Genomic DNA, 54,765 nt, shown 5'->3' with positions numbered 1-54,765 from the left:
CGCGATGCCTGATGGGAAAGTGGAAGGGGTAGAAGTCGAGAAGGTGGATGACCGCCACGTTAACGTTGTGGATAAACGTGCCGGCAACAGCAATATCAAGATCTTCAACTTTTCGCGAAAGGCCTGCTGGACGCTTATTGGGGTTGAGGACTGGTCGATTCCTGAAAAAGAGCTTTCTGTAGCAAGTACGCGGTCGATGAGTCGTGCGGAGAATTTCTGCTCACAGCGCGCACTGGGATTTGTTGGCTTGGGTGGTCTTGAGCAATACCGGCTGACGGGCGAGCTTTTTGAGGCAGCCTTGGAAAATTACCTGTGCGCTGCCGCTTCAGGCGATCCTGAGTCGAGTTTGGCTGCAGCTGGGCTGAGTCTGTCGGGTATGGCGCCGCAGTTGGAATACGGCAAAGTCGAGGCTCTGTTCAAAGCGGCGGCCGTTAATTCACCGAGCGGGGCTGAGTCCCTGGCAGGCTTCTATTGTTTTGGCAATGAAACGGCTGGGGAAGGGCCATGTCAGCGACCAATTGACGTTGAAAAAGAGCTGATTCGTGCTGCTTCCATGGGGTCAACGAATGCGTTCGTTTCGTTGGGCTCTTATTGGGAAAGTGGCGATCTCGGTAAAAAGGATATTCCCCGAGCCTTGGCCTGTTATCAGCTTGCTGCCAACAAACGTTACGAGTCGGGTCTCAATGCTGTTAAACGACTTCAGTCGGAAGTAACTGAACCGATAGCGGCCAGCAACTGCTATTAGTACGACCAAGTGATGAAGGGCGCGCAAAGCGCCCTTCATCTGCTTTGGGGGTTACTAACCCTGCGTTCGATACTCCCGCAACTCAATGTGATCCTGCGTCCCTTCCACCATCAACCGCACGCCATCCGCCATTCTGCTCAGGGCTAATGCGACCGAGCGGCGTGAGTCGTCTAGGTCGTCTGCCAGGTTTGCGGCGATGGCGCTGATGGACAAGAGGTCTTCCGAGGCGTTGGCCATGAGGGCTTCGGCGTCGGTGCCGGGGGAGAGGGTGAAGAGGCCGCCACGGCGTTTGGGGCGGGGTTCGACGGCTGGTTTGAAATGGTGGTCGAGGGCGCGTTCAGCAGCTTCGTGGAGTTTTTTGGAATCGAAGGATTCGTAGGGGGATGTGTCTTCGTGTTCTGGAGGATTGGGTGTTGGCTTGATCATAGATGTATCTCCTGGAATTAAGAGACTGACACCGTTTCGCTTTGCACTTCGAAAGAGGTGGCAGCTGTGCGTTGGTGTGCAAGACCGATCCAGGAACCGGCAGACCCGAAGGTCTCCGACGCACAGCCGCCATAACGATCCGCGAGCATAGGAAAACGCTCGACGAATAGCCATAAGCAATTGCGCACCTGGATTAGGACTTGCACGTCCGTGTCACCGATTTTGCGGCGACCACCAGAGACTATCGGTGATACCGAAGACTGCCTAGTTCACGGACAGCCCTGCGTGTTGAAGGAAATGTCCGAGAGGTTTGAGGGGATCAAGATCAAAAGATCGCAGCCTTCGGCAGCTCCTACAGGATTGTGTTTCTTCAGGTGTAGGGAAGGTGTCGAGTGGTGACGCAGAGCGTCACGGGATGCATTCCTTTGCTGCGCATGGGAACGATCAGGTTGGCGTGACTTGGTAGTCATTGGCGTCAAAAAGACCGGCATCTTCTTCTAACGCAACCAGACAGTGGCGTTCTAGCTCGAAGCCGCTACACTGCGCCGGCCGTTCATTTTCCTTTTGAGGCTGTACGCATGAAATTTCGTTTTCTTCTGTGGATGCTGGGTTTGTTGATGGGTAAGGCCAGTCGGACTAATCCTGCATTTCAACAGCAGTTGGGTGACAAGGAATTGGTGTTTCAGCTGCAGACCCTGGACGGGAAAGTGGCGCGGCATTTCTTTGTGAAGGATCAGCGCATTACCAGCAAGTCGGGCGTGTATGCCGAGCCTGCGTTTGCGATTGCCTTCAAAGATGCGGCGTATGGCTTTGCCACGATGCAGGCGAAGAACAAGCAGTTGGCGTTTATGACGGGGATTCAGGACAAGTCGATTCAGATCAAGGGCAACCCGACGCTGGTGATCTGGTTTCAGGGGTTGACCAAGTATTTGAAGCCGAGGAAGGCGAAGGCTAAAGCCAAGGCTTGAGGTCCGCCAGTTAGACCGAGTTGGATTCTTCGCGAGCAAGCCCGCTCCCACATTTGACCGAGTGTGGGAGCGGGGTTTTTATGCCTGGCCGAATTGCGAAGCCAGTTCGCGCAGCAGCACTTCAGCCTCAAGCACTTTGCTGACGACGTCGTTGGCTTTGTCGCGAGTCAGGCCAACACGCTCCAACAACGCATCCGGGATGTCTTCATCCGGCCCGGAGCCAATCCCACGACTGCGCAGCAAGCGCACAGCCAGGCACACGAGGTTTGGGTACTCGGCGTAATCGCCGTCGTAGCCCGGGTCGTGCTGGAAGCGCAGCGCGGTGGCCAGTTCTTCGGGCATGTCCCAGTAGCGCATCAGCCATGAGCCGATCTGTTCGCGGCTGATGCCGAGCAAGTGTTGCTCGACGTAGCTGTGGCACAGGTGCGGGTTGACCTCCAGGTGGCGGCAGATCAGCGAGAAGTGTGGCGGGAAGACGTGGGCCAGCAGCAAGTAGCCGAAGTTGTGCAGCAGGCCGGCGAGGTAGGTCAGGCCGGCTTCCGGGCGCTGGGCGCGGGGCATGGCGCGGGTCAGGCCTTCGATGACGGCGGCGGTGTAGATCGATTGCTGCCAGTACGGCGTGGTGTGTTGCGGATGGTCCTTGGGCAGGCTCAGAGTTTTGCCCAGGGCCAGGCCCAGCGCCAGGTTGATCACCAGGTCGAAACCCAGCACCCGCACGATGGCGTCTTCCACTGAACGAATCTTGCCCGGTGACGCGTAGTACGGCGACGCCGCCCAGCTCACGACTTGTGCGGCCAGGGCCGGGTCGGTTTCGACGACGCCGGTGATGTCGTCGATGGTGGCGTTGGGGTCGACGCGCAGTTTGATGATTTTCTGCGCGGTCTCGGCCAGCGGCGGAATTTCGATGGTCTCTTCCAGACGCTGCTGGATGCGCCGCGCGGTGAACGCTTGAACGGCCTGGGTGATTTCCTCGCGGTCATCGTGAGGGCGGTCGAGGTTTGGGCGAATGCTGGTCAGCGCTTCGCCGAAGTTGGCGGCGCTGGCCTTGGTCAGCATGGTCTTGAAGTCTTCACTGGTGACTTCCAGCAGCACGCCGGGCTCGCCCGAGTTGATCAGCAACTTCGGCTCGCGCAGCAGGCTCTCTTCATACAGGCACGGTGAACTGGTGAGCGCCGGCATACCGGGCAGCAGGCTCAGGTTGTGTTTACCGAGCATTTTTACCAGCCGTTCAGTCGACACGGCGGTGAGGCGGCGGCCCGTCAGTTCGGCGAGGCTATTGAGGTCCAGCAATTGGCTCTGCGGGAACAGCACCATGAGCGTGCCCACGGCGTCATCAAGCAGAACAGCCTGCACTTTGCGTGCGGCGTTCAGGCCGTGATGGTCGAGGACTTCTTCGTAGGCGATACCCAGTTTGCCCAGCATCAGCCGAATAACCGACGGAGCGTGCGGGGTGGCGGGTGCGAGGGCAACTTCGGTCATGGTCTGTATCCGTTTTAAAACAGTGGCAGGAGTATAACCAGCTTGCTCAGAACGGTGGTTCAGAAACTGCGACGGTGCTCACACTTGGCCGTATTGCTGCCCATGACGTAGCCAGCGGTCGAGCAGCGGGCTGACGTGATCCGGCCAGCGTTCCAGCAGCGCCTGGGCGGCGTCGCGCACGGCGGGCAGCAGATCGGCGTCGCGCATCAGGTCAGCGACCTTGAATTGCAGCAGGCCGGTCTGGCGCGTACCGAGCATTTCGCCGGGGCCGCGCAGCTCAAGGTCTTTTTCGGCGATGACAAACCCGTCGTTGGTTTCGCGCATGATGCCCAAACGCTGACGACCGATCTGTGACAGCGGCGGATGGTAAAGCAGCACGCAATGACTGGCCGCGCTGCCCCGACCCACACGACCGCGCAACTGGTGCAATTGCGCAAGCCCGAGGCGTTCGGGGTTTTCGATGATCATCAGGCTGGCGTTGGGCACGTCGACGCCGACTTCAATCACCGTGGTGGCGACCAGCAGTTGCAGGTTGCCGGCCTTGAATTCGGCCATGACCGCGGCTTTTTCGACGGGCTTCATGCGGCCGTGGATCAGTCCGACCTTCAACTCGCCGAGGGCGGCGGTGAGGTCTTCGTAAGTGGTTTCGGCAGCCTGGCAGGTCAGCTCTTCTGACTCTTCAATTAGTGTGCACACCCAATAGGCCTGGCGCCCTTCAGCGCAGGCGCCGCGCACCCGTTCGATGACTTCGACGCGCCGGGTATCGGTGATCAGCACGGTGTTCACCGGGGTCCGGCCAGGCGGTAGTTCGTCGAGGATCGAGGTGTCGAGGTCGGCGTAGGCGCTCATGGCCAGCGTCCGGGGAATCGGTGTCGCGGTCATGATCAGCTGGTGCGGGCACATCCGCCCGCCGACACCTTTCTGTCGCAGCGCCAGCCGTTGCTGCACGCCGAAGCGGTGCTGTTCGTCGATGATCGCCAGTGCGAGGTTTTTGAACTGCACTTCGTCCTGGAACAACGCGTGGGTGCCGACCACCATTGGTGTGCCACTGGCGATCTGCTCCAGTGCGGCCACACGGTTCTTGCCTTTGAGCTTGCCGGCCAGCCACGCCACTTCAATGCCCAGCGGTTCGAGCCAGCGCTTGAAGGTGATGAAGTGCTGCTCGGCGAGGATTTCGGTGGGCGCCATCAGCGCGACTTGATAACCGGCCTCCAAGGCCTGGAGTGCAGCGAGGGCAGCGACCACGGTTTTACCCGCGCCGACGTCGCCCTGAATCAGCCGCAACATGGGCTCGTGCTGACTGAGGTCGTAGGCGATTTCGTTGCCGACCCGTTGCTGAGCGCCGGTCGGAGTGAAGCCAAGGTTCGCCAGATATTGAGCTGGCAGCCGGGTGGCTTTCGGCATCGCTGGCGCGCGCAGGGAGCGCATGCTCTCGCGCAGGCGCTGCTGGGATAGTTGATGGGTCAGCAGTTCTTCGAAGGCCAGGCGGTGCTGCGCCCAGTGATGCCCGAGGGCGAGTTCGTCGACGTCGGCATCGGCCGGCGGGTGGTGCAGGTAGCGGATCGCATCGGCCAGCGGCGCCAGTTGATAGTCCCGCGCCAGTTCGGTCGGCAGCCAGTCGGGCAGGCTGGTAGGGCCGAGCATCGTCAGGGTTTGCATGCACAACTGGCGCAAGCGCTGTTGAGTCAGGCCTTCAGTGAGCGGGTAAACCGGGGTCAGGGTTTCGTCCACCGGCGGCGGCTCGTCGCCGGTGATTGCGCGGTATTCCGGGTGATAGATTTCCAGCCCCGACGCACCGGGCCGCGCTTCGCCGTAGCAGCGAATGCGCGTGCCGCGTTTGAGGCCTTCTTTCTGGGCGTTGCTGAAATGGTAGAAGCGCAGGCTGAGCCCGCCGGTGCCGTCCTGCAGGCGCACCACCAGGCTTCGGCGACGGCCCATGACCACATCGGCGCCGCTGACGGTGCCTTCGATCACGGCGTCTTGCCCAGGTCGCAAATGGCCGATCGGGACCACGCGAGTGCGGTCCTGATAACGCAACGGCAGGTGAAACAGCACGTCCTGGAGATTCTCCAGGCCGACCTTGGCCAGCTTCTCGGCCATGGCTTCGCCGACACCCTTGAGTGCCGTCACCGACACTTGCGACAACTCGGTCATGGCAGCGACTTAGGCCGCAACCACCGGTGCTTGCGGTTTGGCCACCGAGCACAGGCGAATGGAGTCAGCGAGGATTTCAATTGCCTTCGGCCGCGGGAAGCTCGCACGCCAGGCGATGGCCACGGTGCGGAACGGCACCGGAGGCGTCAGTGGACGCACTTCGATCACGCCGGGGGCGTAGTGATGGCTGTCGACTGCCGACAGCGGCAGGATCGAGATGCCGAGGCCGGACGCAACCATGTGGCGGATGGTTTCCAGGGAACTGGATTCCACCGTGGTGTGTTTGGCGCCGTCGTTGCCTTTGGCCAGGGTCGGGCAGGCTTCCAGCACTTGATCACGGAAACAATGGCCTTCGCCGAGCAGCAGCAGGCTCTTGTCGTTGAGCAGGGCGGCGTCGATGGATTCTTTTTGGGTCCACGGGTGCTGGGCCGGCATCAGGACGTAGAACGGCTCGTCGTAGAGCTGCAGGGTCAGCACGTCGGCTTCGTTGAACGGCAGGGCGATGATGATCGCGTCGAGCTCGCCGTTGCGCAGTTTGTCGCGCAGCACGTGGGTGAAGTTTTCTTCGATGTACAACGGCATCTGCGGGGCGACCCGGTGCAGTTGTGGAATCAGGTGCGGAAACAGGTACGGGCCGACGGTGTAGATGGCGCCGACTTTCAGCGGCGCGGTCAGCTGGTTCTTGCCGGCCTGGGCCAGTTCGCGGATGCCTTGGGCCTGTTCCAGCACTTTCTGCGCCTGGGCGACAATGCCTTCACCAACCGGGGTCAGGCGCACGGCACTCTTGCTGCGCTCGAAAATCAGCACACCGAGTTCGTCTTCAAGCTTTTTCACGCCCACCGACAGGGTCGGCTGACTGACGTGGCAACGCTCGGCCGCGTGGCCGAAGTGCTGCTCTTGGGCGAGGGTAACGATGTAGCGTAATTCTGTAAGAGTCATAGCAAGCGTCCATGAAGTTGCGAGCCAAGCATACCGGCTGCAATCGATAGACGCACGTTATCAGACTGAGTGTGTTGAGTGACACAGGGCAAAGCAGGTTTGCCGCTGGCGGATATGCAAAAGGCACCTTTCGGGTGCCTTCTTTGCTTGATCACGGACTTTCCTGCTGCTGGATAACCCTGTGGGAGCGAGCTTGCTCGCGATGGCGGCGCAACAGTCAACAGATGTGTTGAATGAGACGGCCTCATCGCGAGCAAGCTCGCTCCCACAGGGGGAGCGGCGGTGTTTTACTTAACGCCGGCGTTTTTCCAGCGAGTAAACAAACGGCGCAACGATTTCGATGGCGCCATTGGTCAACATGTCGGCCGGTGGCTTTGGCAGCGGCTGGGCGCGGCGGATCATTTCCAGGGTGGCCCGGTCCAGATCGGTGTTACCGGAAGCGGTCACCAGTTCGAACGACAACACGTTACCTTCGGCATCTACCACGAAGCGCAGACGGTTCATGCCTTCCTTGTTCCGCGCCTGCGCACTGGCCGGGTACTTCTTGTACTTGGCCAAGTGAGCGAGCAGGGTGCCTTGCCAGCTGGCCTTGGCCGCTTGCTGCGCCGGTGATGGGCCTGGTGCCGGCTGAGCGGATTTCTCCGTTGGCGCCTGAGTCGGTTGCGCGTCGCTCGGTTTTTCCTCGGACGGCTTCTCTTTAGGCGGTTCCGGCTTTTTCTCCACAGGCTTGGGCGGTTGAGGCTTTGGCTTGGGTTTGACCTGTTTCGGCACGGCGATCTCGGCCTTTGGCGCTTCAGCCAGCTTCGGTATCGGCAGTTCTTCCACCGGAGCGGGTGGCTGTGGCGGCGTTATGACCTTCGGCGGTGCCGGCGGTGGCGGGGCCGGAACCGGCGCCAACTCGACCATCATCGCCTGTGGCGGCAGCTCGATCGGTGGGCGCGACGTCCAGTTCAGCGCCAGCGCAATGGCCAGCGCATGGACGCCCAGCACCACGGCCAGGCTCCCGCTATAACGCGTCAGCTTTTGGCGCGTCGTGATCATTTCTTGACTGCCGTCTCGAGTCCGACCAGACCCACCTTCAGGTAACCGGCAGAGCGCAGGTTGTCCATCACGCTCATCAGGTCGCCGTAATCCACGCCTTTATCGGCCTGGAAGAAGATCGTCGTGTCCTTCTTGCCTTTGGTCTTGGCGTCGAGGGTAGCGCCGAGTGCTTCGGCCTTCACTTCGTCTTCGCCGAGGAACAGGCGTTGGTCAGCCTTGACGCTGAGGAACACCGGTTTCTCTGGCCGTGGCGCCGGTTTGGCGCTGGAGGCCGGCAGGTCGACCTTGATGTCCACGGTGGCGAGCGGGGCCGCCACCATGAAGATGATCAACAGCACCAGCATCACGTCGATGAACGGTGTGACGTTGATTTCGTGGTTCTCGGCCAGATCGTCATCTGCGCCTTCTTTCAAATGCAAGCCCATGGCTGATTACCCTACTTTGACCATGTGGGGTTGCGCGGATCGCTCGGTGGTCGGCAGGTGATCGAGGTCGCGGCTGACCAGCAGCAGGACTTCAGCCGAGGCATCGGATACTTGCGCCTTGTAACCGGCAATGGAGCGGGCAAAGACGTTGTAGATCACTACGGCTGGAATCGCTGCAACCAGGCCCAACGCGGTGGCCAGCAGGGCTTCGGCGATGCCGGGAGCCACGACGGCGAGGTTGGTGGTCTGGGTTTTGGCGATGCCGATGAAGCTGTTCATGATGCCCCACACGGTGCCGAACAGGCCGACGAACGGCGCGGTGGAACCGATGGTGGCGAGCACGCCGGTGCCGCTGCTCATGTTGCGACCGCAGGCTGCAACCAGACGCTCAAGGCGGAAGGCGACGCGTTCCTTGATGCCTTCTTTCTCGCGGCTGTTGACCGACAAACGCATCTCTTCCAGGGCGTCATGTACCAGCAAATTGGCGAGGGTGCCTTGCTTGGTGGCTGTCACACTGGCTTCTTTAAGGGTGGTGGCTTTTTTCAGGTGGACGATTTCGGTGCGCAGACGACGCTTGGCGCCCATCAGCTCGAAGCCTTTGGCGATCCAGATGGTCCAGGTGATGATCGAGGCGATGGCCAGACCGATCATCACGATTTTCACGATGATGTCGGCGTTCTGGTACATGCCCCACGGCGACAGGTCGTGGGCCATGCCCAGGGTGTTGTCGGCTTCGAGGACTTCCGGAACGTCTTCGGCGGTGGTGTCTACGGCTTGGGCCGGGTCGGTCGCAGCTGGGGTAACATGATCGGCTGGAGCTGGAGCTGGAGCAGCAGTGGCGGCAGCCGGAGCGGCTGGCGCTTGTGCGTCAGCGAAAGCGGCGGTCGGCGCCAGCATCAGGCTGAGCAGCAGGGCGGCCACCGCGCTCCAGGCGCGAGGTCGTTTGGTTGGCGAAGCGGGGAATTGATTGCGTGTCATGCTGGCCGGACCTGAGAGAAAAAGACGGTAAATGTTCTTCCAGGCCTCGTGAGGCCGAGAACAAAAGTGGCAGGTATTATTGCAAGTAATTCTTGTTAACAAAAGTAATAGAGTATCTTTTTTTCCTGCATTGCTAGCCGCTCGTCCATTGCCGGCGCTAGTCTGTGCCTTTCCAATGGGAGTTTTCTGATGTCCGCGCCTTCTGTTTTGATCGCCGGTTGCGGCGATGTCGGCAGTCGCCTGGCTACGCAATTGGTCGCTTGCGGGTGGGAGGTTCATGGCCTGAGGCGTGACGTCTCACGCCTGCCCCAGGGAGTAATTGGCGTTGCCGGTGACTTGTTCAATGAAGACTGTCCGGCGACCTGGCCAGTCGGTGCGGTGGATTACCTGGTGTATTGCGCCGCTGCCACCGATCACGATGAGGCCGGTTATCGCGCTGCTTATGTGCAGGGCTTGCAGCACGTGCTGGAATGGCTGAATGACTACGGGCAGGTACCCAATCGCCTGCTGTTTGTTTCCAGCAGCAGTGTGTATGGCCAGCAGGATGGCGAGTGGGTCGATGAGACTTCGCCGACCATTGCAACAGGCTATTCGGGTCGATTGATGTTAGAGGCGGAGCAAGTGGCACTCCAAAGCGGCATCCCGGCGAGCATCGTGCGCTTGACCGGCATTTACGGCCCGGGGCGCGAACGGCTGCTGACGCAGGTTCGTCGGGGTTATCGCGTGGCCGTCGATCCACCGTTGTACGGCAACCGCATTCACGCCGACGATGCGGCGGGGTTGATGGCGTTTTTGCTTGAGGCTGATCGACGCGGTGTGGCGCTGGATGACGTCTACATCGGTGTGGACGATGCGCCTGCGCCGCTAGCCGAAGTGGTGGACTGGTTGCGTGAGTATCTGGGCGTGACCGAATGGGCCGAAGACGCGAGCGTACGTCGCACGGGTAGCAAGCAGTGCAGCAATGCTCGGGCGAAGGCATTGGGCTGGACGCCGAAGTATCCAAGCTATCGCGAAGGTTACGCCGCCATTCTTGAAGGCCGCTGCTAACTTCCGGTCACCACAAACCAAATGTGGGAGCGGGCTTGCTCGCGAAGGCGGCCATAACATTCAACATCATTGTTGACTGTTACACCGCTTTCGCGAGCAAGCCCGCTCCCACATTTGATCATCGTTGCAGCTAAGATCGGGTCACTGCTTCTCGAGCAACCACTTGCGATCACCCGGCGTGAACGATGGCATCTCGTCCGCCTGAGCGGTGTTTACGGCCTGGAGAATCTCCAGTTCTTTGCCTTTGCGCGCAAAGATCCAGGTATTGCCCTGACCATTCGCCTGTAGCCACATGTTGTCGTTGCCGCCGCTCATCGATGCGCAATCGCCCGCCAGACACAGGGCATAGCGATCCGCTCCCGGCAGGCCGGCAACCTGGCCGTCAGCCTGGAATTGCACGGTATTGCCTTCACCGGGACCGCTGACGACTTTCCAGCTGCCGCCCATGTAGGCCGAATACAGTGCGCGTTCGAAGCTGGCACCCATCGGTGCGCCATCCGGCACCGTAACCTGCGCGCGGTGGAAGACTTGCTCCGGCTCATTGTCGCTGGCGACTTGGCTCAGTTGCTTGCCGTCACGCTTCAGCTTGCTGGCGGAGCTGCCATAAAAGTCGACTTTCCAGGCGCCAGACTCTTCGCCCAGCAGCTTGCCGTCGACGTTTTCAAAACCATTGGTGTAGCGGGCCTGACCAGCCTTAGTGTTGACGTCCCATTCCAGGTTCGGGCCATAGGCCTGGAGCGCTTCGCGCAGGGGGCCGCCTTTGGCTGCAGCATCGATCGCCACTTGATTGATCCAGGTGCCGCTGATGTCACGGTCGGCAGGGTTGCTGGCACAACCGCCCAAGAGTAGGGCGACCAGCGAGAGAGCTAGCGCTTGGCGCATGGTGGAATCCTTTCAGAAACGGAGTCGGCGCAACCTAAAAACGGCTGCGCCGTACGCATTTACTCGATGACCAGAATGGCATCCATCTCAACCTGCGAACCCTTTGGAAGGGCCGCTACGCCGATGGCGGCGCGGGCAGGGTAAGGCTGGTCAAAGTACTTGCCCATGATCTCGTTGACCTTGGCGAAGTGGCTCAGGTCGGTGAGGAAGATGTTCAGTTTGACGATGTCCTTGAACGAACCGCCAGCGGCTTCAGCCACGGCTTTGAGGTTCTCGAATACCTGGACGGTCTGGGCTTCGAAGCCTTCAACCAGTTCCATGGTTTTTGGGTCCAGAGGAATTTGACCCGACATGTAAACGGTGTTGCCAGCCTTGATCGCCTGGGAGTAAGTGCCGATGGCGGCCGGGGCCTTGTCGCTGGTGATAACTGTTTTGGTCATGAATGACTCCTTGTAATGAGTGGCTTACGCACGCATGCGAGTGATGCGAATCACCCCGGTCAGGGCGCGCAGTTTCTTGATCACGCGAGCCAGGTGCACGCGGTCGTGCACGCTGACCACCAGTTGGACCACGCTGATGCGACCATCGCGTTCGTCCATGCTGATTTTTTCGATATTGCCGTCGGCCGCGTTGACGCTGCTGGCCAGCAGAGCGATCAGGCCGCGCTGGTGTTCCAGCTCGACGCGCAGCTCGACATTGAATTCGCCGGTGACATCCTTGGCCCACGAAAGCTGGATGCATTTTTCCGGGTTGTGGCGGATTTCGCTGATGTTGCGGCAGTTGTCCAGGTGCACGACCATGCCTTTGCCCGCGGACAGGTGGCCGACAATCGGGTCGCCCGGGATCGGCGTGCAGCACTTGGCGTAACTGAGCACCAGGCCTTCGGTGCCGCGAATCGCCAGCGGGCCTTCCGCGCTCGGCAGCTGTTCGCCTTCACCAAGCAGTCGGCGGGCGACCACGTAAGCCATACGATTGCCTAGGCCGATGTCTTCGAGCAGGTCTTCGATCAGTTCCAGGCGGTACTCGGTGAGCATCGCCTTGACGCGCTCGGCGGCTACTTTCTCCAGCGAGCTGTCGAAACCGTTGAGGACCTTGTTCAGCAGGCGTTCGCCGAGGCTGATGGACTCGGAGCGGCGTTGCAGTTTCAGCGCATGGCGGATGTGAGTCCGTGCCTTGCCGGTGACCACGAAATTGAGCCACGCCGGATTCGGCCGTGCCCCCGGGGCGCTGACGATCTCGACCGTGGAGCCGCTTTGAAGCGGTTCGGACAGCGGTGCGAGACGTCGATTGATCCGACAGGCAATGCAGCTGTTGCCCACGTCGGTGTGCACCGCGTAAGCGAAGTCGACCGCCGTGGAGCCTTTTGGCAGCTCCATGATCCGACCTTTGGGCGTGAACACGTAGACCTCGTCCGGGAACAGGTCGATCTTCACGCTCTCGATGAATTCCAGCGAGTTGCCGGCCCGTTGCTGCATCTCCAGCACGCCTTTGACCCACTGCCGGGCGCGGGCATGAGTACCTTTTGGCTGCTCATCGCCACTGGATTTATAGAGCCAATGGGCGGCGATGCCGTTGTTGGCCATCTCTTCCATTTCACGGGTGCGGATCTGAATCTCGATCGGTACACCGTGCATCCCGAACAGCGTGGTGTGCAGCGACTGGTAGCCGTTGGCCTTGGGGATCGCGATGTAATCCTTGAAGCGCCCCGGTAACGGTTTGTACAAATTATGCACAGCACCCAGCACGCGGTAGCAGGTATCGACCTTGTCGACGATGATCCGGAACGCATAGACGTCCATGATCTCGTTGAAGGCCCGACGCTTGCCGCGCATTTTCTTGTAGATGCCGTAGAGGTGTTTCTGACGACCGCTGACCTCGCCCTGAATGCCGTCGATGGCCAGGCAGTGGCTGAGGGATTCTTCGATCTTGTTGACGATTTCCTTGCGGTTGCCCCGGGCGCGTTTGACCGCCTGGTTGATCCGTGCGGAACGCATCGGGTGCATCGCCTTGAAGCCGAGGTCTTCGAATTCTATGCGGATGGCGTGCATGCCCAGCCGGTTGGCGATGGGCGCATAGATTTCCAGGGTTTCCTTGGCGATCCGTCGGCGTTTTTCGCCGGACAGGACTTCCAGGGTCCGCATGTTGTGCAAGCGGTCGGCGAGTTTGACCAGGATCACGCGAATATCGCGGGCCATGGCCATGGCCATTTTCTGGAAGTTTTCAGCCTGGGCTTCGGCCTTGGTCTCGAAGTTCATCTGGGTCAGTTTGCTGACCCCGTCGACCAGTTCGGCCACGGTTTCGCCGAACTGCGCTTGCAGCGCTTCCTTGGCAATACCGGTGTCTTCGATTACGTCATGCAGCATCGCAGCCATCAGGCTCTGATGGTCCATGTGCATGTCGGCAAGAATATTCGCAACCGCAAGTGGGTGCGTGACGTACGCCTCGCCGCTACGGCGGCGCTGGCCATCGTGGGCTTGTTCGGCGTAGAAGTACGCTCGGCGGACCAGGTTGACCTGGTCCTTGCCGAGGTAGGTCGATAAGCGATCGGCGAGGGCGTCTATGCTCGGCATGATGAAACCTGCCGTTCGCTGTGACCCCGCGCCGTGCTACGTCGACCAGGCATGGCTTAGACTGCCTCGTTGGACTCGTCCTCGAACGCTGCGAACAGCGGTTCGTCTTCGACGATTTCAGCGTTGGCGATGAACTCGTAGCTCATCAGGCCTTCAGCGATTTCACGCAAGGCTACAACGGTAGGCTTGTCGTTTTCCCACTGAACCAGTGGCTCTTTGCCGCCGGTGGCCAGTTGACGGGCACGCTTGGTAGACAGCATGACCAGCTCAAAGCGGTTTTCCACGTGGTTTAGGCAATCTTCAACGGTTACGCGGGCCATGGTATTCCTCGGAGCGAATGCAATATGCGCGCTGCCCGGTTGGGCGAGCGGACTCAACAGTTTAAAAAATCACCAGCGATTAGGGAAGCGCTGATTTTTTGACCAAGCCCTTCAACGCGCTGCAAGTGCCAATGTAAAGCCCTTGCAACGGTTTTGGGAAGAGCTGTTTAGCCGAGCAATTCGGCCAAAAGTTTTCCGTTACGCTGCTGCTGACGCTTCTGATGCAGCTGATTGGCACGGAAAATCGCCTGCAAATCGCGCAGTGCGTGGGCGAAATCGTCGTTGATGATCAGGTAATCGTAGTCGACGTAGTGACTCATCTCGCTGACGGCTTCGCGCATCCGGCCTTCGATGATCTCGTCGCTGTCCTGGCCACGATTGGTCAGGCGCTGGTGCAAGGCCTGCAGGGACGGCGGCAGAATGAAGATCGAACGGGCCTGAGGCATCAACTTGCGTACTTGCTCGGCGCCTTGCCAGTCGATTTCCAGAATCAGGTCGTGGCCTTCATCCAGGGTCTGCTGCAGGTGGCTTTGCGAAGTGCCGTAGAGATTGCCGAACACTTCGGCGCGCTCGAGGAAATCCCCATGCTCGATCATCTTCACGAACTCGCTGCGTTCGACGAAGTGATAGTTCACGCCGTTCACTTCACCGGGGCGCATGGCGCGGGTGGTGTGGGAGACGGAGACGCGGATCTCCTGATCAGCGTCGGTCAGGGCCTTGACCAAGCTGCTCTTGCCCGCGCCCGAAGGTGCGGAAATGATGTACAGGGTGCCGGTGCTGTGGGTCATGTCAGGGTTGCCTCACTCAATATTCTGCACTTGTTCGCGCATCTGCTCGATCAACACTTTGAGGTTGACCGCCGCCTGGGTGCTGCGCGGGTCGAAGGCTTTGGAGCCCAGTGTGTTGGCTTCGCGGTTGAGCTCTTGCATCAGGAAATCCAGGCGCCGACCGGCAGCGCCACCGGATTTGAGCACCCGGCGAACTTCTATGATGTGAGTGCTCAGGCGATCCAGTTCTTCGGCGACGTCGCTCTTTTGCGCGAGCATGACCATTTCCTGCTCCAGCCGCTGCGGGTCCATCTCGGCCTTCATGTCGGCAAAGCGGTCGAGCACTTTCTGGCGCTGGGTGGCAAGCATCTGCGGGACCAGTTCACGCAGGGTCACCACGTCTGCTTCAATGGAGGTCAGGCGATCGTTGATCAACCGCGCCAGCTCCGCGCCTTCGCGCTCGCGGCCGGCCTTGAGTTCTTTCAGGCCTTCGTTGAACAGTGCCAGGGCTTCGGCATTCAAGGCTTGCGGGTCGGTCGCATCGCCCACCAGCACGCCGGGCCAGGCCAGGACTTCCAATGGGTTCAGCGCGGCCGGATTTTTAATCAGGCTGGCGATGGTCTCGGCGGCGGCGACCAATTGCGCGGCGCGCTCGCGGTCCACTTGCAGTGGTTTGTCGGTATTTTCTTCGGTGAAGCGCAGGGTGCATTCGAGCTTGCCCCGGGAGATCCCCTGACGCAGTGCTTCGCGGACCGAGCCTTCGAGGTCGCGAAAGGACTCAGGCAGACGCAAATGCGGCTCCAGGTAGCGGCTGTTGACCGAGCGCAGTTCCCAGCTCAGGGTGCCTTGAGCGCCGGCTTTTTCGACGCGGGCGAAGGCGGTCATGCTGTGCACCATGGAGGTACCTCGCAATGCAGGTTCATGCGTTACCGAAGGTTTCGCAGGCCTGATCTATATGAATTTAAGCCCAGAGGCAGCAAAGGCGCAGGATTGTAGCGCAGTGGGGCGAATGCGCCCAAACACACGGTGTGACAAAGGGCTGCAGGTCGTCGGCAAAGCGCTGTTCAGGGCCTTCAGTCGTCGGGGGATTTTTTAGAAGTGCCCACTCGCGGCCCTGCGGCTCTATAATGCTCCGCAGTTTTCCGTCCCCCGTACAGGTATTCCCTATGAAACGTCCAAGTGGTCGCGCTGCCGATCAGCTCCGCTCGATCCGCATTACCCGCAACTACACCAAACACGCCGAGGGATCTGTGCTGGTCGAGTTCGGTGATACTAAAGTCATCTGCACCGTCAGCGTCGAGAACGGCGTGCCGCGTTTCCTCAAAGGTCAGGGCCAAGGCTGGTTGACCGCTGAGTACGGCATGCTGCCGCGTGCCACCGGCGAGCGTAACCAGCGTGAAGCGAGCCGCGGCAAGCAAGGCGGCCGCACCCTGGAAATCCAGCGTCTGATCGGTCGTTCCCTGCGTGCTTCGCTGGACATGTCCAAGTTGGGCGACGTCACCCTATACGTTGACTGCGACGTGATCCAGGCTGACGGCGGCACTCGCACCGCGTCCATCACCGGCGCCATGGTTGCACTGGTCGACGCCTTGAAAGTGATCAAGAAGCGTGGCGGCCTGAAAGGCGGCGACCCGCTGAAGCAAATGATTGCTGCCGTATCGGTGGGCATGTATCAGGGTGAGCCGGTACTCGACCTCGACTACCTGGAAGACTCGGCCGCCGAAACCGACCTGAACGTGGTGATGACCAGCACGGGTGGTTTCATTGAGGTTCAGGGCACTGCCGAAGGCGCACCGTTCCAGCCGGAAGAGCTGAACGCTATGCTGGAACTGGCGAAGAAAGGCATGACCGAAATCTTCGAACTGCAAAAGGCTGCACTGGCCGACTGATCGGACTGCTCCACGCAAGGAGGACGCCATGAGTGACGAGCAACAGCTGCTTCCCACACCGAGCAAAGAGGTTCGGCAGTGGGCAATGTTTTGTCACCTGTCCGCCTTGCTGGGGATCTGGATTCCGTTCGGCACGCTGATCGGCCCGCTGATTCTCTGGCAGATGAAGCGCGAGATGGACCCGTTCATCGATGCGCAGGGCAAGGAGGCGCTGAACTTTCAGATCACCGTCGCCATTGCCTCCGCCATCTGCTTGCTGCTGATGGTGGTGATCGTCGGGTTCTTCTTGTTCGCTCCGTTGGCGATCGGTGCGCTGGTACTGACGATCATCGGTGGCGTGAAGGCCAATGAAGGGGTGCCGTATCGGTATCCGTTCACTTGGCGGTTGATCAAATAACGATCAGCGCTAGATTCCCTTGTGGGAGCGACAGCTGTGTGAAATGCAGTTCGCCACGCTTTAAAGCAAATGCCCTGACTTGTCGGGGCATTTTTTTTAGATTTGATTAACTTCCCCAACGTTGCCATTAGCAATATCCAGCGGCCGCAGGTATTGCTGCGCACTATCGCTCTTACACTTCTAGTCACAACTGCTTCGCCTCAACACCGCCTATGTGCTTGGCAATGAGACTTCGCGGTTGATAAAGTTGCCCCAAGTAATATTCCTTCAGGAATATTTCGATATATTCAGACCATTGAAGGTCCTTGAATTTAAAGCAAATCAGTGTTGATAAGATCAACCTGTTCAAGAGGCGTGTCCAGGTAAAAAGTTCGCCCATGAATATATATAAAAGAATAATCCCAATGGTTCAGCTCGATTTCTATGGAACACTTGTGGCCGCCTCTTTAGTACTGTTGTTGGGGCGTGGACTTGTCACACGAATCGGTTTTTTACGCAGTTACAATATCCCTGAGCCTGTAGCAGGCGGCCTGGTGGTGGCTCTGCTTCTCCTGGCTTTGCGGGGATTTGATATTGACGTCCGATTTGACACCTCACTGCAGACGCCCTTGATGTTGGCGTTTTTTGCCACCATTGGCTTGAGTGCTGACTTCGCAAGCCTGAAGAAAGGCGGGCGCGTAGTGGGGGTCTTTCTACTGGCGGTCATCGGGCTTCTGGTGGTCCAGAATGCCATGGGCATCGGGCTCGCAAAGGCCTTGGGGCTCGATCCGTTGATGGGCTTGCTTACGGGCTCGATTACGTTGTCTGGCGGTCACGGTACAGGCGCTGCGTGGGGAGCGACGTTCAGCGAGAAGTTTGGCCTGGCGTCCGCCTCTGAACTCGCGATGGCCTCTGCGACGTTTGGCTTGGTGCTGGGTGGTTTGATTGGTGGTCCGGTCGCTCGCCTGCTCATCAAACGTGTCCAGACACCCGGTTGCGAGAAAGATAAGCCGCGTCTGCCGAAGGGCTTTGAGCAGCCAAACAAAGAGCGCTCGATCACGCCATTTTCGTTTATCGAGACGCTCGCCCTGATCGCCGTCAGTCTGATGGCAGGCTCCCTCTTGAATGGCCTGCTCCACGGAACTGCATTTGAGTTGCCGACGTTCGTATGTGTCTTGTTCGTGGGTGTGGTTTTACGCAACGGACTTTCCGCACTTGGCTTGTATCAGGTGTTTGAGCGTGAAGTTTCCGTGTTGGGGAATGTCAGCCTATCGCTGTTTCTGGCGATCGCTCTGATGTCGCTCAAACTGTGGGATCTGGCAGCGCTGGCGTTGCCGATCTTTATCATCCTGGCTGCGCAAGCGTTGGTCATGGCACTGTTTGCGATTTTCGTGACATTCAGAATGATGGGCAGCAACTACGATGCGGCAGTTCTGGCGGCAGGGCACTGCGGTTTCGGACTGGGAGCAACGCCAACTGCCATCGCTAACATGCAAGCGGTGACACAACGTTACGGACCTTCGCAGATAGCGTTCCTGGTGGTGCCAATGGTGGGTGCTTTCTTCATCGACATCATTAATGTCATCGTGATCAAGTTGTACCTGGCGCTGCCGTTTTTCGCCGCTGCTTGAAGGGATAACGCATAAGAAAAATGCCCGTATCTTGCGATACGGGCATTTTCGTCAATCGGTCAGCAGGTTTTCGTGTCAGTGACCTAGATAGTCAGCGTCCAGTCGTAGTCCACGATCAGCGGCGCATGCTGCGAGAACCGTGGCTGACGTGGCAGGCGCGCACTGCGTACAAAGCGGCGCAAGCCCGGGGTCAGTATCTGGTAATCGAAACGCCAACCGAGGTTGAGCATTTCAGCCTGTTCGTTATCCGGCCACCAGCTGTACTGGTCACCTTCACGGCTGACTTCACGCAGGGCATCGACATAGCCCATGTTGCCGACAATCTCGTCCATCCAGGCACGTTCAGGTGCCAGGAAGCCCGGGGATTGCTGGCTGTCACGCCAGTTCTTGATATCCAGCTTCTGTTGCGCCACGTACAGCGAGCCACAGTAAATGTACTCGCGACGTTTGCGTCGCTGTTTATCCAGATAACGGGCGAAATCGTCCATTAGCTTGAACTTCTGGTTCAAGTCTTCATCGCCGTTCTGCCCCGAAGGGAGCAGTAAGGTCGCGATGCTGACCTTGTCGAAATCGGCTTGCAGGTAGCGCCCGTAGCGGTCGGCCGTCTCGAAGCCGAGACCGCTGATGACTGCCTTCGGTTGCAGCCGCGAATACAAAGCCACGCCACCTTGGGCGGGAACTTCGGCTTCGCAGGCATAAAGGAAGTAGCCATCCAGTTGGAAGGCTGGATCGTCCAGTTCAAAGGCGGAGGCGCGGGTGTCCTGCAGGCAGATGACGTCGGCATTCTGTGCTTGCAGCCAACTGAGCAACCCTCGCTCCACTGCAGCCTGAATACCATTGACGTTCACACTGATGATCCGCATAAATGGCCCCAAAAATCGCGTGCGTGTATGATACACGGCGTCAACCTAATTAGCTAAATCCGTGGTATTTGGGGTTTTTTCATGCAAGCGTATCAGCGCGATTTCATTCGTTTTGCCATCGATCGCGGCGTTTTGCGCTTCGGCGAGTTCACCCTGAAGTCCGGACGCACCAGTCCTTACTTCTTCAATGCCGGCCTGTTCAACTCGGGTTCGGCCCTGGCGCAGCTAGGTCGTTTCTACGCGGCTGCCATCGTCGAGAGCGGTATTGCGTTCGACGTTTTGTTCGGTCCAGCCTACAAAGGCATCCCTTTGGCGGCGACCACCGCAGTGGCCCTGGCCGAACATCATGGCCGCGATCTGCCGTGGTGCTTCAACCGCAAGGAAGCCAAGGCTCACGGTGAAGGCGGCAGTCTGGTCGGCGCCCCGTTGACCGGCGACGTGCTGATCATCGATGACGTAATCACCGCGGGCACTGCAATCCGTGAAGTAATGCAGATCATCGCTTCCCAGGATGGCGCCAAGGCTGCGGGTGTGCTCATCGCTTTGAACCGTCAGGAGCGTGGCAACGGTGAGTTGTCGGCCATTCAGGAAGTGGAGCGTGACTTCGGCATCCCGGTGATCAGCATTGTTTCGCTGAATCAGGTGCTCGAATTCCTGGCGGACGATCCGCAGCTCAAGCAACACCTGCCAGCGGTTGAAGCTTACCGCGCACAGTTCGGCGTCTGACCATAATCCCTTGTGGGAGCGAGCTTGCTCCGGGCGGCGTTCCGACGATGAGGCCATAACATTCAACATTGATGTGACTGAAAGACCGCTATCGCGAGCAAGCTCGCTCCCACAGGGTTGTGTAGGCCCAAAAGACCCCGCTCAGTCGACCTGAGCGGGGTCTTTTTTTTGCCGTCAGCGAAGCCTTCGCCATTTTCCTATCAGCTTTAGCGCCACCCCGACGTTGAACAGCGCAAACACCATCAGTGCAAACACAACCATCACATAAAGCGTGCGATCCACGTCAAAGTCCCAAAGATTCAGCGTGCTGCTACCCATGATTTTCACAGCGGCAGGCAAGTTGACGTAAAACAGCGCCAGGAAGGCGCTGGTCAGAGGGAGAGCGCAGGCGAACAAAACGTTCGTTACCTTTTTTCGACTACGTTTTCTGGCGAGCGGGCCAGATTGGCTTTCATCCAGCTCCAGTGCTTCATGCAGCCTGGGCCAAGCCAGGTTGAACATGAAAGTGGTCAGGGTCAGCAGCAAACCGCTGACCGCGACAATGTCACTGAACGACATTCAGACCAAGCGTCCTGCACAGCAAGTCGTGAGAGTCTTCGCTGATTTCGAACTGCCCGGCGCTGCCTTTACGTTTTGTGATGGGTTTGAAGGTCGGTTCGTTCTGTGTGATCAGCATGTTCAGTTCATCACGAATGACGTCCGAACTGATCACCACCAGATACACCGTCTGCGCATGCTCCGCAGACTCAATCACGGCTCGCATGCTGTGCTGCAGAATATCGTCCAGTTGATTGCGAAAGCGCGAAACCGTGTTTTTCAGCAGGGTTTTGCTTTGGCTCTGGGTCAGCTGAAAAATCGTCGATATCTGAGATTCGGTCGGCAATGTCTGCCCGAAGTAGCTTTGAATCAGATATAGCAAGCGGTCCTGTTTCGCTTCATCGGCCCGACTCGGCATGCCGCCTTCTACCAGCATTTTCAAGTATTCGGTCAGGCTCGCCTTGGCGATACGTTGTAAGGCATGAGCGATTTCGCTGTCGGATATCTTCAGGGTCTTTTTGACCGGCTCCTTCTGCTCCTGCTCGAAAGCCTGGGCGTCGATCGTGAACGAGATCTGCATGGCTGAGTCTCCCGTGATCACTTACCGGATTTGGGATAAGGGTCGTCCGTTGCGTCTCCTTGGCCGCTGAGGATTTTCCAGCCGTTTTGTACGTGCAATGAATCCAGGCGTTGCGGGCAGGGCGACAAGGATTTTTTCGATTGGTTGGAATATTCGTAGCCGCAGTCGGCGCATTCGTAGGTGCCTGCGGAAACGTCGCTGCCGTTAGGTGCGTAAACTTTTTGCATGGGGTCGTTCTCCTGTGGATACAGGGAAGATCCTATGCGGACTAATGCTGGCTGGATGTCGGACGTTTCGCTTAGTCAGGTCAGACATTTCCTGCGCGCATAAAAAAGATCGCAGACTTCGTCAGCTCCTACGGAATATTCGTACATCCACAGGTGCTACTGAAGGGTGCGATCTTTTGACGTTCTTGAATCAGTGACGCTTGCGATTACTGATCAAGGTGCCTACACCGGTATCGGTGAAGATCTCCAGCAGAATCGCATTCGGAACCCGGCCATCGATGATCAACGAGCTGCCCACGCCACCTTGCACGGCTTCCAGCGCGCAACGGATCTTCGGCAGCATGCCACCATAGATGGTGCCGTCGGCGATCAGATCGTCGACCTGTTGAGTCGTCAGACCGGTCAGGACCGTGCCCGACTTGTCCATCAAGCCGGCGATGTTGGTCAGCAGCATCAGCTTTTCAGCTTTCAGCGCTTCGGCGACTTTACCGGCCACCAAGTCAGCGTTGATGTTGTACGACTCGCCGTTAGCACCGACGCCGATTGGCGCGATCACCGGAATGAAGTCGCCTTTGACCAGCAGGTTCAGCAAGTCGGTGTTGATCCCGACCACTTCGCCCACCTGGCCGATGTCGATGATTTCCGGTTGGGTCATCTCCGGCGTCTGGCGGGTCACGGTGAGTTTCTTCGCACGAATCAACTCGGCGTCTTTGCCGGTCAGGCCGATGGCGCTGCCGCCATGACGGTTGATCAGGTTGACGATGTCCTTGTTCACTTGGCCGCCGAGGACCATTTCCACCACGTCCATGGTTTGCGCGTCAGTCACGCGCATGCCATCGATGAAGTGGCTCTCGATCGACAGACGCTTGAGCAGGTCGCCAATTTGCGGGCCGCCGCCGTGAACCACCACCGGGTTAATGCCGACGGCTTTCATCAGCACGATGTCGCGGGCGAAGCCGGTTTTCAGCTCCTCGCTTTCCATCGCGTTGCCGCCGTATTTGATCACCAGCGTCTTGCCGACATAGCGGCGAATGTAAGGCAGCGCTTCGGACAGGACCTTGGCGGTGTTGGCGGCGGCTTCGCGTTCGAGGGTCATTCAGGGCTCCGGGTGCTTCAGAAGATCAAAACGGTAATTGGAGATCAGGTGCAACACGCTTCAACTGGACTTTGAACACGTCCTTGATGCGCTGCAGTTCAGCTTCGTCATCGGCCTCGAAGCGCAGCACCAGCACCGGTGTGGTGTTGGACGCGCGAACCAGGCCCCAGCCTTTGGCGTAGTCGACTCGCACGCCGTCAATGGTGGTCAGGTCGGCGCCTTCGCCCCACTTCGCGTCGTGCAGTGCATCAATGATGCTGAATTTGCTCTCTTCGGTCACATGGATATTGATTTCCGGCGTAGAAATATCGTTCGGGAAGGTCGCAAACAGCTCTTCCGCGGTGGATTTTTCTTTGCTGAGGATCTCCAGCAGACGCGCAGCGCTGTAAATGCCGTCGTCGAAACCGAACCAGCGTTCCTTGAAGAAGATGTGCCCGCTCATTTCGCCGGCCAACAGGGCGCCGGTTTGTTTCATTTTCTTTTTGATCAACGAGTGACCGGTCTTCCACATGAGCGGACGGCCGCCGTATTCCTTGATCAGCGGCGTCAGGCGACGGGTGCATTTGACGTCGAAGATGATCTCCGCGTCAGCGTTGCGCGCCAGCACGTCACGGGCGAACAGCATCAGCAAGCGGTCCGGGTAAACGATGCTGCCGGTGTTGGTCACCACGCCGACGCGGTCGCCATCGCCGTCGAAGGCCAGGCCGAGGTCAGCGTTGGTTTCCTTGACCTTGGCAATCAGGTCCACAAGGTTTTCAGGCTTGCCCGGATCCGGATGGTGATTCGGGAAGTTGCCGTCGACGTCGCAGAACAGCGGGATGACTTCGCAGTTCAGGGCTTCAATCAGTTGCGGGGCAATCACGCCGGCCGCGCCGTTGCCGCAGTCGACGACGACTTTGAGGCGGCGGGCGAGTTTGATGTCCTCGACGATTTCGGTGTTGTAGCGGTCGAGGATCTCGACCTTGGTGATGCTGCCCTTGCCGCTGCTCAGGTTGTTGGTCTTGAGGCGTTCGTGCAGGGCCTGGATCTGTTCGTTGGCCAAGGTGTCGCCAGCGATGACGATCTTGAAGCCGTTGTAGTTCGACGGGTTGTGGCTGCCGGTGAGCATCACGCCGGATTTGCCGGCCAGCACGTTGGCGGCGTAGTACAGCGCAGGCGTTGGCACCAGGCCGACGTCGCTGACGTGGCAGCCGCTGTCGGCAAGGCCTTTGATCAGTTGTTCGACCAGTTCTGGACCGGACAGGCGACCGTCACGGCCAACGGAAACGTTCGGTTCGTCCTGGGCCAGGCTCTGGGAGCCGATGGCGCGACCGAGCCAATAAGCGGTTTCAGCGTTCAAGAATTCCGGGACGGTGCCGCGAATGTCGTAGGCGCGGAAGATGCTGTCGGGGAACTTGGGTGCGACTTGGGCTGGGCTGCTCATTACTGGAAATGCTCCATCTCGAAGGGTGGTTGGACCTGCTGCGAAGAACTCGTCGACAGGCTCAAACTGAAGGGTATGACGACGTTTTCCACTGAGAGTTCGTGGTGTGCAAAGGCCATGCCCCCAACATTAGCGAGCGATTGGCTGGCCAATGCCTTGATTTTGGGCGGTAAACCTTCCAGATGAGGCTAGTGCAATTTTCATCATCCAGCGCACTTGCTCCCGCTTTCCCTGTAGGAGCTGCCGAAGGCTGCGATCTTTTGATCTTAAAAACGAAAATCAAAAGATCGCAGCCTTCGGCAGCTCCTTGTATGTTGACCTTGATTCCAACGAGAGAGGTTACGCTCAAGGATTCATACAACAGCAAGTGCGTTTCTGGGGGAGGCCGATCGCTCCTGAAGGCAGGATTTGCTCCTGACCTTGTCTGTAGAGAGGCCCCCCCGCCTCATTGCCCACCACGAAGAGTATCGAGAAGCCGACAAGTCGGACTTCGCATTACAAGGTTGCAGTGGCATGAAGTTCGAGGTCGGGGGAACCAGGAGCAATCTTACCGAAAGTCAGGGAAGTGAAAAGCATGAATACTCATGTCGGCATAGACATTGGTGCGCGCACGTCTGTCATGGGATGGCGGCAGAGCGGTAGAACATCAGGCCAGTGGGATATTCAGCACACGCCCAAAGGACGTAAGGCTGCCGTGACAAAAATGTTGGGTCTCAAACCGCTGAGCGTGGTCATGGAGGCCACCGGCATTTACTACCTGGATCTTGCATTGGAGTTGCACGCCGCCGGCCTGCCGGTCTCGGTGATCAACCCCAAAAGCTTCCACAATTTTGCAAAATTGATGCTGCAAAACAGCAAAACTGACCAGATAGACGCTCAATTGCTGGCTGAATATGGCGAGCGCATGACTCCCAGGCTTTGGGTTGCGCCTACTGCCGATCAAATGACGCTGCGTGCGATTGGCCGCCATATCAATCGGCTGATTGGTCATCGAACACGAGCCAAAAACGAATTACACGCGCTACAAGCGACAGAAACGAGTGTGGAGCTGCTGATCGAGGATGAGAAAGAGGCGATTGCAGGGCTGGACACACGGATTGATCGCTTGAAGAAAGCCGCACGTGATGCCATCGCCAAATGCCCGGATCTGAGTTTGCAGTTTCGCTGCATGATGGCGGCCCCCGGCGTTGGAGAAGCCTCAGCCATCGCCGCACTGGCTGAGCTGACGACCCTTCCGGTAACGCTTAAATCGGCGCAGGTAAGCCGCTATGCAGGCCTGGATGTCAGGTTGACCCAGTCAGGCACCAGCGTGAACCGACCAGGGCGAATGTCCAAATGCGGTAATGCTTACTTGCGCGCAGCGATGTTCATGCCGGCGATGACGGCAATTCGTTGTGATGAGAATGTGAAGGCCTTCTACGAGGCTCTGGTAGCGCGCGGCAAGAAGAAAATGCAGGCCATCGGTGCGGTCATGCGCAAATACCTAACCGGGTTATGGGCATGCATGCGCTCCGGAGAAGAATTTAATACGGCCAAGCTTTTTAGCGAAAAACATCTCGCGAAAGCTTGACCGTGAACAGAGTATCTACAGGGAGGGCTTCAGCGGATCAATGGCTACCGGAGTGCCCGAAACCGCCGGCACCGCGCTCGGTTTCAACGAACTCTTCGACCATCTCGAAGTGCGCTTGAACCACCGGCACCAAAACCAGCTGGGCCAAACGCTCGCCCACCACCATGTTGAAGTCGGTCTGGCCACGGTTCCAGCACGACACCATCAGCGGGCCTTGGTAATCGGAGTCGATCAGGCCGACCAGGTTGCCCAGCACGATGCCGTGCTTATGGCCCAGGCCCGAGCGCGGCAGAATCAGCGCCGCCAGGCCTGGATCGCCAATGTAGACGGACAGGCCAGTCGGGATCAGCAGGGTTTCTCCTGGCTTGATGACGGTGTCTTTTTCCAGCATGGCGCGCAGGTCGAGGCCGGCGGAGCCTGGCGTGGCGTACTGCGGCAGCGGGAAGTCGGTTCCGATGCGAGGGTCGAGGATCTTGGCTTGCAAAGCGTGCATGTAAATTAAACCTGGTTCAGACGTTCGGAGATAAAAGTGATCAGCTGGCGGGCAATCTTGCTCTTGCTGGTCTGGGCGAAAAGTGTGGCGTGTAGCTGGCGGTCGATCACGCTGCAGGCGTTTTCTTCGCTGTTGAAGCCAATGCTCGGGTTGGCGACGTCGTTGGCGACGATCAAATCGAGGTTCTTGTCTTTCAACTTGCGGGCAGCGTAATCGAGCAGGTGTTCGGTTTCAGCGGCGAAACCGACACTGAACGGACGGTCAGGGCGGGTGGCGATGGTGGCCAGAATGTCCGGGTTACGCACCATCTGTAGCAACAAGCCGTCGCCGTTCGTAGGGTCTTTCTTGAGTTTCTGTGGGGCGACGACTTCCGGACGGTAGTCCGCGACCGCTGCCGAGGCGATGAACAGGTCGCAAGGGATCGCGGCTTCACAAGCGGCGAGCATGTCGCGGGCGCTGACCACGTCGATGCGGGTGACGCGATCCGGGGTCGGCAGGTGCACCGGGCCGGTGATCAGCGTTACGCGGGCGCCGGCTTCCACTGCGGCCTCGGCCAGGGCAAAGCCCATTTTTCCGGAGCTGTGGTTGGTGATGTAGCGCACCGGGTCGATGTTTTCCTGGGTCGGGCCGGCGGTGATCAGCACGTGTTTGCCGGTCAGCGCCTGACGCTGGAAGCAGTCCGCCGCACACTGGGCGAGGTCGGTGGCTTCGAGCATGCGGCCCATGCCGACATCGCCGCAGGCCTGGCTGCCGGAGGCCGGGCCGAAGGTTTTCAGGCCGCGGCTTTCGAGGGTTTGCAGGTTGGCCTGGGTGGCCGGGTCGCGCCACATGGCCTGGTTCATCGCCGGGGCAACGGCGACCACGGCGTCGGTGGCCAGCACCAGCGTGGTCAGCAGGTCGTCGGCAATGCCTTGGGCCAGGCGGGCAATAAGGTCCGCAGTGGCGGGGGCGATCAGCACCAGGTCGGCCCATTTGGCCAGCTCGATGTGGCCCATGGCAGCTTCGGCCGCCGGGTCGAGCAGATCGAGGTGGACCGGATGCCCGGACAAGGCCTGCATGGTCAACGGTGTGATGAACTCGCTGCCGCCGCGGGTCATGACCACGCGCACTTCGGCGCCCTGGTCGATCAGGCGGCGAACCAGGTCAGCGCTCTTGTAGGCAGCAATACCGCCGCCGACGCCCAGAACGATGCGTTTCCGATACAGCCGCTGCATAGGTCTGCCTTTCATTTCGTTGATGACTGCGTGGCGATACCCCCTCCCCAGGAGTGAAATCGCTCGCAAAAAAGATGGGCTACGATATCACAGCGACCGCTACGGAACAGCGGCGCCCACAGAGCAGGGAGGTGCTATGAGTATTCGCGATTGGCCAGCGGCGGAACGGCCGCGGGAGAGGTTGCTTGAGTTGGGCTCGGGGAGCCTTTCAGACGCCGAATTGCTGGCGATTTTTTTACGAACGGGCGTGTCGGGTAAAAGCGCGGTAGATCTGGCGCGACACCTGTTGAATCAGTTTGGCAGCCTGCGCTCACTGCTCGAGGCCGATCAAGCAGCATTCAGCAGGCAGTTGGGGCTTGGGCCGGCGAAATTCGCTCAGTTGCAAGCGGTCCAGGAAATGGGCCGGCGGCATTTGGCCGAACGTGCGCGCCAAAAATCGGCGCTGGAAAATCCGCAGGCGGTTCGTGATTACCTGAAGTCAATGCTGCGCCATGAGCCTCACGAGGTGTTCGGCTGTCTGTTTTTGGATTCCAGGCATCAAGTGCTGACTTTTGAAGTGCTGTTTCGCGGATCCATCGACAGCACTAGTGTCTATCCGAGACAAGTGGTTAAACGCGCGTTGGCCCACAACGCCGCAGCGTTGATCCTCTGCCATAACCATCCGTCGGGTAATACCAACCCCAGTCAAGCCGACCGAACGCTGACCAAGCGCCTGCAAGAGGCGCTGGACCTGATCGATGTGCGGGTGCTCGACCATTTCATCATCGGTGACGGCGATCCGCTGTCCATGGCCGAGTACGGGTGGATGTAGCGGGAAGCCCGACAAACACAAATCCCCTGTGGGAGCGGGCTTGCTCGCGAATGCGGAGTGTCAGTCGACATCAATGTTGAATGACACTCCGCATTCGCGAGCAAGCCCGCTCCCACAGGTTTTGTGGCGACGCTGATTACTTGAGGATGACCTTCGAGTAATCCTGACGGCCGAATGGGCTGACGGCATACCCCTCAACGTCCTTGCGCGTCAGCGCGAAGGCGGTCGGGTGGGCCAGCGGCAGCCACAGCGCCTGTTGCTGGATCTGCGCCTGAGCCTGCTCGTAGAGCTTGGTGCGCACACCTTGCTCGCCGGTGGTCTTGCCGGCGCTGATCAGCTTGTCCAGGTCCTGGTTGCAGTAGCGGGCGAAGTTGGTGCCGGACTTGACCGCCGCGCAGGAAAACTGCGGCGTGAGGAAGTTGTCCGGGTCGCCGTTGTCGCCGGCCCAGCCCATGAACAACAGGTCGTGTTCACCGGCCTTGGCGCGGCGAATCAGCTCGCCCCATTCGATCACGCGAATCTCGGCCTGAATGCCGATTTCCGCGAGGTCCGATTGCAGCATTTGAGCGCTGAGGCTCGGGTTCGGGTTGAGCAGACTGCCGGAAGGTCGGGTCCAGATGGTGGTCTGGAAACCGTCCTTGAGCCCGGCCTTCGCCATGAGTGCTTTGGCTTTTTCGACGTCATGCGGATAACCCGGCAGGCCTTTGGCATAGCTCCAGGTATTCGGCGGGTATGGACCGTTGGCAGGTTCGGCGGTGTCTTCGAACACGGCTTTGACGTAGTTGGCCTTGTCGAACGCGAGGTTGATCGCCTGGCGCACTTCGGGCTTGTCCAGCGGCGGATGCTGGCTGTTGATGCCAACGAACGCGGTCATGAAGGCGTCAGTCTTTTCCACTTTCAAGGTCGGTTCTTTCAGCGCTGCCTGTACGTCCAGAGGCTTGGGCGACAGGGCGATCTGGCACTCGTTGCGGCGCAATTTCTGCAAACGCACGTTGGCGTCAGGAGTGATGCTGAAAATCAGCGGATCCACCGAAGGCTTGCCGCGGAAGTAGTCCGGGTTGGCCTTGTAGCGGATCGAGGCATCTTTCTGGAAGCGCGTGAAGACGAACGGCCCGCTGCCGATCGGCTGGCTGTTGAGCTTTTCCGGGGTGCCGGCCTTCAACAGTTTGTCGGCATATTCGGCGGAGTAGATCGAGGCGAAGCCCATGCTCAGGGTGGCGAGGAAAGTCGAGTCCGGGTGATCGAGGGTGAAGCGCACAGTCAGTGTATCCAGCGCATCGATCTTCTTGATCAGTGCCGGCAACTGCATCGACTGGGCATGCGGGAAGCCGCTTTGGGCCACTTTGTGCCAAGGGTTTGCCGGGTCGAGCATGCGGTCGAAGCTGAACTTCACGTCTTCGGCGGTCATGTCGCGCGACGGGCTGAAGTACTCGGTACGGTGGAATTTCACCTGCGGGTGCAATTTGAAGACATAGGTCAGGCCGTCGGGCGTGACTTCCCAGCTGTCCGCGAGGCTCGCGACCACTTTGCCGCTAGCGGTATCGAAGTCCACCAGGCGGTTCATCAGCACGTCGGCCGAGGCGTTGGTGGTGGTCAGCGAGTTGTATTGCACCACGTCGAACCCTTCCGGGCTTGCCTCAGTGCAAACGCTCAGAGCGGCGGCATGGGCCAATGGGCTCAGCAGAAGAGGGGCGAGCAACAGCGGTAGGGCAGCGAGGCGCATGGTCGGATTCCTTTACAGATCGAAGGCCCATCTGCAAGTGCAGTCTGGAAAAGGCTTACCCTAGTGGGCTCTTTTGCAAATGACTATCCCCTTTTTCATTTTAAGGGGACTATGTGCGCTTGTTTTCGGTGCGTGCTGGCTGAGAAAAACTCTGAATCGGCGTGTTGGCTGATTCTCTGCGACGAGCGGTCTTTAGCGACGACAGCCTTTATCCAAGGCGCTCGAAGCCCGAAAAGCGGGGTTTTTATCAAGTCTGTTCACACGGAATGTTGTTGCTCTCCAGTCTTTCTGGTATAAAGCAGCGCTCTTTTCTAGGGGCCCGGTTCCTTCACTGTAGGTGTAGCCGGTAAGACCTCTAAAGAAACGCGGCGCCTGGCGCCAAATGACTGAGAGATTAAGCGGCCAACCCATGCCGGGTTGGGCATGTGGTTTTAGAGGGCTGAGGCATGTCGAGAGTATGTCAAGTTACCGGTAAGGGTCCGGTGACTGGGAATAACATTTCCCACGCAAACAACAAAACCCGTCGTCGTTTCCTGCCGAACCTGCAGCATCACCGCTTCTGGGTTGAAGAAGAGAAACGTTTCGTGCGTCTGCGCGTATCTGCCAAAGGCATGCGTATCATCGACAAGCGTGGCATCACTGTCGTGCTGGCCGAAATCCGCAAAGCTGGCAAGATCTAAGGGAGCTAATCATGCGTGAATTGATTCGTTTGATTTCGAGCGCCGGTACTGGTCACTTCTACACTACCGACAAGAACAAGCGCACTACTCCGGACAAAATCGAGATCAAGAAATTTGATCCGGTTGTTCGCAAGCACGTGATCTACAAAGAAGGCAAAATCAAGTAATTGATTTTTCCCTCTTACGAAAAAGGCCCGTATCGCGAGATACGGGCCTTTTTTGTTGCTTGGGGTTTTGTGTTGCTCTTCAGGGCCCCATCGTCGGAACGCCGCCCGGAGCAAGCTCGCTCCCACAGGTTTTGTGATCGACACAACTCCCCTGTGGGAGCGAGCTTGCTCCGGGCGGCGTTCCGACGATGAGGCCGGCTGGGGGACAACCCAAATCCTCAGGCTTTCTGTTCAAACACCACATAGATCTTGCGGCACGGCTCCAGCACTTCCCAGGTGCCTCTGAACCCGGCCGGTATCACGAAGCGATCGCCCACGCGCAGGGTCTTGCCGTTGCCTTCGTTGTCGCGCAGCACTGAAACCCCCTGAACGATCTCGCAGTATTCATGCTCGGTGTAGTTCACATGCCACTGGCCGACTTCGCCTTCCCACACGCCTGCGCTCATCTGGCCGCAAGGGCTGTTGTAGTGGTTGTACACTGCTTGTTCGGGGTCGCCCTTGAGGACTTTCGCCGGGTCTGGCCGATAGCGATCGGGCTGGGTGGTGGCTTGGCTGAAGTCGACGATGTCCTGGATGCTCATTCTTATAATCCCCCGTGATTGCGGTGCGATGGCTGGAAAGTCCAAAGTCTATGTTTATTAAAATGAACACCGCAAGGTCGTTTGCCGACCTTGTGTCAAATATATTGAAACAACCCCGACCACTGGTTTAGGGTGACGGTTGCCTTGGGCCGAAAAAAGCAGGCTGGCCGGGCAGAATTCATGAGGACGCCCGCGAAGAACGCGGGGCGCTCGTATTCAACAAGAGGAGGACACTCGAATGACCACCCTGACTCGTGCCGATTGGGAACAACGGGCTCGCGATCTGAAGATCGAAGGCCGCGCCTACATCAATGGCGAATACACCGATGCTGTCTCCGCCGAGACCTTCGAGTGCATCAGCCCGGTCGATGGCCGTCTGCTGGGCAAGATTGCCAGCTGTGACGCCGCCGACGCCCAGCGCGCTGTTGAAAACGCCCGCGCCACTTTCAATTCCGGCGTCTGGTCGCGCCTGGCGCCGACCAAACGTAAAGCCACCATGATCCGTTTCGCCGGCCTGCTGAAACAGCACGCCGAAGAGCTGGCCCTGCTTGAAACCCTGGACATGGGCAAGCCAATCAGCGATTCCCTGTACATCGATGTTCCAGGCGCGGCGCAAGCCCTGAGCTGGAGCGGTGAAGCCATCGACAAGATCTACGACGAAGTTGCCGCCACTCCGCACGATCAGTTGGGTCTGGTGACCCGCGAGCCGGTCGGCGTCGTCGGTGCCATCGTGCCGTGGAACTTCCCGTTGATGATGGCCTGCTGGAAACTCGGCCCGGCGCTGTCCACCGGTAACTCGGTGATCCTCAAGCCATCCGAAAAATCCCCGTTGACCGCCATCCGCATCGCTGCGCTGGCCGTTGAGGCTGGCATCCCGAAAGGTGTGTTGAACGTCCTGCCAGGTTACGGTCACACCGTCGGCAAGGCCCTGGCCCTGCACAATGATGTGGACACCCTGGTGTTTACCGGTTCGACCAAGATCGCCAAGCAACTGCTGATCTACTCCGGCGAATCGAACATGAAACGCGTCTGGCTCGAAGCCGGCGGCAAGAGCCCGAACATCGTGTTCGCTGATGCACCGGACCTGCAAGCTGCCGCTGAATCGGCTGCCGGCGCCATCGCCTTCAACCAGGGCGAAGTCTGCACCGCCGGCTCGCGCCTGCTGGTGGAGCGTTCGATCAAGGATAAATTCCTGCCGCTGGTGATCGAGGCCCTCAAAACCTGGAAACCGGGCAACCCGCTGGACCCGGCGACCAACGTCGGCGCTCTGGTGGATACCCAGCAGATGAACACCGTGCTGTCCTACATCGAATCCGGCCACACCGACGGCGCCAAACTGGTGGCGGGCGGCAAACGCATTCTTCAGGAAACCGGTGGCACCTACGTTGAGCCGACGATTTTCGACGGCGTCAGCAACGCGATGAAAATCGCTCAGGAAGAAATCTTCGGCCCAGTGCTGTCGGTGATCACTTTCGACACTGCCGAAGAAGCCATTGCGATTGCCAACGACACACCTTACGGCTTGGCCGCAGCGGTGTGGACCCAGGATATTTCCAAGGCCCATCTGACTGCCAAGGCACTGCGCGCTGGTAGCGTGTGGGTCAACCAGTATGACGGCGGCGACATGACGGCCCCGTTCGGTGGCTTCAAGCAGTCCGGCAACGGTCGCGACAAGTCGCTGCATGCGTTCGACAAGTACACCGAGCTTAAGGCGACCTGGATCAAGTTGTAAGCCAGTGAAGGAGCCCGATTGTAAGTCGGGCTCCTGAACGACGCAGATCCCTTGTGGGAGCGGGCTTGCTCGCGAAGGCGCCGTAACAGCCAACGATGATGTTGGATGTGATGGCCTCTTCGCGAGCAAGCCCGCTCCCACATTTGCTTTGTGCGCCGGTTAAAAAATAACAATCCACAGGAGCGTGGAAAATGCGTTGGGCGACTTATTTCGCCGTGTTGGCGTCTGTCTTGAGTGTCGGCCTGGCGCTGGGCGTCAGCATGCCGCTGGTGTCGTTTCGCCTGGAAGGCTGGGGTTACGGCTCGTTCGCCATCGGTGTGATGGCAGCGATGCCCGCCATTGGCGTATTGCTGGGGGCAAAGATCTCCAGCCATCTGGCCGCGCGTCTGGGCACGGCCAATCTGATGCGTTTGTGCCTGTGGGCCGGGGCGTTGTCCATCGGTTTGCTGGCGCTGTTGCCGAGCTATCCGATCTGGCTGGTATTGCGGCTGATGATCGGCGTGATCCTGACCCTCGTCTTCATCCTCGGCGAAAGCTGGATCAACCAACTGGTGATCGAACAATGGCGCGGGCGATTGGTGGCGCTGTATGGCAGCAGTTATGCGCTGAGTCAGCTGGCCGGGCCGTTGCTGCTTGGCGTACTGGGCACTGAGCACGATTACGGATTCTGGGTCGGCGTCGGTTTGCTGATGGCAGCACCGCTCCTGTTGCTGGGCCGCAGCGGCGCTCCGACCAGTGAAGCCTGCAGCGTGACCTTCAGCGACTTGCTGGGCTTCTGCCGTGGCCTGCCGGCGATTGCCTGGGCGGTGTCGCTGTTCGCAGCATTCGAAGCGATGATCCTGACTTTGTTGCCGGTTTATTGCCTGCGTCAGGGCTTTACGACGGAAATTGCGTTGGCGATGGTCAGCACGGTGGTGGTGGGTGATGCCTTGCTGCAATTGCCGATTGGCGCACTGGCTGATCGCTTGTCGCGACGTACGTTGTTCACCGGGTGTGCGGTGGTCCTGCTGATCTCGAGCCTGGCCATCCCGTTCCTGATCGATACGTTGCTGATCTGGCCGTTGTGGGTGTTGTTCGGTTCCAGTGCCGGTGGCTTGTTCACCTTGTCACTGATCCTGATCGGCGAGCGCTATCGCGACGATGCGCTGGTGCGCGCCAATGCGCATATCGCGCAGCTGTGGGGTATCGGTTGCCTGATCGGACCGCTGGCGGCCGGTGCCGGCAGTCAGTGGATCAGCGGGCATGCGTTGCCACTGCTGATGGCGGCCGGTGCGCTGGGGTTGGTGATTCTGCTGTCACGGCAAGGCGCGTTTGGCACGGTGGCGGAGCCGGCTTAAACCTGTGGGAGCGAGCTTGCTCGCGATGCAGTTGATCAGTCACAGGGATGTTGAATGTGATGACGCAATCGCGAGCAAGCTCGCTCCCACAGGGTTACAACATCCGCTCCAGGCCGACGGTGGTGCTCATCCACGCATTGAAGCGCCGCCACCAGCTCCCGGGTTCCTTGGTCAGGGTGTGCAGTTTGCCGTCATCTTCGGTGACCCAGACAATCTGGCCATTTTCCAGCTTGGCCTGATAACTCAGGGCCGGCGCCATGCCTTGAAACGCCAGTTCACGCACGCGCGCGGCGAGTTCCGGGCTGTCCACCAGCACCCCGACTTCGGTGTTCCACAGCACTGAGCGGTGGTCGAAATTGAACGAGCCGATGAACGACTTCTGCTGGTCGAAAATCATCGCCTTGCTGTGCAGGCTGGAGTCGGAGCCGCGATAGGACTTGCTGTAGAACAGATTGGGTCCGCTGCCGCCGCCTTCGCCGGGCTGGCGGCGCAATTCGAACAGATGCACGCCATGCGCCAGCAGCGCCTTGCGATACGGCGCGTAACCGCCATGCACCGCCGGGACGTCAGTGGCGTCCAGTGAGTTGGTCAGCAGGCTCACCGACACCCCGGCATCGGCGCGCCCGGTCAGGTACACCAGCCCCGGCTGGCCGGGTACGAAGTAGGCCGTAACCATGATCAGCTCTTTGCTGACGCCATTGAGCTCGGGCGCCAACTGCGTGGTCAGCAGCAACTGCGGGTCGGGCTCGCCGTCGGCCAGCACCTTGCTCGGCGCGTCCCACAGTGCCTGGTTCCAGGCCCAGATCAACTGCCGACGCCAGATTGCCAGGCGCGGGTGAGTGGTGTAGGTCGTCAACTGCTGGTAGAGCGCGTGATTCTGTTTGCGCGTTTCCTCAAGCGATTCTTCCAGTCGGGTCCTGGTGTTTTCCAGGTCCCTGGCCGTCGGTTTGCTCGAGAGGAACTCGTCGATCGGCTTGCTCAGCGCACTGTTCCAGTATTGGTCAAAACTGTGCCCCAGCTGTTCGGCGACCGGGCCGACGCTGAGCATGTCGATGTCAGTGAAATTGAGGTTGGGTTCGGCATCGAAATACTCGTCCCCCAGATTGCGCCCACCGACGATGGCCACGCTGTTGTCGGCTAGCCAGAGCTTGTTGTGCATGCGTCGGTGTTGCTGCGACAGGTTGAGCAACCGTCCCGCCGTTCGTGTCACGCCGGTACTGCGGCCAAGGTGCAATGGGTTGAACACACGGATCTGGATCTGCGGATGCGCCGCCAGCGTGGCGATGATCCGGTCCAGGCCATCGCTGGTGGTGTCGTCGAGCAGAATGCGTACGCGCACACCGCGGTCCGCCGCCTTTAGCAGTTCATCCACCAACATCCGTGTGCTGATGCCGTCGTGAACGATGTAGTACTGCAAATCCAGGCTGCTTTGGGCGTTGCGGATCAGCTCGGCGCGGGCCGTGAAGGCTTCGGTGCTGTCGGACAGCAAGCGAAAGCCCGAGCGGCCCTGATGAGGCGCAGCCTGGGCCTGGATTGAGCGGCCGAAGCTGGACTGGGTCGCCGGCAGTGCCTGGCTAGGGGTTTTTTGCGCATCGAACGTGGCGCAACCGCTCAAGCACACGCTGAGCAACAGGAGAAAAGCCAGGGTTGGTCGGGAGCTCACGTCGGATGTCTCGCATCACGGCAAAGACGAAGTATGGCACGCCCTGCCCAAGTGAGGCATCAACGGGACGAACAGAACGAGGCGTGGTTTAAATTTGCAACTTGCGTCAGGGTTAAAGTTGAAGTGATCGCAAGTGAGTTTAGGGACGAGGTAATAGTTTCGGGTTTAAAGGTTGCGAAAATGTTTTTTATTGGGTGCTGTTTTAAATTTTTTGAATTGATTTCTATAGATTCAGTGATAGAGGGTGCCAGGATTTAGCCGGAGGATATCCTCACGGACGAGTATTTAGAGGGTGGCGTGAAAGTCACACAGAGTGCGAGGAAGATACTACAAGCCTTGTCGGACAACTCCTTGCAAACCTTGACTCCAACAGCTACAAGCCTTTGAGAATAACCCTCGGGCTATCAACGAATATTCCTACAGATATCGCTTACGCTATCCGTAATGATCGCTTGGCTTGATTTACTATCGGAATTTTTTTCGTATGCAAAGCATGTGATTGATATCTGTCTAACCAGGAATTTAATAATGAAAAAGCTGTTTTTAGTTGCTGCGATGGCTGTTGCTGTTTCTCCCATGATGGCATCGGCGGCCAGTGTCGGATTGACCGTTACAGGTAACATTGTTCCAACTTCCTGTACGCCAAGTTTCGCGGGCGGTACTAACGTTGACCTGGGCCAGATCACTTTGAGTTCTCTGAGTCCTACGGCTCAAAACAATCTGCCAGAACATGATATTTCCCTGAATATCCGCTGCGATGCCCCGGCCGCCGTTGAGTTCGGTGTGAAAGACAACCGTGCCGCGACTAAGGCTCCGAACCTGGTCTTCAGCCCTACAGGGTTTCTCGGTGAAAATCTTTACTACGGCTTGGGTAACGCCGGCAGCTCTGGCGTGGGTCTCGGTGGATTTGGCCTGCGGGTTGGCAAGGCCACGACTGACAATCGTGAGCAGACTTTCCTCGTTCGCACTCCAGACAATCTGAACTGGCGCTTGCCTGGCAGTCTCATGGTCTCGAATTTCCCGACCACTTACTCCTGGGGCCTGAGTGCAGCTGCCGGTCCGGCCGCCGCCCAGGTACACACTTTCGAAATGAAAGTGGCCGCCGCCATCCGGCCCACCCGTCAACTGCCGGCGACCACCACCTCGTTCAAGGTCGATGGTTCGGTGATTTTCGACGTGTTCTACCTCTAAGACAGGTTTTTTCAGGACGGCGACGGCTGATTTCCTGAACAAACCGGGCGATAGAGACGGCTGCTACCAGCGCAGAAGCAAGGGCGCTGCATAGCCCGCTGAATCTCTATCGCCAGGTCCCTTCGTCAAAAGAGCACAGCCTCGACGCACGTTCCAAACCGGATCGCTGCGTTGGTACGCCTGGAAATCATCATGTATTCATTAAAAAAGCAGATCGCGCTTAGTGGGTTGATTGCGTTTGGTCTGTCGATATCGCCGGGCGCAATGGGCGTCGGCATGGTGCCGGAAGTGCCGGTACTGCTGGTGGAAGAGTCCATCGGCGAAGCCACGATCAACGTCAAGAACACTGATGATCAACCCGCGCTGTTGTATACCGTTATCGAGAACACGCCCGAGGACGAAGAAAGTCTGTTGGTACTGAGTCCGCCTGTGGCGCGGGTCGAAGCCGGGGGAACACAGCAGGTCCGGTTCATTCTGCAAAGCAGCAAACCGCTCGAAACCGAGCGCCTCAAGCGTGTCATCTTCGAAGGCATCCTGCCGAAAACCTCAAAGAGTGATGCTCAGATAACCCTGGGTGTGCGGCAGAACATTCCGGTGATCCTGCGTCCGGCCAATCTGCCGGTCGAGGTTGAGCCCTGGAAGCGTTTGAACTGGTCGCTGCACGGCGCTCAGCTAAAGGTCAAAAACCCCAGCCCTTATGTCGTTCGACTGTCAAAATCCGTCAGCGTCATGCCATCTGGCGTGATGCTGGATTTGCCGCGAACCTATGTCTTGCCGGGTGAAGAGCTTGTGCTGGCGGGCGCCGCATTGTTGGCCTCAAGCACGGCGGTACGTCTGTCCCCCGCAACGACCTACGGTTTCGCGGTGGGTACTTATGACGCGCCGTTGGTCATCAAGTAATGTTCGGCACTCGTGGGGCGAGGGTGGCGCTTGTCGCCGGAATGACCTACGGCGTGACGGTTTGTGATCGCGCCCTTGCCGACGAGCGTGTGGCGTTCGACGCCGAAGTGCTGAAAGACCGAGGGATTGACCCGAAACTGGCGCAGTACTTCAGTTTGGCGCCGCGATTCGAGCAAGGTCTGCGGCGGATAGCGCTGGAAGTCAACGGCGTGGCAAAGGGGCGTGCGCTTGGCAGGTTTAATGAAAACGGTGACCTGTGTGTCGACACGGGGCTGCTGACCGGCGGTGGTGTTCGTGTTCCCGCTAGCCTCTCGCAGGAGTCGGGCAAGGGCGCTTGCGTGCTGTTCAGTACAGCGTTTCCGGAAGCGATTGCCCGGCTCGACCCGGGTAAGGAACAGGTCAGTCTGCTGGTACCCACGCACTTGTTGGCGTCGCCGGGGCCGGGCCAGCGCAGTTTCTCCAATGGTGGCGTCGCGGGCCTGTTCAACTATGACGCGTTGGCGGTCAGCAGTCAGTTCAATGGCCAGTCGAGTCAGTATCACAGCCTCAACTCCGAAGTCGGCCTGAATGCCGGGGATTGGATTTTTCGGAGCCGCCAATCGTACGCTTCGTTTCAGGGAGTTACTCGCTTTGAGCATCTGAATGCCTATGCCGAACGGACCCTGGAAAGCTACAAGACCCAGATGCAGTTGGGTCAACTCACCCTGGCCACGCCACTGTTCGCTGGAGGGGCGTTTACCGGGGTTCAGTTTCTGCCCGAATCTGCGCTCGCATTGGAGAACGAAGGGTTTGGTGCCGGGTCTGCCGTCGAAGGCATTGCTTATTCGCCGGCTCGAGTGGAGGTGCGGCAAAACGGTGCAATGATCTACACCACCGTCGTCCCCGCCGGACCTTTCACCCTCAGGGACCTGCCACTGTTGAGCTACAACCTTGATCTTGACGTGACGGTGAATGAGGAAAATGGTTCGCGGCGACGATTCACCGTGCCTTCGGCGAGCCTGCGCAGAGGGACTGGCAGTTCGAGTGCCAGTTATTCATTGGCCTTCGGTCAGGTTCGCCGAATAACTGGCGATAATCGCGAAACCCCGACGTTTGCCACGCTCAGCAATGACTGGCAATGGCGGCCAGGTACGCAGTTGAGTGTCGGAGTAATGGGGGCCAACGACTATCAATCGGTCGGTTGGGGGGTCCATCAGGCGCTGACTGATCAAACCACGGTCAGTGCTCAGCAGGTGGTCTCTGGCGTGCTGACCTCGAAAACGCGTGGCGCTCAGTTTCAAGCAGCGCTCAGTACCGTTCTCGCCCCCTCATTGTCTGCAAGCCTGACGGCCTCGCAGCAATCTGAAGGTTTTCGCACGTTGTCGGACACTGCCTGGAATCAAACGCTTGATCGGCCCGAGTCTCGCGCCAGCCAGCAGTTGGGGGCTTCGTTGAGCGGTACAACCACACAGTCAGGAACATTTGGCGCTGTGTTGTCACGCAATGCCACGGTCAACGGTGAGGCGCAATCACGCCTGGGCCTTTCCTGGTCGCGTGCTTTCGGGGAGGTGAGCCTTTCAGCCAATCTGGAGCGCAGCTTCGGTGGCCAAACAAACAATGCATCAGGCACGGGCGCTTACCTCTCGCTGAGCATGCCGCTGGGTGCTCAGCGTAGCTTGAGCACTTATGCACGGCGCGACGACCGCGCCGGATTGAGCAGTGGGGCGCAGTTGAGTGAGCAAGTCAGCGACACACTGGCCTATAGCATTGCTGCCGACCGCGACGAAAACGGCGCCACAGGCATCAATGGGCGCGTCAACCTGTTGCCGCATTACACCCGTGCAGCTCTGGGTTACTCCCACAGTGGCTCCGGGTCCAAGACCTATGACGTCGCGTTGCGTGGCGGTTTGGCGGTCCACGCGGATGGAGTCACACCGTCGCCCTATCCCCTGCGCGACACGTTTGGACTGGTGAAGGTGGGGGAATCAGCGGGTGTGAAAATACGCACCTCACAAGGGCCGGTCTGGACAGACGGTGCCGGGCGTGCCGTGGCGGCCAGTCTGCCGGCCTACCGCAACACCAAGGTAGAGATCGAAACGGCCAGCCTGCCGCGTAGCGTCGACGTGCTCAATGGCTATCAGGAGGTCGAGGCTGGACGTGGTTCGGTCCAGGTATTTGATTTCGCGCTCGTCAGTGCCCGGCGCGTATTGCTCGTGGTGCATACGGCGCAAGGCCAGCCAGTGGCCAAGGGGGTGGCGGTCTACGCCGGCGAAAAATACCTGACGACAGTGGTCGACGCTGGAAAAATTTTTCTTCTCGATGCGCAGAGCGAGATGCAGTTGCAGTTGGCGCTGTCCGAGGACAACACGTGCAACGTGACCCTGAAACTTGCCCAGACGCCCTCCGAGTCATCAGCACTTTTCGAGACAGCTGAAGCGGTTTGCGAGGTGGGATGATGTCTATAGTTCGCTTAAAGGAACGCCCATGAAATCAACGGTATTCAGCTATTTTCCCGACATCTTGCGTGCGGGACCCCGCACCTTGGCGCTTGGCGTTTTGCTTTCATCTCCCTTCGTTCAGGTACAGGCCGCCGAGCGTTGCACGGCTGTGCTGTCGCCGGCACTGCTGGACTTTGGGTCGACCACTCGCGGGGCCTTGCTGGAACACTCGACGGGCAGTGCTTCAGCAAGCTTTGGCAGCCGGCGCACCAGTCTTCAGGTGCAGTGCGCAGAAGCGATGCCGATGACGCTCATGCTGGAGGCGTCGGCGGCGAATGCCCAGCTCTATCGATTCTCGGAGGGGACATTACAGGTACGGATCCTCGGTGCTCAACTGGACGGCCTGACGGTGGATTGGGTACGCAAGGGTGAAGAGGGCACGCCCAACCCGGACACGTTAAGGCCTGGCGACCGAATGATGCCGTGGCGCAACGGTGCGGTGGCGGCAGGTCAGCGACTGGTTCTGGAGCTTGAGCTTGAGGCGCGAGTCAGCCAAGAGGCGACGCAGGTTCGGGACGTGACCCGGTTCGAAAGTCGCGGCAGTTTTGTGGTGAACTGATGTGCCGCAGGGTCAGCCGCTCACACCGTCGATGTCTGCCAACAGCCTGATTGCTGCCGCACCGACCTTGCGTACGGCATCCTCGATCTGCGGCGTTGGCTTCGCAGCGTAGTTCATCCGCAGGCAATTGCGGTATTTGCCGGAGGCGGAAAAGATACTGCCGACAGCAATTTGTACGCCTTGATCATGCAGCGCACGATTCAGTTTCAGAGTGTCGAAGCCTTCCGGTAGCTCAACCCACAACATGAAGCTGCCTTGTGGACGACTGGCGCGGGTGCCGGCCGGGAAGTAACGCGTGACCCAATCGATCATCAAGTCGCGATTGCGCTGGTATTGCGTACGCATCCGTCGCAAATGCGGCTCGAAGTGCCCCGCCTTGAGGAATTCGGCGATGGCAATCTGCGGCTGCGGCGCCGTGGAGCCGGTGCTGATGTATTTCATGTGCAGCACCCGTTCCAGATAACGCCCCGGCGCCACCCAACCAATGCGCAGTCCCGGCGCCAGGGTCTTGGAAAAGGAACTGCACAGTAGGACCCGACCGTCTTCGTCGAAGGATTTGATCGTGCGCGGCCGCGGGTAGGTGTAAGCCAGTTCGCCATACACATCATCCTCAATGATCGCCACGTCGAAACGCTGTGCGAGCGTCAATAACGCGCGTTTGCGTGACTCCGGCATGATGTAGCCCAGCGGGTTGTTGCAGTTGGGCGTCAACTGTATGGCTTTGATCGGCCATTGTTCCAAGGCCAGTTCCAGCGCATCGAGACTGATCCCGGTGAGCGGGTCGGTGGGGATTTCCAGGGCTTTCATGCCCAGGCCCTTGAGGGTCTGCATGGCGCCGTGAAAGCTTGGCGAATCCACGGCGACAATGTCGCCCGGTTCGCAGATGGAGCGGATGCTGGTGGACAGCGCTTCGTGGCAACCGGTAGTGATCACCAGGTCGTGGGCCGTCAATTGGCAACCGGAATCCAGCATCAGACGGGCGATCTGTTCGCGCAGTTCGAGGGTGCCGTAGATGTTGTCGTAATACAGGCCGGGCATGTCCTGCCGACGGCTGATCCGCGCCAGGTTGCGCAGCAGCGGTTTCATGGTCGGCGTGGTGATGTCCGGCATGCCGCGACCCAGTTGCACGACGTCCTTGCGTGGCACGGCGCGAATCAACTCCAGCACCTGATCCCACTGGGAAATATCCACTGGACGCTGGGCCGGGCGACCAATGGCCGGCAGCTCCGGCAGCTCGCGACCCACCGGAACGAAGTAGCCGGATTTGGGTTTCGGTGTCGCCAATCCGCTGTCTTCCAGCACGCGATAGGCCTGCTGCACTGTGCTCAGGCTGACGCCGTGCTCAACACTTAACGCCCGCACCGACGGCAGCCGGTCGCCGGGGCGATAGAAGCCCTGTTCGATCCGCGTGCCGAGTAGTTCGGCGAGGTTGACGTAAAGGGTCATGGCGCAGTCTCGGTGTGGGTGGTTCGGTTAACCAGTACAGATGGGTCGAAAATATTGGATTCAGACGCTGAAATGCAAAATCTGTATGGAGTTAATACAGTCTCGTTGAATCTGTAATGCTTTTTGCCGTCGACGCATCATGAAAGCTCTGGCTACCCAAGTAAACAGGAGCAATCAAAATGAACGGCTTGAGCGATGTGCGGCTGACGTTACACAGTCAGGAACTGGCGGCAGGGCAAAATAACGGCGCACGCGAGGCGGTCATGCGCAACGCACCGTCCGGCCTGAGTCGCTGGGGCCTGTTCTGGCATCGTCTGCACACGCGCAAGGCGTTGCTGGAGCTCACGACTGAGCAGCTTAACGACGTTGGGTTGAGTCGGGAGCAGGCGCGGGAGGAGGGGCTCAAGCCTTTCTGGCGTCTGTGAGATGAAATGCGATCCCTTGTAGCAGCTGACGAGCACCGCGAGGCAGCGTTCGGCGGCGAAGCAGTCGTAAATCAGACACCGCGGTTTGCCTGAAAGAGCGCGGTTGCAGGATTTGCGACGGCTTCGCCGCCGAACGCTGCCTCGCGGTGCTCGTCAGCTGCTACAAAGGCGGATATGTCGCTTAATCAGGTTCAGACCAACTCTTTAAGCCGATGCCACAACATCCCCAACGCCAACAACGGCGAGCGCAAATGCTTACCACCCGGGAAAGTAATGTGCGGCACCTTGGCAAACAGATCAAACCCGCCACCCTGCTGGCCACTGATAGCTTCAGCCAACAACTTCCCCGCGAGGTGCGTGGCATTCACGCCATGACCGGAATAAGCCTGGGCGTAATACACATTCGGCTGATCCTTGAGTCGGCCGATCTGCGGCAGACGGTTGGCGCCGATGCCGATCATCCCGCCCCATTGATAGTCGATCTTGACCCCGGCCAGTTGCGGGAAAACCTCCAGCATCTTCGGCCGCATGTAGGCGGCGATGTCCTTCGGGTCGCGACCTGAATAATGGCAGGCGCCGCCAAACAGCAAGCGGCGGTCCGCCGAGAGCCGGTAGTAATCCAGCGCCACCCGTTGATCGCAGACCGCCATATTCTGCGGCAGTAGCGAGTGTGCCAGCGCTTCACTCAAGGGTTCGGTGGCGATGATGTAGCTGCCGGCGGGCAGCACCTTGCCGCCGAGTTCGGGATTGAGTTCATTGAGGTAGGCGTTGCAGCCCAGCACCAGCGTCTTGGCGCGAACCGAGCCCTGAGCGGTATGGACTTTGACCTCGGGGCCATAGTCGATGCGGGTGACCGCCGATTGTTCGAACAGCTTCACCCCGAGCTGCTGGGCGGCGGCCGCTTCGCCCAGTGCCAGGTTCAGCGGGTGCAGATGCCCCGAGCCCATGTCGATCAATCCGCCGACGTAGCGGTCGGAACCGACTACGGAATGCATTTCGCTGGCTTGCAGCAGCCGGGTTTCGTAACGGTAACCGAGGCTGCGCAGCTCTTCGGCGTCTTCGGCAAAACCTTCGAGGTCTCGGGGTTTGTTGGCCAGATCGCAATAGCCCCAGGTCAAGTCGCAAGGGATCTGAAAACGCTCGACGCGCTGTCGGACGATTTCCACCGCTTCCAGTCCCATGAGTTTCATCTGACGCACGCCGTCCGCACCGATCACGTTGGCGAACTGATCGAGGCCGTGGCCGACGCCCCGAATCAACTGCCCGCCATTGCGCCCGCTCGCGCCCCAGCCGATCTTGTGCGCTTCGAGCAGGACCACGCTGAAGCCGCGTTCGGCCAGTTCGAGCGCCGTGTTCAACCCGGAGAACCCGCCACCGACCACGCACACGTCAGCCACCAGGTCGTCTGTGAGCACTGGATGATCGGGCTGCGGAAGGCTGCTGGCGGCGTAGTAAGAAGCAGGGTGCTGGTGGTTCGGGGCAGGTTGCTGAGCACCGGCATTCATGTGCGTGGTCCTGATTCGTGTGTTTAGAAAATTTGACGGAGCATAAGCCGGACCTTCGGACACCGGCAACACTGGTCGGTTGGTGCTGTCTGGATCAGGGCTTTTACGTCAGAATCGCGCTCTATTCCGCTTTTGGTTACCGCTTCGATGAGCTGCAACAGTCAGAAAATTCGCACGTTACGGCAGCAGATTCCCTCGTTCGAGTGCGTGCCCGGCTGCCATGACTGCTGTGGGCCGGTAACCACCTCACCGGAAGAAATGTCCCGCCTGCCGCGCAAGACCCGCGCCGAGCAGGATGCTGCGATGGACGAACTCAATTGCGTTCACCTCGGACCCAACGGCTGCACCGTGTATGACGAACGGCCGCTGATCTGTCGGCTGTTCGGCACCACAAAGACCTTACCGTGCCCGAATGGGCGGGGGCCGGTGGAGCTGATTCATCCGCGGGTTGAAAAGCAGATTCATGAGTACATGGCTTCGACGCGGCAGGTTCTGGTCTAAGGGAAGACCGAGTCGCCTGCATTCGCGAGCAAGTCGGATCGCCGCACCGCCGCTCCCACATGGATCTGTGCAAGACACAGAATTTGTGGCCAGTGAAGATCACTGTGGGAGCGGGCTTGCTCGCGAAGGCGGCCGACCAGTCACCACAAAGACTCAATCCGGAATCGGCAGGCACAAACTCTCTTTCACCTCTTCCATCACGATGTAGCTCTTGGATTCGCGCACATGCGGCAGCTTGAGCAGGATGTCGCCCAGCAACTTGCGGTACGAGGCCATCTCGGAAATCCGCGCCTTCACCAGATAGTCGAAATCCCCTGACACCAAATGGCACTCCAGCACGTGGGGAAGCTTCAGGACCGCGCGTCGGAACTCTTCGAAAGTGTCGCCGGATTTGTAGTCGAGGCTGATCTCGACGAACACCAGAAGACTACCTTTGAGGTGCTGCGGATTGAGCCGGGCGTTGTAGCCCATGATGATCCCTTCGCGCTCCAGCCGCCGGACCCGCTCGGTACACGGCGTGGTCGAGAGCCCGACCTTTTCCCCCAGCTCGGTGAAGGAGATGCGTCCGTCCGCTTGCAGGATCCGCAGGATGTTGCGGTCGATCTTGTCCAGCTCACGTTTGGTCTGAGTGTTGGTACGCATAGGGGATGCGCCTCCGTGAAAAGCGTTTTTGCCGAGAATTCTCGCCAAATATAGGCACTTATATAGTGAAAAGCACTGCCTAATCTTTTTTACACTGCGCACATCAATGCTCGACAACTACGAACGTCAGCGGCAAGCCGCGATGAGGGATATGAAAATGCGCGTTATGGTCTTGGGTAGCGGCGTCATCGGTACCACCAGTGCTTACTATCTGGCGCGTGCCGGGTTTGAAGTGGTGGTCGTGGACCGTCAGCCGGCCGCTGCCATGGAGACCAGTTTCGCCAACGCCGGGCAGGTTTCGCCGGGTTATGCCTCGCCGTGGGCCGCGCCGGGTGTTCCGCTTAAAGCCATCAAGTGGCTGTTGCAGCGCCATGCACCGCTGGCGATCAAGGCCACCGCCGACATCGACCAATACCTGTGGATGGCGCAGATGCTGCGCAACTGCACCGCCAGTCGTTATGCGGTGAACAAAGAGCGTATGGTCCGCCTGTCCGAGTACAGCCGTGACTGCCTCGACGAATTGCGCGCCGAAACCGGCATTGCCTACGAAGGCCGCAGCCTCGGTACGACCCAACTGTTCCGCACCCAGGCTCAACTCGACGGCGCCTGGAAAGACATCGCCGTGCTGAAAGAGTCCGGCGTGCCGTTCGAATTGCTCGACCGCGCCGGCATTGCCCGCGTTGAGCCGGCGCTGGCCAGCGTCACCAACATTCTCGCCGGTGCCCTGCGCCTGCCGAACGACCAGACCGGCGACTGCCAGATGTTCACCACTCGCCTGGTCGAAATGGCTACCAAACTCGGTGTGGAATTCCGCTTCGACCAGGACATTCAACGCCTCGACTACGCCGGCGACCGCATCAATGGTGTCTGGATCGACGGCAAGCTGGAAACCGCTGATCGCTACGTGCTGGCCCTGGGCAGCTACTCGCCGCAACTGCTCAAGCCGCTGGGTATCAAGGCGCCGGTGTATCCGCTCAAGGGTTACTCCCTGACCGTGCCGATTACTAACCCGGCGATGGCCCCGACTTCGACTATCCTCGATGAGACCTACAAGGTCGCGATCACTCGTTTCGACAACCGCATCCGCGTCGGCGGCATGGCTGAAATAGCCGGTTTTGACCTGTCGCTGAACCCGCGTCGGCGCGAAACCCTGGAGATGATCGTCAACGACCTCTATCCTCAGGGCGGCGATCTGGCCCAGGCGAGTTTCTGGACCGGTCTGCGTCCGACTACGCCGGACGGCACGCCGATCGTGGGGGCTACGCCGTTCAGCAACCTGTTTTTGAACACGGGTCACGGCACGCTCGGCTGGACCATGGCGTGCGGTTCCGGTCGCTTGCTGGCTGATCTGATGGCGAAGAAAACGCCGCAAATCAGCGCCGAAGGCCTCGATATTTCCCGTTATGGAAAAAAACTTCAGGAGTCTGCAAAACATGTCAATCCAGCGCCAGCTCACCAATGAGCGCATGAGCCAGATCGTAGTCCACAGCGGTACCGTGTATCTGGCAGGGCAGGTCGGCGACGATATGAACGCCGGGATTGAACAGCAGACCCGTGAAACGCTTGCCAACATCGAGCGTTTGCTGGATCTGGCCGGGACCGACAAGAGCCGTCTGCTGTCGGTGACGATTTACTTGAAAGACATTGATGCACACTTTGAAGGCATGAACGCGGTCTGGGACAAGTGGCTGCCAAAAGGCGTCGCACCGGCCCGTGCCACCGTTGAATCGAAGTTGTGCGAACCGCAAATCCTGGTTGAGCTGTCGGTTGTCGCCGCTCTGCCATAAGCCGGCCCAAAAGATCCCTCTCCCGGTGCTACTGGCGGTTCACGCCGTCAGCCAGCGCCGGTTTTTCTTCCCCAATGACCCGACCAGAAGTCTGCCGCCATGCGTCCTGCCCGTGCCCTGATCGACCTTCAAGCCCTGCGTCACAACTACCAAATCGCCCGTGAAGTCACGGGGGCCAAGGCCCTCGCGGTGATCAAGGCCGATGCCTACGGTCATGGCGCGGTGCGTTGCGCCCAGGCGCTGGAAGCCGAGACAGACGGTTTTGCCGTGGCCTGTATCGAAGAAGCGTTGGAGCTGCGAGCCGCGGGCATTCGTGCGCCGGTGTTGTTGCTGGAAGGTTTTTTCGAAGCCGATGAGTTGTCACTGATCGTCGAGCATGACTTCTGGTGCGTGGTGCATTCGCTGTGGCAGCTCGAAGCCATCGAGAACGCTGCACTGAGCAAGCCGATCACGGTCTGGCTCAAACTCGATTCGGGCATGCATCGGGTGGGCTTGCATCCAAAGGATTATCAGGCGGCCTATCAACGGCTGCTGGCCAGCGGCAAGGTCGCGAAGATTGTACTGATGAGTCACTTCGCCCGGGCTGATGAGCTGCACAGTCAGGCCAGTGCCGAGCAGGTCGCGGTGTTCGAAGCTGCGCGCCAGGGCTTGTCGGCTGAGGTCAGCCTGCGTAACTCGCCGGCAGTGCTCGGTTGGCCGCAAATTCCGAGTGATTGGGTTCGCCCGGGCATCATGCTCTACGGCGCTACTCCGTTTGAAGAAGCCAATGCCGTGGCGTCCCGCCTGCAACCGGTGATGACCCTCGAATCGAAAGTGATTTGCGTGCGTGAACTGCCGGCCGGCGAGCCGATCGGTTACGGCGCCACATTCATCACCCAGAAACCGATGCGCGTGGGCGTGGTGGCCATGGGTTACGCCGACGGCTACCCACGTCAGGCACCGACCGGTACGCCCGTGATGGTTGCCGGGCAGCGCAGCCAGTTGATTGGCCGGGTGTCGATGGACATGCTCTGCATCGACCTGACCGATGTGCCGCAAGCCGGCCTCGGTTCGACCGTCGAGTTGTGGGGCAAAAACATTCTCGCCAGTGACGTGGCGGCGGCTGCGGGCACGATTCCTTACCAGATCTTCTGCAACCTGCGCCGGGTGCCAATGCTCTATTCCGGGGCTTAGGTTAAAGCACCCCGACCGAAAGTCGCTTCACCGAACAGGATTCAGGTCCAAGTGTTGTAAATACTGAACGCTGTCGCCATGATAACGCTCAATATTCCAACAACCTGAATCCCTGGAGGCTCCAGCATTGGACGTCGGTGAACGACTGCAATCCATCCGTAAGCTCAAAGGACTTTCCCAGCGTGAACTCGCCAAACGCGCGGGCGTCACCAACAGCACCATTTCGATGATCGAGAAGAACAGCGTCAGCCCCTCGATCAGTTCGCTGAGGAAGGTACTGGGCGGGATTCCCATGTCCATGGTCGAGTTCTTTTCCGAAGAGATCCTGCAGGAAAAACCGACTCAGATCGTCTACAAAGCCAACGAGCTGATCGATATTTCCGATGGCGCAGTGACCATGAAACTGGTCGGCAGGGCTCATCCGAGCCGGGCCATCGCGTTCCTCAACGAAATCTACCCGCCAGGCGCCGACACCGGCGACGAGATGCTCACCCATGAGGGCGAGGAAACCGGGATTTTGCTCGAAGGTCGACTTGAGCTGGTGGTAGGGCTTGAAACTTTTGTGCTCGAAGCCGGCGACAGCTACTACTTTGAAAGTACTAAACCGCACCGTTTCCGTAATCCGTTCGATGCGCCAGCGCGACTAATCAGCGCAGCTACTCCAGCGAATTTCTAAGAAAAGAGGCGTCCCGCGAGCATTGCGCAGGTGCCCGAGTTGTTTTTCCGCCACGCATAAGACCCCTCCGACTTTAGGGTTGTTTCAGTGTGGCGGGCTTACCGTTATACTTGCGCCCGCCTGCGAACCGTGGCCGTGGGCGTGACTAGCCACCATTGAGGGTGAACGCGTGAATCTAATTATGAAAATGCTGGCCGTACCAGCAACCGTATTGGCCCTTTGGGCAGTCAGCGCACAAGCTGCGACCAACGACGAAATTGCTAAACGCCTTGAGCCAGTCGGCCAGGTTTGCGTTCAGGGTAAAGAGTGCAAGGGGATGGAAGTCGCAGCTGCTGCTGGCGGCGGTGGTGGTGCCAAAACTCCTGACGAAGTGATTGCCAAACACTGCAACGCTTGCCACGGAACGGGCCTGTTGGGCGCGCCGAAAATCGGTGATGCCGCCGCTTGGGGCGAGCGCGCCAAGAAGGAAGGCGGTGTTGACGGTTTGCTCGCCAAGGCGATCTCCGGCCTCAACTCTATGCCGCCAAAAGGTACCTGCGCCGATTGCGCAGACGCCGAGCTTAAAGGCGCCATCCAGAAGATGTCCGGCCTGAAATAAGCCTTCATCTTCAGCAAAAAGCCGCTTTCGAGCGGCTTTTTTGTGCCTGCGATTTACGCCTGAGACTGTTCATTGCAGCAAAGACCCGGCAAGCTCGGTCCAACCCCAGTTCACGGAATGTAAGGGAGGATCAGATGGTGCAGCTGTGTTCTATCGAGCAAGCGGTCGATGATGTCTTGGCACGGTTGCCGGCGCATATCCACATGGGCCTGCCCCTCGGTCTGGGCAAACCCAACCACTTCGTCAACGCGCTGTTTCAACGCATCGCGCAATTGCCCGAACGGCAGCTGACGATCTACACCGCGCTGTGCCTCGGTCGTCCTGCGTTGGGCGACGGCTTGCAAAAGCGCTTCCTCGAACCCTTCATCGAGCGGGTGTTTGGCGATTATCCGGAACTGGATTTCCTGGCCGACCTGCATCGCGACAGCCTGCCATCCAACATCCATGTTCAGCAATTCTTCATGCAGCCCGGCAGCCTGCTCCACAGCGTGTCGGCCCAGCAGGACTATGTCAGCAGCAATTACAGCCACGCCGCGCGGGACATCAACGCCGCCGGTTTGAACCTGGTTGCGCAATTGGTGGCGAGCCACAGCGAGCACCCCGACCGCCTGAGCCTGAGCTGCAACCCGGACATCACCCTTGACCTGTTCCCCATGATCGCCAAGCGTCGGGCGGCGGGGGAGACGATCCTGCTGGTGGGCCAGGTGCACAATGATTTGCCGTACATGCCCGGCGATGCCGAAATCGGTATCGACACGTTCGACTTGTTGATTGACGAGAAGGACAGCACCACGCTGTTCTCCACGCCGAACATGCCGGTGGGTTTCCAGGATCACTTCATCGGGCTGCACGCCAGCACGTTGGTGCGCGACGGCGGCACCCTGCAGATCGGCATCGGTGCCATGGGTGATGCCCTGACCGCTGCGTTGCTGGCGCGGCAGGCCGACAATGACGGATACAAGGCGTTGCTGGCGGACGTCAATCTCAGCCAGTGGGCGCAACTCATCGACCGTGAAGGGGGTGTCGAACCTTTCGCCAAAGGCCTTTACGGTTGCAGCGAAATGTTCGTCAACGGCTTGCTGGTGCTGGCCGACGCCGGGATCGTGCGGCGTAAGGTCTATCCGGATGTGCCGACCCAGCAACAGGCCAATGCCGGCACGCTGGACGAAGCCGCGCAGACTGACGGCATCTCGGTGCATGGCGGTTTCTTCCTTGGGCCGCGCAGTTTCTATGAGCGGTTGCGCGAGCTGCCGCACAGCAAGCGGCTCGAGTTCAACATGACCCGCATCAGCTACATCAACGAGCTCTACGGTCAGGAAGAACTCAAACGCTTGCAGCGCCTCGATGCGCGCTTCATCAACACCGTGTTCACCATGACGCTGCTCGGTGCCGGCGTTGCCGATCAGCTCGAAGACGGGCGAGTACTCAGCGGTGTTGGCGGGCAATACAACTTCGTTGCGCAAGGGCATGCGCTGGAAGGGGCGCGTTCAGTGTTGCTCCTGCGCAGCTGGCGCGAGTCGGGCGGTGAGGTCAGTTCGAACATCGTCTGGGAGTATGGCCACTGCACAATCCCGCGGCACCTGCGAGACATCGTGGTCACCGAGTACGGCATCGCCGATCTGCGAGGCAAGACCGATGCGGCAGTGATCGAGGCGTTGCTGAACATCAGCGATTCACGTTTCCAGTTGGGGCTGATCGAGCAGGCTCAGGCAGTCGGCAAGTTGCCGAAGCATTTCCGTATTGATCCACGGTTCGCCGACAACAGTCCGCAGCGCTTGCAGGCCATCCAGGCGCGGCATCCGCAGTTGTTTCCGGAGTATCCGTTGGGTTGTGATTTCACCGCTGAGGAGAAGGATCTGTTGCGGGCGCTGAACTGGTTGAAGAGCAAGTTCAAGCTCACGGAGATTCTGGAACTGGGCAAGGCAGCGCTGGATGCGCCGGAGCCTTCGGCGTTTCACGAGCATCTGGAACGGATGCAGCTGACCAACCCGGAAGGGCTGAAAGAGGATTTGTTTCAGCGGCTATTGCTCACCGGCCTCAAAGCCACCGCTTTGTAACGGCCAACACCAATCAACTGTGGGAGCGAGCTTGCTCGCGATAGCGGTACATCAGCCAACAGAGATGTTGAATGTGATGGCCTCATCGCGAGCAAGCTCGCTCCCACAGGGATATGCGGTGTTGCTGATTACTCGATGAAGGTCACAACGCCGCCAGCCAGCGACTGCACGCGCGCCAACGATTCAACGCGATAACCCTGCGCATCCAGTTCCGCACGGCCGCCCTGGAACGATTTCTCGATCACGATACCCAAACCAGCAACCGTAGCGCCGGCCTGTTTGATGATCGAGATCAGCGCTTGCGACGCCTTGCCGTTGGCCAGAAAGTCATCGATGATCAACACGCGGTCGCTGCTGGTCAGGTGGCGCGGGGAGATCGCCACGGTGCTTTCGGTCTGCTTGGTGAACGAGTAAACGTTCGCCGACAGCAGGTTTTCGGTCAGGGTCAGGGACTGATGCTTGCGCGCAAAAATCACCGGTACGCCGAGGTTCAGGCCGGTCATGATCGCCGGCGCAATGCCCGAGGCTTCGATGGTGACGATCTTGGTGATGCCCGAATCCTTGAACAGCGTGGCGAATTCGTCGCCGATCAGCTTCATCAGGGCCGGGTCGATCTGGTGGTTCAGAAAGGCGTCGACTTTCAGGACCTGGTCGGAAAGCACGATGCCTTCTTCGCGAATTTTCTTGTGCAGTGCTTCCATGAAGCTTTCCTCTTCGGGCGGCTTGTGCGCCTAAGGCTGGTTAAAAAGTAGTCGATTCTAGCGCTTTAACATCGCGCGTATATCCGCCAATGCGGTATTGCCGCGAACGGCTTTGACTTCAACGGGTGTGTCGTCGGTGCCTTCCCAGGCCAGGTCATCCGGCGGCAGCTCATCAAGAAAGCGGCTCGGCGCGCAGTCGATGATCTCGCCGTATTGCTTACGCTTGGCGGCGAAGGTGAAGGCCAGCGTCTGACGCGCTCGGGTAATCCCGACGTAAGCCAAGCGACGTTCTTCTTCAATGGTGTCGGCTTCGATGCTGGAACGGTGCGGGAGGATTTCCTCTTCCATGCCCATGATGAACACGTAAGGGAATTCCAGACCTTTGGAGGCGTGCAGTGTCATCATTTGCACACCTTCGGCGCCGTCTTCCTCTTCCTGCTGGCGTTCGAGCATGTCGCGCAGGACGAGTTTGCCGATGGCGTCTTCGACGGTCATCTCGCCTTCTTCGTCTTTTTCGAGGGTGTTCTTCAACGCCTCGATCAAGAACCAGACGTTACCCATGCGGTAATCGGCGGCCTTGTCGCTGGAACTGTTGGTGCGCAGCCAGTTCTCGTAGTCGATGTCCATGACCATGCTGCGCAGCGCCGAGATCGGGTCTTCGCCGGCGCACTGCTCGCGGACCTTGTCCATGAAGCGCTTGAAGCGCGACAGTCGATCGGTGAAGCGCGTGTCCAGATGCTCGCCCAGACCGATTTCATCGGTGGCGGCGTACATCGAGATTTTGCGTTCGGTGGCGTAGTTGCCAAGCTTTTCCAGCGTGGTCGAACCGATCTCCCGGCGTGGGACGTTGATCACCCGCAGGAAGGCGTTGTCGTCGTCCGGGTTCACGATCAGGCGGAAGTAGGCCATCAGGTCTTTCACTTCCTGACGTCCGAAAAAGCTATTGCCGCCGGACAGGCGATATGGAATCTGGTGGTGTTGCAGCTTCAGCTCGATCAGCTTGGCCTGGTAGTTACCGCGATACAGAATCGCAAAATCGCTGTACGGCCGATCCGTGCGCAAGTGCAGGGTCAGCAGCTCCACAGCCACGCGTTCGGCTTCGGCGTCTTCGTTGCGGCAACGGATCACGCGGATCTCGTCGCCGTGGCCCATCTCACTCCACAGCTGCTTTTCGAATTCGTGCGGGTTGTTCGAGATCAGTACGTTGGCGCAGCGCAGGATGCGGCTGGTGGAGCGATAGTTTTGCTCCAGCATCACCACTTTCAGGGACGGGTAATCGTCCTTGAGCAACATCAGGTTTTCCGGCCGGGCGCCGCGCCAGGCGTAGATCGACTGGTCGTCGTCACCGACCACGGTGAACTGGTTGCGTATGCCGATGAGCAACTTCACCAGCAAATACTGGCTGGCGTTGGTGTCCTGGTATTCGTCTACCAGCAGGTAGCGGACTTTGTTCTGCCATTTTTCGAGGATATCGGCGTGTTCCTGGAACAGCTTCACCGGCAGCAGGATCAGGTCGTCGAAGTCCACCGCGTTGAACGCCTTGAGCGTGCGCTGATAGTGGGTGTAGACGATGGCGGCGGTCTGTTCCTTGGGGTTGCGCGCGTTTTCCAGGGCTTCGGGCGGCAGGATCAGGTCGTTTTTCCATGAGCCGATCATGTTCTTGATCTCGTCGACGCCGTCGTCGCCCGAGTATTCCTTCTGCATGATGTCGGTCATCAGGGCTTTGACGTCGGTCTCGTCGAAGATCGAGAAACCCGGCTTGTAGCCCAGCCGCACGTGTTCCTTGCGGATGATGTTCAGGCCCAGATTGTGGAAGGTGCAGACGGTCAGGCCGCGGCCTTCGCCGCCCTTGAGCAGGGTGCCGACCCGTTCCTTCATCTCGCGCGCGGCCTTGTTGGTAAAGGTCATCGCGACGATGTACTGGGCGCGAATGCCGCAATTCTGGATCAAGTGGGCGATCTTGCGCGTGATCACGCTGGTCTTGCCGGAGCCTGCACCGGCGAGCACCAATAGAGGGCCGCCGACGTAGTTCACGGCTTCTTGCTGCCGGGGATTGAGTCGGGACAT

General features: G+C 59.2%; 53 protein-coding genes and 1 pseudogene (1 of these 54 only partly in view). 25 read left to right on the top strand and 29 right to left on the bottom strand.

All coding sequences use genetic code 11. The features are described from left to right. Nucleotides 1-745, top strand: partial view of a lysozyme inhibitor LprI family protein gene (locus ACMXYH_RS00270; RefSeq protein WP_415765948.1) — the 3' portion only. 623 nt of this gene lie to the left of the window's left edge; the window shows 745 of its 1,368 coding nt (coding positions 624-1,368); its start codon lies beyond the left edge, outside the window; it ends in the stop codon at nucleotides 743-745. A gap of 54 nt (nucleotides 746-799) precedes the next feature. On the opposite strand, the gene ACMXYH_RS00265 is transcribed toward ACMXYH_RS00270, so the two are convergent. After that, a complete protein-coding gene (locus ACMXYH_RS00265) occupies nucleotides 800-1,171 on the bottom strand; it encodes a DUF6124 family protein (RefSeq protein WP_415765947.1) in 372 nt (123 codons plus the stop codon). A gap of 578 nt (nucleotides 1,172-1,749) precedes the next feature. On the opposite strand from ACMXYH_RS00265, the gene ACMXYH_RS00260 reads away from it, so the two are divergent. Continuing rightward, complete coding sequence (locus tag ACMXYH_RS00260) at nucleotides 1,750-2,139, top strand: helicase (protein ID WP_415765946.1); 390 nt, start codon at nucleotides 1,750-1,752, stop codon at nucleotides 2,137-2,139. Between the two features lie 78 nt (nucleotides 2,140-2,217). On the opposite strand, the gene ACMXYH_RS00255 is transcribed toward ACMXYH_RS00260, so the two are convergent. The 6 genes from ACMXYH_RS00255 to exbB all read right to left on the bottom strand — a co-directional run bounded on the left by ACMXYH_RS00255 (nucleotide 2,218) and on the right by exbB (nucleotide 9,155). Beyond that, a complete protein-coding gene (locus ACMXYH_RS00255) occupies nucleotides 2,218-3,618 on the bottom strand; it encodes an aminoacyl-tRNA deacylase and HDOD domain-containing protein (protein ID WP_415765945.1) in 1,401 nt (466 codons plus the stop codon). Between the two features lie 78 nt (nucleotides 3,619-3,696). Next, complete coding sequence (gene recG / locus ACMXYH_RS00250) at nucleotides 3,697-5,772, bottom strand: ATP-dependent DNA helicase RecG (protein ID WP_129439976.1); 2,076 nt, start codon at nucleotides 5,770-5,772, stop codon at nucleotides 3,697-3,699. A gap of 9 nt (nucleotides 5,773-5,781) precedes the next feature. Then, the gene (locus tag ACMXYH_RS00245; protein WP_008150125.1) at nucleotides 5,782-6,711 is read right to left on the bottom strand and encodes a hydrogen peroxide-inducible genes activator; all 930 of its coding nucleotides are present in this window, start codon (nucleotides 6,709-6,711) and stop codon (nucleotides 5,782-5,784) included. A gap of 291 nt (nucleotides 6,712-7,002) precedes the next feature. After that, nucleotides 7,003-7,752 carry an energy transducer TonB family protein gene (locus ACMXYH_RS00240; protein WP_415765944.1) on the bottom strand — a complete coding sequence of 250 codons (750 nt, stop codon included), beginning with the start codon at nucleotides 7,750-7,752 and terminating at the stop codon, nucleotides 7,003-7,005. Further along, complete coding sequence (gene exbD, locus ACMXYH_RS00235) at nucleotides 7,749-8,177, bottom strand: TonB system transport protein ExbD (protein ID WP_129439980.1); 429 nt, start codon at nucleotides 8,175-8,177, stop codon at nucleotides 7,749-7,751. Before exbD ends, ACMXYH_RS00240 begins: the two co-directional genes overlap by 4 nt. 6 nt (nucleotides 8,178-8,183) lie before the next feature. Then, complete coding sequence (gene exbB / locus ACMXYH_RS00230) at nucleotides 8,184-9,155, bottom strand: tonB-system energizer ExbB (protein ID WP_415765943.1); 972 nt, start codon at nucleotides 9,153-9,155, stop codon at nucleotides 8,184-8,186. Nucleotides 9,156-9,344: 189 nt separating this feature from the next. Here exbB and ACMXYH_RS00225 point away from each other — a divergent pair, with 189 nt between their 5' ends. Next, nucleotides 9,345-10,202, top strand: coding sequence for an SDR family oxidoreductase (locus ACMXYH_RS00225; protein ID WP_415765942.1), 858 nt, complete (start codon nucleotides 9,345-9,347; stop codon nucleotides 10,200-10,202). Nucleotides 10,203-10,343: 141 nt separating this feature from the next. Here the strand turns inward: ACMXYH_RS00225 and ACMXYH_RS00220 are convergent, their stop codons facing one another. From ACMXYH_RS00220 to ACMXYH_RS00195, 6 genes are all read right to left on the bottom strand, one after another. After that, on the bottom strand, nucleotides 10,344-11,084 hold the full coding sequence (locus tag ACMXYH_RS00220) for a hypothetical protein (protein ID WP_415765941.1): 741 nt from the start codon (nucleotides 11,082-11,084) through the stop codon (nucleotides 10,344-10,346). A 59-nt stretch (nucleotides 11,085-11,143) separates the two neighbouring features. Next, a complete protein-coding gene (locus ACMXYH_RS00215) occupies nucleotides 11,144-11,524 on the bottom strand; it encodes a RidA family protein (protein ID WP_003229509.1) in 381 nt (126 codons plus the stop codon). Between the two features lie 24 nt (nucleotides 11,525-11,548). Then, the gene (gene spoT / locus ACMXYH_RS00210; protein WP_033059343.1) at nucleotides 11,549-13,654 is read right to left on the bottom strand and encodes a bifunctional GTP diphosphokinase/guanosine-3',5'-bis pyrophosphate 3'-pyrophosphohydrolase; all 2,106 of its coding nucleotides are present in this window, start codon (nucleotides 13,652-13,654) and stop codon (nucleotides 11,549-11,551) included. Between the two features lie 56 nt (nucleotides 13,655-13,710). Then, nucleotides 13,711-13,974, bottom strand: a complete 264-nt coding sequence (gene rpoZ, locus ACMXYH_RS00205) for a DNA-directed RNA polymerase subunit omega (protein WP_007894670.1) — start codon at nucleotides 13,972-13,974, stop codon at nucleotides 13,711-13,713. 167 nt (nucleotides 13,975-14,141) lie between these two features. After that, complete coding sequence (gmk, locus tag ACMXYH_RS00200; protein WP_046045040.1) at nucleotides 14,142-14,762, bottom strand: guanylate kinase; 621 nt, start codon at nucleotides 14,760-14,762, stop codon at nucleotides 14,142-14,144. Nucleotides 14,763-14,774: 12 nt separating this feature from the next. Then, nucleotides 14,775-15,638 carry a YicC/YloC family endoribonuclease gene (locus tag ACMXYH_RS00195; RefSeq protein WP_415765939.1) on the bottom strand — a complete coding sequence of 288 codons (864 nt, stop codon included), beginning with the start codon at nucleotides 15,636-15,638 and terminating at the stop codon, nucleotides 14,775-14,777. 269 nt (nucleotides 15,639-15,907) lie between these two features. Between ACMXYH_RS00195 and rph the strand changes: the two genes are divergently transcribed. The 3 genes from rph to gltS all read left to right on the top strand — a co-directional run bounded on the left by rph (nucleotide 15,908) and on the right by gltS (nucleotide 18,637). Continuing rightward, entirely contained in the window at nucleotides 15,908-16,630 is a 723-nt protein-coding gene (gene rph / locus ACMXYH_RS00190) for a ribonuclease PH (protein WP_010465211.1), read from the top strand. Between the two features lie 28 nt (nucleotides 16,631-16,658). Then, nucleotides 16,659-17,027: a DUF4870 domain-containing protein gene (locus tag ACMXYH_RS00185; RefSeq protein WP_129439989.1), complete on the top strand. Its 369-nt coding sequence runs from the start codon at nucleotides 16,659-16,661 to the stop codon at nucleotides 17,025-17,027. A 404-nt stretch (nucleotides 17,028-17,431) separates the two neighbouring features. Beyond that, a complete protein-coding gene (gene gltS / locus ACMXYH_RS00180; protein ID WP_415767772.1) occupies nucleotides 17,432-18,637 on the top strand; it encodes a sodium/glutamate symporter in 1,206 nt (401 codons plus the stop codon). Between the two features lie 83 nt (nucleotides 18,638-18,720). On the opposite strand, the gene ACMXYH_RS00175 is transcribed toward gltS, so the two are convergent. Continuing rightward, nucleotides 18,721-19,500 carry an exodeoxyribonuclease III gene (locus tag ACMXYH_RS00175; RefSeq protein WP_008030595.1) on the bottom strand — a complete coding sequence of 260 codons (780 nt, stop codon included), beginning with the start codon at nucleotides 19,498-19,500 and terminating at the stop codon, nucleotides 18,721-18,723. An 81-nt stretch (nucleotides 19,501-19,581) separates the two neighbouring features. Here ACMXYH_RS00175 and pyrE point away from each other — a divergent pair, with 81 nt between their 5' ends. Continuing rightward, nucleotides 19,582-20,226, top strand: coding sequence for an orotate phosphoribosyltransferase (gene pyrE / locus ACMXYH_RS00170; RefSeq protein ID WP_134420917.1), 645 nt, complete (start codon nucleotides 19,582-19,584; stop codon nucleotides 20,224-20,226). 174 nt (nucleotides 20,227-20,400) lie between these two features. Here pyrE and ACMXYH_RS00165 read toward each other — a convergent pair whose 3' ends face one another. The 5 genes and pseudogenes from ACMXYH_RS00165 to ACMXYH_RS00145 form a co-directional block, all read right to left on the bottom strand. Beyond that, a complete protein-coding gene (locus tag ACMXYH_RS00165) occupies nucleotides 20,401-20,784 on the bottom strand; it encodes a hypothetical protein (RefSeq protein ID WP_134420915.1) in 384 nt (127 codons plus the stop codon). Continuing rightward, a complete protein-coding gene (locus ACMXYH_RS00160) occupies nucleotides 20,771-21,343 on the bottom strand; it encodes a hypothetical protein (RefSeq protein ID WP_134420913.1) in 573 nt (190 codons plus the stop codon). Before ACMXYH_RS00160 ends, ACMXYH_RS00165 begins: the two co-directional genes overlap by 14 nt. Nucleotides 21,344-21,360: 17 nt before the next feature. After that, on the bottom strand, nucleotides 21,361-21,570 hold the full coding sequence (locus ACMXYH_RS00155) for a hypothetical protein (RefSeq protein WP_415765938.1): 210 nt from the start codon (nucleotides 21,568-21,570) through the stop codon (nucleotides 21,361-21,363). A 190-nt stretch (nucleotides 21,571-21,760) separates the two neighbouring features. Then, on the bottom strand, nucleotides 21,761-22,666 hold the full coding sequence (argB, locus tag ACMXYH_RS00150) for an acetylglutamate kinase (protein ID WP_008007602.1): 906 nt from the start codon (nucleotides 22,664-22,666) through the stop codon (nucleotides 21,761-21,763). Between the two features lie 25 nt (nucleotides 22,667-22,691). Next, nucleotides 22,692-24,095: pseudogene (locus tag ACMXYH_RS00145) on the bottom strand (phosphomannomutase/phosphoglucomutase); the annotation flags it as partial. Nucleotides 24,096-24,663: 568 nt separating this feature from the next. Here ACMXYH_RS00145 and ACMXYH_RS00140 point away from each other — a divergent pair. Continuing rightward, nucleotides 24,664-25,659: an IS110 family transposase gene (locus ACMXYH_RS00140; RefSeq protein WP_415765780.1), complete on the top strand. Its 996-nt coding sequence runs from the start codon at nucleotides 24,664-24,666 to the stop codon at nucleotides 25,657-25,659. A gap of 37 nt (nucleotides 25,660-25,696) precedes the next feature. On the opposite strand, the gene dut is transcribed toward ACMXYH_RS00140, so the two are convergent. Both dut and coaBC read right to left on the bottom strand, forming a co-directional pair. Beyond that, a complete protein-coding gene (dut, locus tag ACMXYH_RS00135) occupies nucleotides 25,697-26,152 on the bottom strand; it encodes a dUTP diphosphatase (protein ID WP_134420907.1) in 456 nt (151 codons plus the stop codon). 5 nt (nucleotides 26,153-26,157) lie between these two features. Beyond that, the gene (coaBC, locus tag ACMXYH_RS00130) at nucleotides 26,158-27,366 is read right to left on the bottom strand and encodes a bifunctional phosphopantothenoylcysteine decarboxylase/phosphopantothenate--cysteine ligase CoaBC (RefSeq protein ID WP_415765937.1); all 1,209 of its coding nucleotides are present in this window, start codon (nucleotides 27,364-27,366) and stop codon (nucleotides 26,158-26,160) included. A gap of 136 nt (nucleotides 27,367-27,502) precedes the next feature. Here coaBC and radC point away from each other — a divergent pair, with 136 nt between their 5' ends. Beyond that, entirely contained in the window at nucleotides 27,503-28,177 is a 675-nt protein-coding gene (radC, locus tag ACMXYH_RS00125; protein ID WP_129439997.1) for a RadC family protein, read from the top strand. Between the two features lie 136 nt (nucleotides 28,178-28,313). Here radC and ACMXYH_RS00120 read toward each other — a convergent pair whose 3' ends face one another. Further along, entirely contained in the window at nucleotides 28,314-29,900 is a 1,587-nt protein-coding gene (locus ACMXYH_RS00120) for an ABC transporter substrate-binding protein (protein WP_415765936.1), read from the bottom strand. 446 nt (nucleotides 29,901-30,346) lie between these two features. Between ACMXYH_RS00120 and rpmB the strand changes: the two genes are divergently transcribed. Both rpmB and rpmG read left to right on the top strand, forming a co-directional pair. Continuing rightward, on the top strand, nucleotides 30,347-30,580 hold the full coding sequence (gene rpmB / locus ACMXYH_RS00115) for a 50S ribosomal protein L28 (RefSeq protein WP_007894701.1): 234 nt from the start codon (nucleotides 30,347-30,349) through the stop codon (nucleotides 30,578-30,580). An 11-nt stretch (nucleotides 30,581-30,591) separates the two neighbouring features. Then, nucleotides 30,592-30,747 (top strand): 50S ribosomal protein L33, encoded by a 156-nt coding sequence (gene rpmG, locus ACMXYH_RS00110; protein ID WP_007894709.1) that lies wholly within the window; start codon nucleotides 30,592-30,594, stop codon nucleotides 30,745-30,747. Nucleotides 30,748-30,965: 218 nt separating this feature from the next. Here rpmG and ACMXYH_RS00105 read toward each other — a convergent pair whose 3' ends face one another. Then, nucleotides 30,966-31,328, bottom strand: coding sequence for a cupin domain-containing protein (locus tag ACMXYH_RS00105; protein ID WP_095126919.1), 363 nt, complete (start codon nucleotides 31,326-31,328; stop codon nucleotides 30,966-30,968). 238 nt (nucleotides 31,329-31,566) lie between these two features. Between ACMXYH_RS00105 and ACMXYH_RS00100 the strand changes: the two genes are divergently transcribed. Both ACMXYH_RS00100 and ACMXYH_RS00095 read left to right on the top strand, forming a co-directional pair. Continuing rightward, nucleotides 31,567-33,060, top strand: a complete 1,494-nt coding sequence (locus ACMXYH_RS00100; RefSeq protein WP_046045050.1) for an aldehyde dehydrogenase — start codon at nucleotides 31,567-31,569, stop codon at nucleotides 33,058-33,060. 191 nt (nucleotides 33,061-33,251) lie between these two features. Beyond that, the gene (locus tag ACMXYH_RS00095) at nucleotides 33,252-34,397 is read left to right on the top strand and encodes an MFS transporter (RefSeq protein WP_415765935.1); all 1,146 of its coding nucleotides are present in this window, start codon (nucleotides 33,252-33,254) and stop codon (nucleotides 34,395-34,397) included. Nucleotides 34,398-34,491: 94 nt separating this feature from the next. On the opposite strand, the gene ACMXYH_RS00090 is transcribed toward ACMXYH_RS00095, so the two are convergent. Then, entirely contained in the window at nucleotides 34,492-36,060 is a 1,569-nt protein-coding gene (locus ACMXYH_RS00090; protein ID WP_415765934.1) for a phospholipase D family protein, read from the bottom strand. Nucleotides 36,061-36,588: 528 nt separating this feature from the next. On the opposite strand from ACMXYH_RS00090, the gene ACMXYH_RS00085 reads away from it, so the two are divergent. From ACMXYH_RS00085 to ACMXYH_RS00070, 4 genes are all read left to right on the top strand, one after another. Next, complete coding sequence (locus ACMXYH_RS00085; protein ID WP_415765933.1) at nucleotides 36,589-37,251, top strand: DUF1120 domain-containing protein; 663 nt, start codon at nucleotides 36,589-36,591, stop codon at nucleotides 37,249-37,251. Nucleotides 37,252-37,443: 192 nt separating this feature from the next. Continuing rightward, nucleotides 37,444-38,151, top strand: coding sequence for a fimbria/pilus chaperone family protein (locus ACMXYH_RS00080; RefSeq protein ID WP_415765932.1), 708 nt, complete (start codon nucleotides 37,444-37,446; stop codon nucleotides 38,149-38,151). Further along, nucleotides 38,151-40,586 carry a fimbria/pilus outer membrane usher protein gene (locus ACMXYH_RS00075; RefSeq protein WP_415765931.1) on the top strand — a complete coding sequence of 812 codons (2,436 nt, stop codon included), beginning with the start codon at nucleotides 38,151-38,153 and terminating at the stop codon, nucleotides 40,584-40,586. Before ACMXYH_RS00080 ends, ACMXYH_RS00075 begins: the two co-directional genes overlap by 1 nt. 28 nt (nucleotides 40,587-40,614) lie before the next feature. Further along, nucleotides 40,615-41,187, top strand: a complete 573-nt coding sequence (locus tag ACMXYH_RS00070) for a hypothetical protein (protein WP_415765930.1) — start codon at nucleotides 40,615-40,617, stop codon at nucleotides 41,185-41,187. 12 nt (nucleotides 41,188-41,199) lie between these two features. On the opposite strand, the gene ACMXYH_RS00065 is transcribed toward ACMXYH_RS00070, so the two are convergent. Next, on the bottom strand, nucleotides 41,200-42,633 hold the full coding sequence (locus ACMXYH_RS00065; protein ID WP_415765929.1) for a PLP-dependent aminotransferase family protein: 1,434 nt from the start codon (nucleotides 42,631-42,633) through the stop codon (nucleotides 41,200-41,202). A 179-nt stretch (nucleotides 42,634-42,812) separates the two neighbouring features. Between ACMXYH_RS00065 and ACMXYH_RS00060 the strand changes: the two genes are divergently transcribed. Continuing rightward, nucleotides 42,813-43,058 carry a DUF1127 domain-containing protein gene (locus tag ACMXYH_RS00060; protein ID WP_415765928.1) on the top strand — a complete coding sequence of 82 codons (246 nt, stop codon included), beginning with the start codon at nucleotides 42,813-42,815 and terminating at the stop codon, nucleotides 43,056-43,058. A 191-nt stretch (nucleotides 43,059-43,249) separates the two neighbouring features. Here the strand turns inward: ACMXYH_RS00060 and ACMXYH_RS00055 are convergent, their stop codons facing one another. Beyond that, the gene (locus ACMXYH_RS00055) at nucleotides 43,250-44,563 is read right to left on the bottom strand and encodes an NAD(P)/FAD-dependent oxidoreductase (protein ID WP_415765927.1); all 1,314 of its coding nucleotides are present in this window, start codon (nucleotides 44,561-44,563) and stop codon (nucleotides 43,250-43,252) included. A gap of 147 nt (nucleotides 44,564-44,710) precedes the next feature. Between ACMXYH_RS00055 and ACMXYH_RS00050 the strand changes: the two genes are divergently transcribed. Further along, nucleotides 44,711-45,064, top strand: coding sequence for a YkgJ family cysteine cluster protein (locus tag ACMXYH_RS00050; RefSeq protein ID WP_007947437.1), 354 nt, complete (start codon nucleotides 44,711-44,713; stop codon nucleotides 45,062-45,064). A 153-nt stretch (nucleotides 45,065-45,217) separates the two neighbouring features. Here the strand turns inward: ACMXYH_RS00050 and ACMXYH_RS00045 are convergent, their stop codons facing one another. Next, nucleotides 45,218-45,706: an Lrp/AsnC ligand binding domain-containing protein gene (locus ACMXYH_RS00045; RefSeq protein WP_010465173.1), complete on the bottom strand. Its 489-nt coding sequence runs from the start codon at nucleotides 45,704-45,706 to the stop codon at nucleotides 45,218-45,220. 157 nt (nucleotides 45,707-45,863) lie between these two features. Here ACMXYH_RS00045 and dadA point away from each other — a divergent pair, with 157 nt between their 5' ends. The 6 genes from dadA (at nucleotide 45,864) to ACMXYH_RS00015 (ending at nucleotide 51,997) form a co-directional block, all read left to right on the top strand. After that, a complete protein-coding gene (dadA, locus tag ACMXYH_RS00040; RefSeq protein WP_046053837.1) occupies nucleotides 45,864-47,168 on the top strand; it encodes a D-amino acid dehydrogenase in 1,305 nt (434 codons plus the stop codon). Further along, nucleotides 47,140-47,493, top strand: a complete 354-nt coding sequence (locus ACMXYH_RS00035) for a RidA family protein (protein ID WP_076029299.1) — start codon at nucleotides 47,140-47,142, stop codon at nucleotides 47,491-47,493. Before dadA ends, ACMXYH_RS00035 begins: the two co-directional genes overlap by 29 nt. A gap of 99 nt (nucleotides 47,494-47,592) precedes the next feature. Further along, complete coding sequence (alr, locus tag ACMXYH_RS00030) at nucleotides 47,593-48,666, top strand: alanine racemase (protein WP_415765926.1); 1,074 nt, start codon at nucleotides 47,593-47,595, stop codon at nucleotides 48,664-48,666. A gap of 127 nt (nucleotides 48,667-48,793) precedes the next feature. Next, nucleotides 48,794-49,342 carry a cupin domain-containing protein gene (locus tag ACMXYH_RS00025; RefSeq protein WP_008150195.1) on the top strand — a complete coding sequence of 183 codons (549 nt, stop codon included), beginning with the start codon at nucleotides 48,794-48,796 and terminating at the stop codon, nucleotides 49,340-49,342. Nucleotides 49,343-49,523: 181 nt separating this feature from the next. Then, nucleotides 49,524-49,940, top strand: a complete 417-nt coding sequence (locus ACMXYH_RS00020) for a c-type cytochrome (RefSeq protein ID WP_140893295.1) — start codon at nucleotides 49,524-49,526, stop codon at nucleotides 49,938-49,940. A 134-nt stretch (nucleotides 49,941-50,074) separates the two neighbouring features. Further along, complete coding sequence (locus ACMXYH_RS00015) at nucleotides 50,075-51,997, top strand: acetyl-CoA hydrolase/transferase C-terminal domain-containing protein (RefSeq protein ID WP_415765925.1); 1,923 nt, start codon at nucleotides 50,075-50,077, stop codon at nucleotides 51,995-51,997. Between the two features lie 128 nt (nucleotides 51,998-52,125). On the opposite strand, the gene ACMXYH_RS00010 is transcribed toward ACMXYH_RS00015, so the two are convergent. Both ACMXYH_RS00010 and rep read right to left on the bottom strand, forming a co-directional pair. Then, entirely contained in the window at nucleotides 52,126-52,698 is a 573-nt protein-coding gene (locus ACMXYH_RS00010) for a xanthine phosphoribosyltransferase (protein ID WP_415765924.1), read from the bottom strand. A 57-nt stretch (nucleotides 52,699-52,755) separates the two neighbouring features. Beyond that, the gene (rep, locus tag ACMXYH_RS00005) at nucleotides 52,756-54,765 is read right to left on the bottom strand and encodes a DNA helicase Rep (RefSeq protein ID WP_056738697.1); all 2,010 of its coding nucleotides are present in this window, start codon (nucleotides 54,763-54,765) and stop codon (nucleotides 52,756-52,758) included.

The sequence above is a fragment of the Pseudomonas frigoris genome (assembly GCF_047758635.1).
In the GTDB taxonomy this organism is placed as follows: domain Bacteria; phylum Pseudomonadota; class Gammaproteobacteria; order Pseudomonadales; family Pseudomonadaceae; genus Aquipseudomonas; species Aquipseudomonas frigoris.
The sequence above is the reverse complement of the archived record's forward strand: the minus strand, read 5'-3'. Positions and strand labels throughout refer to the sequence as shown.

Bases quoted from the DNA above. Each gene is read 5' to 3' on its own strand.
- ACMXYH_RS00215 (WP_003229509.1), bottom strand. From the start codon at position 11,524: ATGACCAAAACAGTTATCACCAGCGACAAGGCCCCGGCCGCCATCGGC.
- ACMXYH_RS00075 (WP_415765931.1), top strand. From the start codon at position 38,151: ATGTTCGGCACTCGTGGGGCGAGGGTGGCGCTTGTCGCCGGAATGACC.
- recG (WP_129439976.1), bottom strand. From the start codon at position 5,772: ATGACCGAGTTGTCGCAAGTGTCGGTGACGGCACTCAAGGGTGTCGGC.
- ACMXYH_RS00050 (WP_007947437.1), top strand. From the start codon at position 44,711: ATGAGCTGCAACAGTCAGAAAATTCGCACGTTACGGCAGCAGATTCCC.
- spoT (WP_033059343.1), bottom strand. From the start codon at position 13,654: ATGCCGAGCATAGACGCCCTCGCCGATCGCTTATCGACCTACCTCGGC.
- ACMXYH_RS00120 (WP_415765936.1), bottom strand. From the start codon at position 29,900: ATGCGCCTCGCTGCCCTACCGCTGTTGCTCGCCCCTCTTCTGCTGAGC.
- gltS (WP_415767772.1), top strand. From the start codon at position 17,432: ATGGTTCAGCTCGATTTCTATGGAACACTTGTGGCCGCCTCTTTAGTA.
- rph (WP_010465211.1), top strand. From the start codon at position 15,908: ATGAAACGTCCAAGTGGTCGCGCTGCCGATCAGCTCCGCTCGATCCGC.
- alr (WP_415765926.1), top strand. From the start codon at position 47,593: ATGCGTCCTGCCCGTGCCCTGATCGACCTTCAAGCCCTGCGTCACAAC.
- ACMXYH_RS00240 (WP_415765944.1), bottom strand. From the start codon at position 7,752: ATGATCACGACGCGCCAAAAGCTGACGCGTTATAGCGGGAGCCTGGCC.
- gmk (WP_046045040.1), bottom strand. From the start codon at position 14,762: ATGACCCACAGCACCGGCACCCTGTACATCATTTCCGCACCTTCGGGC.
- coaBC (WP_415765937.1), bottom strand. From the start codon at position 27,366: ATGCAGCGGCTGTATCGGAAACGCATCGTTCTGGGCGTCGGCGGCGGT.
- ACMXYH_RS00185 (WP_129439989.1), top strand. From the start codon at position 16,659: ATGAGTGACGAGCAACAGCTGCTTCCCACACCGAGCAAAGAGGTTCGG.
- ACMXYH_RS00265 (WP_415765947.1), bottom strand. From the start codon at position 1,171: ATGATCAAGCCAACACCCAATCCTCCAGAACACGAAGACACATCCCCC.
- ACMXYH_RS00160 (WP_134420913.1), bottom strand. From the start codon at position 21,343: ATGCAGATCTCGTTCACGATCGACGCCCAGGCTTTCGAGCAGGAGCAG.
- ACMXYH_RS00015 (WP_415765925.1), top strand. From the start codon at position 50,075: ATGGTGCAGCTGTGTTCTATCGAGCAAGCGGTCGATGATGTCTTGGCA.
- rpoZ (WP_007894670.1), bottom strand. From the start codon at position 13,974: ATGGCCCGCGTAACCGTTGAAGATTGCCTAAACCACGTGGAAAACCGC.
- ACMXYH_RS00245 (WP_008150125.1), bottom strand. From the start codon at position 6,711: ATGACTCTTACAGAATTACGCTACATCGTTACCCTCGCCCAAGAGCAG.
- radC (WP_129439997.1), top strand. From the start codon at position 27,503: ATGAGTATTCGCGATTGGCCAGCGGCGGAACGGCCGCGGGAGAGGTTG.
- rpmG (WP_007894709.1), top strand. From the start codon at position 30,592: ATGCGTGAATTGATTCGTTTGATTTCGAGCGCCGGTACTGGTCACTTC.
- ACMXYH_RS00010 (WP_415765924.1), bottom strand. From the start codon at position 52,698: ATGGAAGCACTGCACAAGAAAATTCGCGAAGAAGGCATCGTGCTTTCC.
- argB (WP_008007602.1), bottom strand. From the start codon at position 22,666: ATGACCCTCGAACGCGAAGCCGCCGCCAACACCGCCAAGGTCCTGTCC.
- ACMXYH_RS00045 (WP_010465173.1), bottom strand. From the start codon at position 45,706: ATGCGTACCAACACTCAGACCAAACGTGAGCTGGACAAGATCGACCGC.
- ACMXYH_RS00065 (WP_415765929.1), bottom strand. From the start codon at position 42,633: ATGACCCTTTACGTCAACCTCGCCGAACTACTCGGCACGCGGATCGAA.
- ACMXYH_RS00070 (WP_415765930.1), top strand. From the start codon at position 40,615: ATGAAATCAACGGTATTCAGCTATTTTCCCGACATCTTGCGTGCGGGA.
- ACMXYH_RS00260 (WP_415765946.1), top strand. From the start codon at position 1,750: ATGAAATTTCGTTTTCTTCTGTGGATGCTGGGTTTGTTGATGGGTAAG.
- ACMXYH_RS00055 (WP_415765927.1), bottom strand. From the start codon at position 44,563: ATGAATGCCGGTGCTCAGCAACCTGCCCCGAACCACCAGCACCCTGCT.
- ACMXYH_RS00095 (WP_415765935.1), top strand. From the start codon at position 33,252: ATGCGTTGGGCGACTTATTTCGCCGTGTTGGCGTCTGTCTTGAGTGTC.
- dadA (WP_046053837.1), top strand. From the start codon at position 45,864: ATGCGCGTTATGGTCTTGGGTAGCGGCGTCATCGGTACCACCAGTGCT.
- rpmB (WP_007894701.1), top strand. From the start codon at position 30,347: ATGTCGAGAGTATGTCAAGTTACCGGTAAGGGTCCGGTGACTGGGAAT.
- ACMXYH_RS00105 (WP_095126919.1), bottom strand. From the start codon at position 31,328: ATGAGCATCCAGGACATCGTCGACTTCAGCCAAGCCACCACCCAGCCC.
- exbB (WP_415765943.1), bottom strand. From the start codon at position 9,155: ATGACACGCAATCAATTCCCCGCTTCGCCAACCAAACGACCTCGCGCC.
- ACMXYH_RS00085 (WP_415765933.1), top strand. From the start codon at position 36,589: ATGAAAAAGCTGTTTTTAGTTGCTGCGATGGCTGTTGCTGTTTCTCCC.
- ACMXYH_RS00035 (WP_076029299.1), top strand. From the start codon at position 47,140: ATGTCAATCCAGCGCCAGCTCACCAATGAGCGCATGAGCCAGATCGTA.
- pyrE (WP_134420917.1), top strand. From the start codon at position 19,582: ATGCAAGCGTATCAGCGCGATTTCATTCGTTTTGCCATCGATCGCGGC.
- ACMXYH_RS00255 (WP_415765945.1), bottom strand. From the start codon at position 3,618: ATGACCGAAGTTGCCCTCGCACCCGCCACCCCGCACGCTCCGTCGGTT.
- ACMXYH_RS00080 (WP_415765932.1), top strand. From the start codon at position 37,444: ATGTATTCATTAAAAAAGCAGATCGCGCTTAGTGGGTTGATTGCGTTT.
- ACMXYH_RS00165 (WP_134420915.1), bottom strand. From the start codon at position 20,784: ATGTCGTTCAGTGACATTGTCGCGGTCAGCGGTTTGCTGCTGACCCTG.
- exbD (WP_129439980.1), bottom strand. From the start codon at position 8,177: ATGGGCTTGCATTTGAAAGAAGGCGCAGATGACGATCTGGCCGAGAAC.
- ACMXYH_RS00220 (WP_415765941.1), bottom strand. From the start codon at position 11,084: ATGCGCCAAGCGCTAGCTCTCTCGCTGGTCGCCCTACTCTTGGGCGGT.
- ACMXYH_RS00225 (WP_415765942.1), top strand. From the start codon at position 9,345: ATGTCCGCGCCTTCTGTTTTGATCGCCGGTTGCGGCGATGTCGGCAGT.
- ACMXYH_RS00060 (WP_415765928.1), top strand. From the start codon at position 42,813: ATGAACGGCTTGAGCGATGTGCGGCTGACGTTACACAGTCAGGAACTG.
- ACMXYH_RS00020 (WP_140893295.1), top strand. From the start codon at position 49,524: ATGAAAATGCTGGCCGTACCAGCAACCGTATTGGCCCTTTGGGCAGTC.
- ACMXYH_RS00155 (WP_415765938.1), bottom strand. From the start codon at position 21,570: ATGCAAAAAGTTTACGCACCTAACGGCAGCGACGTTTCCGCAGGCACC.
- ACMXYH_RS00175 (WP_008030595.1), bottom strand. From the start codon at position 19,500: ATGCGGATCATCAGTGTGAACGTCAATGGTATTCAGGCTGCAGTGGAG.
- ACMXYH_RS00195 (WP_415765939.1), bottom strand. From the start codon at position 15,638: ATGGTGCACAGCATGACCGCCTTCGCCCGCGTCGAAAAAGCCGGCGCT.
- ACMXYH_RS00100 (WP_046045050.1), top strand. From the start codon at position 31,567: ATGACCACCCTGACTCGTGCCGATTGGGAACAACGGGCTCGCGATCTG.
- dut (WP_134420907.1), bottom strand. From the start codon at position 26,152: ATGCACGCTTTGCAAGCCAAGATCCTCGACCCTCGCATCGGAACCGAC.
- ACMXYH_RS00140 (WP_415765780.1), top strand. From the start codon at position 24,664: ATGAATACTCATGTCGGCATAGACATTGGTGCGCGCACGTCTGTCATG.
- rep (WP_056738697.1), bottom strand. From the start codon at position 54,765: ATGTCCCGACTCAATCCCCGGCAGCAAGAAGCCGTGAACTACGTCGGC.